This is a genomic window from Phenylobacterium sp. (assembly GCF_041691455.1).
In the GTDB taxonomy this organism is placed as follows: domain Bacteria; phylum Pseudomonadota; class Alphaproteobacteria; order Caulobacterales; family Caulobacteraceae; genus Phenylobacterium.
In genome coordinates this window covers 112379-154346 of the sequence record NZ_JBEPUO010000007.1, presented here as the reverse complement: position 1 = coordinate 154346, position 41968 = coordinate 112379, and the positions used below count along the sequence as shown (strand labels likewise).

At 69.6% G+C, this 41968-nt stretch carries 29 protein-coding genes and 1 pseudogene (1 of these 30 only partly in view); 20 read left to right on the top strand and 10 right to left on the bottom strand.

Features of this window, described 5'->3' with window-relative positions; translation table 11 throughout:
- Nucleotides 1-141 precede the first annotated feature (141 nt).
- The 8 genes from ACESMY_RS12135 (at nucleotide 142) to ACESMY_RS12100 (ending at nucleotide 9128) form a co-directional block, all read left to right on the top strand.
- Entirely contained in the window at nucleotides 142-825 is a 684-nt protein-coding gene (locus tag ACESMY_RS12135) for a RadC family protein (RefSeq protein ID WP_372784845.1), read from the top strand.
- The gene (locus tag ACESMY_RS12130; RefSeq protein WP_372784844.1) at nucleotides 822-1781 is read left to right on the top strand and encodes a toprim domain-containing protein; all 960 of its coding nucleotides are present in this window, start codon (nucleotides 822-824) and stop codon (nucleotides 1779-1781) included. The genes ACESMY_RS12135 and ACESMY_RS12130 overlap by 4 nt, the downstream gene beginning before the upstream one ends.
- Nucleotides 1782-1783: 2 nt before the next feature.
- Nucleotides 1784-3841: a ParB N-terminal domain-containing protein gene (locus ACESMY_RS12125; protein ID WP_372784843.1), complete on the top strand. Its 2058-nt coding sequence runs from the start codon at nucleotides 1784-1786 to the stop codon at nucleotides 3839-3841.
- A 115-nt stretch (nucleotides 3842-3956) separates the two neighbouring features.
- Nucleotides 3957-4445, top strand: a complete 489-nt coding sequence (locus ACESMY_RS12120; RefSeq protein WP_372784842.1) for a GcrA family cell cycle regulator — start codon at nucleotides 3957-3959, stop codon at nucleotides 4443-4445.
- Between the two features lie 156 nt (nucleotides 4446-4601).
- Entirely contained in the window at nucleotides 4602-5549 is a 948-nt protein-coding gene (locus ACESMY_RS12115; protein WP_372784841.1) for a DUF2493 domain-containing protein, read from the top strand.
- A 219-nt stretch (nucleotides 5550-5768) separates the two neighbouring features.
- A complete protein-coding gene (locus tag ACESMY_RS12110) occupies nucleotides 5769-6404 on the top strand; it encodes a GntR family transcriptional regulator (protein WP_372784840.1) in 636 nt (211 codons plus the stop codon).
- 245 nt (nucleotides 6405-6649) lie between these two features.
- The gene (locus ACESMY_RS12105; RefSeq protein WP_372784839.1) at nucleotides 6650-7306 is read left to right on the top strand and encodes a lasso peptide biosynthesis B2 protein; all 657 of its coding nucleotides are present in this window, start codon (nucleotides 6650-6652) and stop codon (nucleotides 7304-7306) included.
- A 1-nt stretch (nucleotide 7307) separates the two neighbouring features.
- Nucleotides 7308-9128 carry an asparagine synthase-related protein gene (locus tag ACESMY_RS12100; RefSeq protein WP_372784838.1) on the top strand — a complete coding sequence of 607 codons (1821 nt, stop codon included), beginning with the start codon at nucleotides 7308-7310 and terminating at the stop codon, nucleotides 9126-9128.
- Nucleotides 9129-9183: 55 nt separating this feature from the next.
- Here ACESMY_RS12100 and ACESMY_RS12095 read toward each other — a convergent pair whose 3' ends face one another.
- The 7 genes and pseudogenes from ACESMY_RS12095 to ACESMY_RS12065 form a co-directional block, all read right to left on the bottom strand.
- Entirely contained in the window at nucleotides 9184-11664 is a 2481-nt protein-coding gene (locus ACESMY_RS12095) for a prolyl oligopeptidase family serine peptidase (RefSeq protein WP_372784837.1), read from the bottom strand.
- The gene (locus ACESMY_RS12090) at nucleotides 11664-14255 is read right to left on the bottom strand and encodes a TonB-dependent receptor plug domain-containing protein (RefSeq protein ID WP_372784847.1); all 2592 of its coding nucleotides are present in this window, start codon (nucleotides 14253-14255) and stop codon (nucleotides 11664-11666) included. The genes ACESMY_RS12095 and ACESMY_RS12090 overlap by 1 nt, the downstream gene beginning before the upstream one ends.
- Nucleotides 14256-14441: 186 nt before the next feature.
- A pseudogene (locus ACESMY_RS12085) lies at nucleotides 14442-14618 on the bottom strand (STN domain-containing protein); the annotation flags it as partial.
- Nucleotides 14619-14876: 258 nt separating this feature from the next.
- Nucleotides 14877-15881, bottom strand: a complete 1005-nt coding sequence (locus ACESMY_RS12080) for a FecR family protein (protein ID WP_372784836.1) — start codon at nucleotides 15879-15881, stop codon at nucleotides 14877-14879.
- Nucleotides 15882-15893: 12 nt separating this feature from the next.
- On the bottom strand, nucleotides 15894-16400 hold the full coding sequence (locus tag ACESMY_RS12075; RefSeq protein WP_372784835.1) for an RNA polymerase sigma factor: 507 nt from the start codon (nucleotides 16398-16400) through the stop codon (nucleotides 15894-15896).
- A 280-nt stretch (nucleotides 16401-16680) separates the two neighbouring features.
- Nucleotides 16681-17370: a 7-carboxy-7-deazaguanine synthase gene (gene queE, locus ACESMY_RS12070; protein ID WP_372784834.1), complete on the bottom strand. Its 690-nt coding sequence runs from the start codon at nucleotides 17368-17370 to the stop codon at nucleotides 16681-16683.
- 341 nt (nucleotides 17371-17711) lie between these two features.
- Nucleotides 17712-18068, bottom strand: a complete 357-nt coding sequence (locus tag ACESMY_RS12065; RefSeq protein ID WP_372784833.1) for a hypothetical protein — start codon at nucleotides 18066-18068, stop codon at nucleotides 17712-17714.
- A 516-nt stretch (nucleotides 18069-18584) separates the two neighbouring features.
- Between ACESMY_RS12065 and ACESMY_RS12060 the strand changes: the two genes are divergently transcribed.
- The 12 genes from ACESMY_RS12060 (at nucleotide 18585) to dpdD (ending at nucleotide 39783) form a co-directional block, all read left to right on the top strand.
- Nucleotides 18585-18857, top strand: coding sequence for a helix-turn-helix domain-containing protein (locus ACESMY_RS12060; RefSeq protein ID WP_372784846.1), 273 nt, complete (start codon nucleotides 18585-18587; stop codon nucleotides 18855-18857).
- A gap of 86 nt (nucleotides 18858-18943) precedes the next feature.
- The gene (locus ACESMY_RS12055) at nucleotides 18944-20545 is read left to right on the top strand and encodes a recombinase family protein (RefSeq protein WP_372784832.1); all 1602 of its coding nucleotides are present in this window, start codon (nucleotides 18944-18946) and stop codon (nucleotides 20543-20545) included.
- The gene (locus ACESMY_RS12050; RefSeq protein ID WP_372784831.1) at nucleotides 20545-21435 is read left to right on the top strand and encodes a plasmid partitioning protein RepB C-terminal domain-containing protein; all 891 of its coding nucleotides are present in this window, start codon (nucleotides 20545-20547) and stop codon (nucleotides 21433-21435) included. The genes ACESMY_RS12055 and ACESMY_RS12050 overlap by 1 nt, the downstream gene beginning before the upstream one ends.
- Nucleotides 21435-22361: a plasmid partitioning protein RepB C-terminal domain-containing protein gene (locus tag ACESMY_RS12045; RefSeq protein WP_372784830.1), complete on the top strand. Its 927-nt coding sequence runs from the start codon at nucleotides 21435-21437 to the stop codon at nucleotides 22359-22361. The genes ACESMY_RS12050 and ACESMY_RS12045 overlap by 1 nt, the downstream gene beginning before the upstream one ends.
- 119 nt (nucleotides 22362-22480) lie before the next feature.
- Entirely contained in the window at nucleotides 22481-25606 is a 3126-nt protein-coding gene (gene dpdE, locus ACESMY_RS12040; protein ID WP_372784829.1) for a protein DpdE, read from the top strand.
- On the top strand, nucleotides 25603-28083 hold the full coding sequence (dpdF, locus tag ACESMY_RS12035) for a protein DpdF (protein WP_372784828.1): 2481 nt from the start codon (nucleotides 25603-25605) through the stop codon (nucleotides 28081-28083). Before dpdE ends, dpdF begins: the two co-directional genes overlap by 4 nt.
- On the top strand, nucleotides 28080-28943 hold the full coding sequence (dpdG, locus tag ACESMY_RS12030; RefSeq protein ID WP_372784827.1) for a protein DpdG: 864 nt from the start codon (nucleotides 28080-28082) through the stop codon (nucleotides 28941-28943). The genes dpdF and dpdG overlap by 4 nt, the downstream gene beginning before the upstream one ends.
- Nucleotides 28940-31951: a protein DpdH gene (gene dpdH / locus ACESMY_RS12025; RefSeq protein ID WP_372784826.1), complete on the top strand. Its 3012-nt coding sequence runs from the start codon at nucleotides 28940-28942 to the stop codon at nucleotides 31949-31951. The genes dpdG and dpdH overlap by 4 nt, the downstream gene beginning before the upstream one ends.
- Entirely contained in the window at nucleotides 31948-32658 is a 711-nt protein-coding gene (locus ACESMY_RS12020) for a hypothetical protein (RefSeq protein ID WP_372784825.1), read from the top strand. The genes dpdH and ACESMY_RS12020 overlap by 4 nt, the downstream gene beginning before the upstream one ends.
- The gene (gene dpdJ / locus ACESMY_RS12015; RefSeq protein WP_372784824.1) at nucleotides 32658-37184 is read left to right on the top strand and encodes a protein DpdJ; all 4527 of its coding nucleotides are present in this window, start codon (nucleotides 32658-32660) and stop codon (nucleotides 37182-37184) included. The genes ACESMY_RS12020 and dpdJ overlap by 1 nt, the downstream gene beginning before the upstream one ends.
- Nucleotides 37184-37711, top strand: a complete 528-nt coding sequence (gene dpdK / locus ACESMY_RS12010) for a phospholipase D-like domain-containing protein DpdK (RefSeq protein WP_372784823.1) — start codon at nucleotides 37184-37186, stop codon at nucleotides 37709-37711. The genes dpdJ and dpdK overlap by 1 nt, the downstream gene beginning before the upstream one ends.
- On the top strand, nucleotides 37702-39783 hold the full coding sequence (dpdD, locus tag ACESMY_RS12005) for a protein DpdD (RefSeq protein WP_372784822.1): 2082 nt from the start codon (nucleotides 37702-37704) through the stop codon (nucleotides 39781-39783). The genes dpdK and dpdD overlap by 10 nt, the downstream gene beginning before the upstream one ends.
- Here dpdD and queC read toward each other — a convergent pair.
- The 3 genes in view from queC to dbpB are tightly spaced (at most 19 nt apart) and all read right to left on the bottom strand, a layout consistent with a single transcriptional unit that may run on beyond the window.
- Nucleotides 39774-40481 (bottom strand): 7-cyano-7-deazaguanine synthase QueC, encoded by a 708-nt coding sequence (gene queC, locus ACESMY_RS12000; protein ID WP_372784821.1) that lies wholly within the window; start codon nucleotides 40479-40481, stop codon nucleotides 39774-39776. The genes dpdD and queC overlap by 10 nt on opposite strands.
- The gene (locus ACESMY_RS11995; RefSeq protein ID WP_372784820.1) at nucleotides 40478-40849 is read right to left on the bottom strand and encodes a 6-pyruvoyl tetrahydropterin synthase family protein; all 372 of its coding nucleotides are present in this window, start codon (nucleotides 40847-40849) and stop codon (nucleotides 40478-40480) included. Before ACESMY_RS11995 ends, queC begins: the two co-directional genes overlap by 4 nt.
- A gap of 19 nt (nucleotides 40850-40868) precedes the next feature.
- Nucleotides 40869-41968, bottom strand: partial view of a DGQHR domain-containing protein DpdB gene (dbpB, locus tag ACESMY_RS11990; protein ID WP_372784819.1) — the 3' portion only. Its footprint extends 16 nt past the window's final position; only the last 1100 of its 1116 coding nucleotides appear in the window; the start codon falls outside the window, past its right edge; it ends in the stop codon at nucleotides 40869-40871.

Genomic DNA, 41968 nt, shown 5'->3' with positions numbered 1-41968 from the left:
GAACGGTCGCACAAAGGCGCGACGGCGCCATGCCGATGGACATCAGGTCAGCGGGGAGGGCCCCGCAACGCCCCCGGTAGGAGGGGGAGAGAAGGCGGATGAGGGCGGCCCCGATCGGGGGGCGAGCCCGGAGTCCCGCCGATGCCCTCCCAAGTCCTGTCCCTGCGTCTCGAGCCGGAGGACGCGCCCCTGGAGACCCGCGGGCGCCTCGAGGCGCTCGCGCTGACGCCCGGCGAGATCGCGCTCGACGACGCTCAGTGCCTGGCCCTGCTCTGCGGCGGGGACCTCGACGTTGCCGACGTCCTGCTGGCAGCCTTTGGGTCGTTGCCTGAGGTGTTGGGCGCTGCCGCCGGGGATCTGGTTCGGGTGGCCGGCCGATCCGCGGCTGCGCGGCTGCGCCTGGTACGCGAGTTGGCGCGCCGGATGCTGATCCGCCCGCTGCGGACGCGGCCCGTGCTTAGCAGCTCACAGGCCGTGTGCGACTATCTGCGCACCGCCCTGACCGGCGCGCCTAGGGAGCAGTTTCGTGTGCTGTTCCTCGATCGCCGTCACCACCTGATCGCCGACGAACTGCAGAACGAAGGCACCGTCGATCATGCCCCGGTCTATCCCCGGGAGGTGATGCGCCGGTCTCTGGAGTTGCACGCCTCGGCCCTGCTGATCGTGCACAATCATCCGGCCCAGGATCCGACCCCGTCGGCCGCCGCCGTAGACATGACCTGGCAGCTCATCGAGGCCGGGCGACACCTGCGGATCGTGATCCACGACCACATGATCGTCGCGGGCCAGCAGGTGGTGAGCCTCAAGTCCCTGGGGTTGCTGTGACGGGCCGCAGCCTGGCGGCGATCGTCCGCGTTGTTGGGGGTGACCTCTATGACCGCGGCCGCCGGGCCGTGGTGCCGGGGCCCGGGCACAGTCGCGCCGACCGCTCTGTCTCCCTGCTGCTGGTTGGCGACCGCGTGGTGATCCACAGCTTCGCCGGCGATCCCTGGCGGCGGGTCCTCGATGATCTGAAGGCGCGCGGCCTGGTCGATGATGCGGGCCGGCTGGCCGGCGGTGGCTCGATGATCCGCGACACCGAGCCGCCGACGCGGCCCGAGCGGATCGCTGTCGCGCGGACTCTATGGGACACCGCACGACCGATCGCGGCGACCCTGTCCGCCGTCCACCTCCGGCGGCGTGGGGTCGGTCGCTCAACGCCAGAGGCGTTGCGCCACCACCCTGCAGTACCCTCGGCGGTCTACGCGGACCGAGGGCTTAGGCGTCCAGCGCTTCTCGCCGCGGTGCGTGACGCGGCGGGCGACCTCTGCGCCGTCGAACTCACCTATCTGGCCCCGAATGGATCGGTTGCGGCGATGGCGCTGCCGCGCAAGACCGTCGGCTGCGCCCCGGGCGGATGCGCTGTCCGGCTGGATCCGCCCGGCGAGACCATGCTCGTTGGCGAGGGGGTGTTTTCCTGCCTCTCCGCGTCCGAAGCGCTCGGCCTTCCGGCCTGGGCGCTGCGCTCGGTGGGCAATTTCGCGCGGTGGGCGCCGCCAGCCGGCGTGCGCCGGGTGGTGGTCGCTGGGGACCGCGGCCGCGTGGGCGAGAGGGCGGCATGGGCCTTGGCCCGCCGGCTGCGGAGCCTGAGCCTGGAAGCGAGCGTGCGCTGGCCTCCGGCCGGGTATGCGGACTGGAACGAAGCCGCGCAACGCCGGACCGCAGCGCCTGGAGGGCGAGAGGAGGCGGAGGAGGGCGGACTCAGATCGGGGGATAGGCCTCCGGCCGGTCCAGGAGCCTGACCATGACCGTACATTCCTCCATCACCGCCGCGCCGGCCGCCCCCTCTGCGGCGCCTGTCTCGGCGGCCTCGCGCATCCGGGTGAAGCTCTGCGACCTGGGCCTTGCCCCTGAGAACCTCCGTTTCGACGTTCCGGAAGACGCCGAGGTGCCACGCCTGGCTGACACCATCCGCGCCGCCGGCGTCATCTACCCGCCCATCGTCCGGAAGGGCCGCAAGGGCGAACCGGCGTTCATGGTGCTGGACGGCCGCCGGCGGCGCTTCGCACTGCTGCGCCTGGTCGCCGACGGCTTGATCCCCGAGGACTTCGAGGTCGAATGCCTTCTGGCGGCTAGCCGCGCGGCCCAGGCCGCCGCGGCAGTCCTGCCCAATGCCGAGCACGCCCCGGTACACACCGCCGACGTCATCGTCGCGATCGGCAAGCTCAGGCGCTCACGGCTCACCACCTCGGCCATCGCCGAGGCGCTGGGCTACGACGAGACCGAGGTCCGCCGCCTCGACGCCCTGGCCCGCGTCCACCCCGACGTGCTGCAGGCCTATCGGCTCAGCAAGCTCACCTTGACCCAGGTCCGGCTGCTGGCGCGGCTGAAGGACCGCGCCCGCCAGGCCAACTTCGCCCAGGATGCGCTGGGCGGCTACTTCCACGAACACGGCCTGCGGGTTCTGGTGACCGGCGGCCGGATCACCGTCGAGGATCCCCGCTTCGCCCTGGTGACAGAGGCGGCCTATGCCGAGGCCGGCGGCCGGTTGAGCGCCGACCTGTTCGGTGAACTGCCGGCCGAGGCTCTCGACGGCGACCGGCTCGATGACCTCTGGCGGACGGCGGCGGCGCGGGTCGCCGACGGCCTGGCCACGGCGGGGCTCACGGTGGTCTGCAGCCGCGAGCGCGGGCTGCGGGCGCCCGACGGTCTTGAGCACCTGCCCTTTGTCCACTGGGGCAGCCTGCCGGAGGACCTGACGGCGCAGTTCGACCAGGCCCGAGACGACATCGAGGCGGCGATGGCCCTGGTGGCCGAGGCGACGGACGAGACCCGCGAGGCGGCGCTGGCGCAGATGCTCCAGACCCGGCTGGTCCTCGCCCGCCTGGCGGCCGGACGCGGCGAGATCGGGGCGGCGTTGCTGTCGCCGGCCCGGGACGGGCTCGACGTGACCTTCTATCAGCGTCCGGCCCCGCCGCTGCCGCAGGCGGAGTTGCCGGCGGACGACGAGGAGGAGGATGAGGAGGAGGATGAGGACGACGACGAGACCGTGACGGGCGAGGGCCGGGTCGCGTCGGCTCGGCGACGCTGGGCCCCGGATATCCCGGAGCGTGCGGTGCAAGTCGATACGGCCGGGGTGACCCACATCCAGCACGCGGCGCGGACCGCCATGGCCACGCGCGGCCTGATCCGCGACCTCGTGGATCATCCCGACGTCGCCGTGATCGCGGTGACCGCCCAGCTCTTCAAGCACCTGGCGCTCAACGACACGATCACCTCGGACGCCTCGCTGCTGCGCATCGCCGCGCCGAACGGCCCCGTTCCGGCCGGCGAGGATGACCTGGAGAGCGAGGTCTGGCGGCGGCTCGCCGCGCGGCGGGACGCCTTCCTGGCGAGCGGCCTGCGGCCCCTGGCCTTCGTGGCCGCCCTGGCCGAGCCCGACCGCATGGCGCTGCTGGCCGAACTGGTCGCGGTGACCGTCGACCTGCGGGAGGCCCGCACTACGGTGATCCGCCGCGAGGCCCGCGCCGAAGCCGAGGAGGTCGCCGCGCTCTGCGGCGCCGACCTGGCCCAGCGCTGGACGCCGGACGATGCTTTCCTGGCGGTCCACTCGCGAACGCAGCTGTTGGCGTTCATGGCCGAGATGGAGGCTGAGGCCCCGCGCGGCGGTGGCATTCGCAAGGACGAGGTGGTCCGGGCGACGGCGGAAGCCGCGGCCGTACGGCGCTGGCTGCCGGCCTGCCTGCGGTGGGGCGTCGGGGTCGAGGCGGCCGAGACGCCGCAGCCGGAGCCCGAAGCGGCGGCCGAGGTTGTGGCGGGTGAGCCTGAGACGGGCGCGCCGGCGGAGCCGCTGGCGGCCTGACAGACAGACGGGCCCTCGGTTTGCGCCGAGGGCTCGTGCTGTGGAGCCGGAGGAGTGGCCAGAGCGGGCGAGCCGGATTGGAGGGTAGGCCTCCCACCCGGTGCGGAGCCTTCCGATGAGCCTGTCCATCTGGACCCCCGAACGGGTTGCCATCCTCGAACGCCTCTGGACCGACGGCCTCAGCGCCAGCGAGATCGCCGCTCGGTTCCCCGGGATCACCCGCAACGCCGTACTCGGCAAGCTGCATCGGCTGGGGCGGCTGGGCCGGGGTCGGCCGATGGCGCCGGCCAAGGTGCGCAAGGCCAAGCCGCCGCAACAGCCGCACGCGCGGCGTCCGCACCATCCGCCGACGGCGGCCAAACGGCCACCGCCCGTGGCGATGCCGATCTGGGCCGGCCAGGTGGCGAGGGTCGAGGCGCTGCGGTCCTGGCATTGCCGCTGGCCGATCGGCGATCCGCACGAGCCGGGCTTCGCCTTTTGCGGGCGGCGGGTCGCGGCCCGGCCCTACTGCGGGGATCATCGGGCGGTGGCCTATCAGCCGGCGTCGACCGCGACACGCGGGGTGGGCGCAAAAGCGCGGGACAACCGCAGGGGTCAGGCCTGAGGGCGCGGTCGCCGCGTCCGGAGCCAAGCGGGCCAGACCGTACCGCCCCCGGCCAGGGAAGCTGACGCGCCTTCGGCCCCTGGCCGGGGGCGGTACGGCCCGGCCTGGAGGGGCCTCGAGCCTCGGCTCGATCCGACCCCCTCAGGAGATCATCCCATGCGTGCCCGCAATCCCTTCCTCGCCACCGCCGACCTTGGCGACGCCTTCGACGCGATGAGCGCCGCGCTCCAAGACCCCCGGCCGCATCCCACCGAAGCCGCGCTGGTCCAGCTCGGCGAAGCCCTGATGACCGAGCTGCTCGACGCCTTGCTGGGCAGCGCTTTGGAGGACCATGCGAGTCCCGTCGCTGAGTCCCTGATCGGCGGCCTGCACACCGCCGTCCAACGGCTCGACCGCCTGGCGGACCGCCACCGGGAGACCCTGTCGCGCGGCCTTCGGGAATTCGACGCCAGCGAGGTCGCCGACCATGACCTGCAGCAGGCCAAGGCCGAGACCGATGCCGCCGACGCGGCGGTGCGCGCCATCGAACTGGTGCGCGACGCGGCGGCGGAGGTCTATGCGACGGCGACCGGGGAAACCTGGAGCCCGTGGCGGGGCAGTCTGCGAGGTTCGGGCGTCACCGCTGCCCAGATCGATGCGACCCATGCTTTGCGGACGCGGCAGGCGCTAAAGCTGGCAGACACCGACGCCGGCGACCACGTGGTGGCCTTCCGGGGCGCGCCAGCGGCCGTGTCCCCGGAGGACGCCATGCGGATCTTCGATGCGCTCAACTGGGCGCAGGGCGAATGGCCCGACATGAGCCTGGCCCTTACCGGCGCCAAGGGCGCCGAGCAGATCGCCAAACGTTGGGCGGCGCAGAAGCGCGTGCGCCTGGTGCTGGCGCGGCCGGACTTCGAGCAGCATGGCCGCGCGGCGCCGTTCCGGGCCAACGACGCCCTGATGGCTCTGGAGCCGGTGTGCGTGCTGGCGCTGTCTGGGTCCGTGCACGGGTTTGCCGAGAGTGGTGCGAAGCCGTTCGGGCCCGTCCTGAACCTGGCCGAGAAGGCCCAGGCCGCCGGCGTGCGCTGCGTGCGCATCAGCGCCAAGCGCGCCGGGCCGGGGTAGCCCGGCCGGAACAGCTGCTGGTGGTTGGGCGCTAAGGGAATCGATGTCGCGAGAACAGAATCCGCAAGAAACTTGCGGACTGTCCGCAATTTATTTGCGGAACGTCGAATCTGTCGGTTCAAACCTGCGTACAATCAGCGCGTTAAGAATATATCGGTCTTGCCAGCTACGGTTGTGACTTGCCTATTCGCGCATCGGAGACGACCCCGGAGCACGAGCATGCCTCACCGCGCGGATTCTTTTCTTCAGGCGTTGGCCGGAATCCGCGAGCGGCTGCGCGATGGGGTGTTCCGGCCCGGAGAACGGATTGCCGCGACCGAGGTCGCCGACCTGCTCGGCCTCAGCGCGACGCCCGTCCGTGAGGCCCTGTCTCGGATCTCCGGCGAAGGATTGCTGGAGGACCGACGGGGGCAAGGCTTCTTCGTAAGCGCCCTGACGGGTCTCGACATCGCTGATCTCTACCGCCTCAGCCTCGCGCATCTCACATTGGCGCTGGATGTTCAGAGGCTTAGCGCCAAGGGCGCGTCGCCACACGGCGATCCGCCACCCGGGGTCGCCACCGACCCCGTGCGGGATGTGGAACGCCTCTTTGCGGACTGGATGATGGGGGCCGGGGGTCAGTCCCTCTGGATGAGCTTCCGCACCGTCGTCATCAAGCTGGGCCCAGTGCGCCGGGTCGAGCCGCTGCTGTTTGAGGACTTGGCGGCCGAGGCGTCCGTGCTGCGCGGCCTTTCGGACCTCTCGGCAGCCCCCGAAAGACGTCTCGCGCTTGAGGTCTTCCATGCTCGGCGGATCGAACTGGCCGATCAACTGGCGCCGCTGGTAAACCATCGTCGCGCCGATGAGGAAGTATAGTTCCGATATAGTTTGAATAGAGATTTCAAGGGGTGCGGAGTGGCCATCGCCGCCAGGTCGGCGGTGAACGGAAGAGGAAGACGCCATGACCCAACTACCCTGCACCCTGCGCCTCGTGGGCTTCGGCAGCGCTAAAGCCCAGACCAACGGCGCGGACGAGGGCATCAAGGAATTCGGCGACGTCGGCAAGTTCGTCCCCGAATGAAGGCCCCTGGCGCCGGCTCGGCCGGCGCCAGCTTCGCTCCGTGACCGCTCATCTCTACCTCCAGCGCGATGTGCATGCTGTCGCCGTGGCAGACGACATTGTCGTGCTGAACATCACATCGGATTCCTACCAGTGCCTTCCCGGCGGCAGCGCTGACCTCGCCATCGGTAGGAATGGCGCGATCACGGCGCCGGAACCCTTGGCGGACGCCCTCATGGCGGCTGGCCTCGCGCAGACCGAACCGCCCTTTGGCCGGCGGAACGACCCGCCGCCGCTTCCGACCCGCGTCGTCGCGCCCGATGCAATCCCGCAGCCTCCGCGAGTGCGCGACTTGGCGACGTTGGCGTTGTGCCTTCTGGACCTCCAAATCCACTACCGCGGGCGTTCCTTCGCCCACATCCTCGCCTCTGTGCGCCAGTCGCGCCCCCGCCATCGGGGCGACGAGAGCGCCGACGCCCTTACTCTTGCAGTCAAGCAATTCCGGCGCGCCGCGATCTGGCTGCCAGCCCCGCGCAAATGCCTGATGCGCAGCTTCGTGCTGCTCCGCTTCCTGCAGCGGTCGGGCCTGGACGCCGATTGGGTGATCGCCGTCCGCACTTGGCCGTTCGCGGCGCATTGCTGGCTGCAGGCGGGGGACGTCGTCCTCGACGAGGTTCCGGATCGGGCCCTGGCCTTCCGCCCCATTGCGGTCGCTTGAGATGACCGCCGACTATCTTGCGCGCCTGCGGACGGGTGGGGTCGGCGGTTTGGAGGCCGATGCGCGCAGGCCAGCCGACCTCTGCGGCGCGGGCTGGCGACAGGCCATCAGCGTTCGCGGTCTTGAGATCTGGACGCGCGGGGCGCCGGCATTGCCGGTTTCTGAGAGCGCAGACGGCCGCGTCGTGGTCATCGGACGCCTCTTCGCGCGAGGCCGCGCGGAGACGTTGTCGATGCCGCCGGTCATGCCGCTGGATACTTCGTCGGTCGAAGGCGCTCGAAGGCTCGTCTCGGATCACTGGGGTAGCTACGTCGCGTTCCTGCGAGACAGCGACGGCGCCTGGGGCGGCGTGCTGCGCGATCCCTCCGGCGCCCTCGACGCCGTCTCATGGTCCGCTAGCGGCGAATTCATCATGGCGTCCGACGTCGCGCCGATCCCTGGCCCGTTGTGGCCTGCCCGCCTGAGCCTGGATTGGGACGCCATCGCGGACTTTGTGCGCCGACCGGCGTCAATCGCAGCCCGGAGCGCCCTTTCGGGCCTTTCGACTCTTGGCCCCGGCGACTACCGCCCCGTAGGCGGTCATTCGCCCGACCTGCCGCTCTGGCGGCCCGCGGCCTTCGCCCGGCAGGCGCCCGAGGCCGGACCAGACGCCGAGGTTGCGCTGCGCGCGGCCGTCGACGTCGCGACCGCTGGACTGGTGTCCACCTACGACCGATGTCTGCTGGAGGTTTCGGGCGGCCTGGATTCCGCGATTGTCGCCGGCGTCGTACGGACCTTGGGGCTTTCCACGCGTGTGGCCGCCGTGGTGCATATGTGCGGCGACCGGCCGGAGGCGGACGAGCGCCCCTGGGCCCGCCTGGCCAGCGGCGATCTCTGGGCGGCGGTCGAACTTGTCGCCGCCGAGATTCCGGACCTTCAACTCGCGGACCTTCTCGCGCTGGCAGGCGGCGCGCGCCCTGCGGTCAACGCCCTCGATCTGAACGGAGACCGTGCGATGGCGGCCCTGGCGCCGAACCGGGGCGCCGAGGCCGTTGTCACGGGCAAGGGCGGAGACTCGATCTTCTTCCAGCACCCCACCGCCTTGGTGATCTCCGACTATATTCGGGCGACCTCGGCTCGGCGGCTCCTGGGCGCCGAGACACAGGCGGTCGCCCGACGCCTGCGGCGCTCGGTCTGGTCGGTGGCCTGGGAAGCTTGGTCCCGGCGTCATAGCGACGGTGCAGAGTCGATGAACTCTCCGTTCTGGGGACCTCGCGTCCTCGCGCAACCCGAAGGTCCAGCGCATCCGTGGCAAGAGGACATTGAGGACCTCCCGCCGGCCAAGCGCTACCAGATTGGGGGCGTGGTGATGACACAGCTCAATCGCGGTGCGTCTCGTGCAGGGCGGTTTGTCGATCAGATCCATCCGCTGCTGGCGCAACCCGTCCTGGAGGCAGGTTTCGCGTTGGGGACCTGGACGTTGCAGCGCGGCGGCCGCGACCGCGGCCTGGTCCGCGATTTGTTCGCAGATCGCCTGCACCCCGAGGTCGCCGGCCGGCGTTCGAAGGCGGATTGGGAGTCGTTCTACACCCGCACCGTGGCGCACAACCTGCCTTTCCTGCGGCCATTCCTGTTGGACGGCTGCTTGGCCGACGCCGGGATCCTCGACCGTGCTGGCCTGGACCAAATCCTCAACGCCGACGCCCTGATCTGGCAAGCTGACAGCTCGGGCGTGCTGGCGGCCGCCGCCTTGGAGGCTTGGGTTCGGTATTGGCAGGCGCGCGTTCCCGACGCCGAGACGGCCCCACGGTGGCGCAGCCGAAGCCAACCCGGCGTCTTCTAGGTTTCCGAGGCTTACTCGTTCGTCGCGCCGCCCCCGCTCGACGTTCCGCCGCAGGCTAGGGTTTGCTCTGCAAGTGCTCATCCAGCCAGGCAAAGGCCCGCCGGTAGAGATCGCGGACGTTTCCTGGGCTGCCAAGCGCGTGGCCCTCGCCCCAATAGGTGAGCAGCACCGCGTCCTTGTCCTGGCGCAAAAGGGCGGAGAACATCTCCTCGGACTGGCCGACGGGAATGCTGTCCTGATCGCCATGGATCAGCATGAGCGGCGTGGTGATGCGGTCGGCCTGGAACAGCGGACTGTTGCGCAGATAGCGCTGCGGGTCGCGCCAGGGCGGCGCGCGCATGTCGCCCTGTAGGTCCTCTGTCCAACCTTCGCTGAAGAAGCTGCTGGGGCCGTCCTCCAGATCGACGCGCCGGACCGGCGCGAATTCACCCCACACGCTGACCAGGTCGCTGAAGCCCGCCTGGGCAATCGCGGCCTTGAAGCGGTCGGTCTGGGTCACCAGGGCCATCGCCGCATAGCCGCCGAAGCTGTGACCCCAAACCCCGAGTCGCGTCGGATCGAAGCGCTCCTTGAGCGCCGGATCGGCCGCGGCCGCATCGACGATCTCCAAGGTGTGCTGGGCGAGGCCTTCGGCCGGGCCGCGGCCGTCGCGACGATTGGGCAGGCTGGGGATCAGGACCGCGTAGCCATGCGCGACCAACAGGGCCGGAGTCTTGCCATATCCGGGACGCCGGAGGTCGCCTTCCGCCGGCGGCTCCGTGAAGACCGAGCCAGGATAGGGCCAAACCACCAGGGGCGGTGGGCGCGCGCCCTTGGCGCCGCCGGGCGGAAGGAGCAGCCAGCTGGTCAGGGTCCCCCCGTCCGGTCCGGGATGACGAACCGCGTGGACCTCCGGGCCGTCTAGATCGCCCAGCCGCGGGTTGAGGGTGTCGACCTCGACGGGGGGCTGCCGCGGCCGACGCCAGATGAGGTGTTGCACGGCGCCTCGCCCGGCGATCCGAATCAAGGCGGCGCCGTCGGCCAAGGGAATGGTGAGAACCCGGCTGCCCGCCGCAACGGGCATCAGGTCGCGGACGCTGCCGCCGTCCACGGCGGCGAGGGCTGCGCCCGTGCCCGGGACGGGCCCGGCGCCTTCGGGCGTGAGGCCGACCAGCCGTTCGCCAGTCGGCACGCGGTAGTCGTACACCCAAGCGCGGCTGGTCTGCTCGAAGCGCAACGGTCCGAAGACCGGGGCGACGAGGCTTCTTTGACCGTCCGGCGCGATCCGCCACGCCTGGCCGTTCGCGATGATCAGCATCGAGCGCGGGCTGACGGTCAGCGCATTCTGCGATGGGGCCTGAAGGCCTTCGGTGAGTGCGATCGGTCCCGCGGGACCAATCCGAAACCAGCCCGGCGTGGCGGCCGGTGGGCCGTCGGCCCGGACGCCCCACAGTAACGGCGCACCGGCGAACCAGCCTGCGCGGGCGGCCTCTGGGCGCATGTCGAGGACGGCCCGCACCCCGGACGCCGCCGGCCGCGCCTTGGCGGTCTCCGCATCAACCTGCAGCAACCGCCCCTCGGGCCAGGCCTGGCCTGCGTGGCGCGCGTAGACCAGCACCGCCCGGGAGTCTGGCGACCAGGCCAGGGGGCGCAGGAGGACGTCACACGCTGGGCAAGGCGTCGCGGTCGCGCCTGATGCGACATCGAGAAGGGTCAGTCGGCGGCGGTGGTTCTCGAAGCCGTAGAGGCCCTGCACCGGATGGCCGGGGTTCATCGGGATGTCCTCCGCCGTCGACACAAGGGCGACGCGGCGGCCGTTCGGCGAGACCTCCAGATGGATGAAGCCGCCGGTCGCCAGGACGCGGCGGCGACCGGTCGTCACGTCCAGAGCGAGGACGCGACGAGGGTGGGGCGGCTCGGCGCTTATGTCAGGCCCGCTGCCAAGGACCGTGACAGCGATCCCGCCCGCGGCGCTACGCGCCCAACGCTTGGGCAGCCGCCCCTGCAGGTCGTGGCGCAGCCGGATTTGGAAGGGCATGTCGCCCGCGGGGCGGGCGATCGCCAGCAGCGTGCGACCGTCCAGCCATGCCAGGGTCTGGGCGTCGTCGTCATAGTCTGGGGTGACGCCCAGCCAGCGCACCCGCCCGGTCGCCACCGTATCCACCCCGAGCTCGTAGTTGGCGGCGGTGAGGCGACGGACGGCCAGATAGCGGCCGTCCGGCGAGAACGGGCCGGCGGTGTAGCCCGCCATTGCGGCTGCCCTGAAGAGCGGCTTCGCCAAACTGGGGTGGCGCAGATCAACCTTCATCAGCCGGGTGCGGAGGATATCGTTGAACACCTCGAAGTCGAATCGCGCTGCGGAGAGCATCGGCCCCTGCCGCGCGTAGACCAGCCAGTGGCCGGTTGGATCGACGTCGGCGCCGCCAAGGCTTTCCCGTTGCAGGAAGTCCTCGACCGTCGCAGGGCGGCCGAGCGCCTGCGCCGCGGGCAGGAGAACGCATAGGCCGGCCGCCACGGCGACCAGGCTGCGGCGCGGGCGCCGCCGTGCGGGCGCCATCACCAGCTCTTGGTGATCTGGATGGAGACGAACCGGCCGACCACATCGGCGTTGGCGGCGTCGAAGCCATAGCCGAGCGAACTATTGTAAAACGGAGGGTCGGTGTTGAAGACGTTGCGAAGGTTGACGCTGAAGGTCGTGCCGGCCCAACGCGACGCGGCCGGTCCGGCCGCGCGCAATTGCAGGTCCAGCGTCGTCAGGCTGTCGATGCGGCGCCCGACGAGGTCCTTGAAGGCGCTGGTGCGGTTCAGCGCCGCGCCAAGCGTTAGCGGACCTCGCGTCCAGTCGGTGGTCAGCCGGCCACGGTAGCGCGCCGGGAATCCGGCCAGCCCTTGCCGTTCCAAGGCGGCCGAGGTTGGCGTCAGGGCCTGCGCGTAACGGATCAGGTCGGAGCCGGTCGCGGCCAACTGCAAGCGGCCCCCGGCCAAGTCGAAGCCGTAAGACGCGGTCGCGTCCAGGCCTTCGACCTCCAGGGAGCCTGTGTTGACATAGCGGCTGTCGACGATCGCGCCGTAGCTGTTGGCAGGAAACGACCCCTGGGAGGTTGAGGTGGCCGGGCTCGCGAGCAGCGCGGAGATCGCAACAAGATCACCCGCGTTGGCGGGATCCAGCCGCCGAACAAAACTGGACACCGTCGGATCCTGCAGGGCGGTGTCCAGCACTGCGTTGACCGGCTGGTCGATGCGGTTGCGGTAGCGGACGTCGAACCAGGTCGCCGACAGGCGCAGTCCGGGCAGCGCCTGGGGCCGCCAGTCGAAGCCCGCGGTCCAACTGTTCGCCGTCTCCGGGCGCAAGCCAGGATTGCCGCCGGTGAGCAGCAGGCTGAGCACCTGGGTCTGTCCGACCCCCAACAGCACGGGCGTGTTGAACGCCGGATCGTGCAGCTCGCGAAGCCCCGGCGCGCGGAAGGAACGGCCATAGGTGGCCCGGAGATTCAGGGTGTCCACCGGCGACCACAGCATGCCCACCTTGGGATTCACGGTGGTTCCGAAGTCGCTGTAGTGCTCCCAGCGGACCGCGGCGTTCAGCTCCAGGCGCTCCAGGCCGGAGCGCCGATAGTCGGGACCGAACAGGGGCACTCGCGTTTCGGCAAAGACCGCCCCGACGCTGCGTTCGACGTCGGTGCCCTGCTGGGGGACCGGGGCGACGGTGGAGGTGTAGTTCGTGCCGACCTGGTTGAAGGTTTCCTTGCGATACTGCGCGCCGACCGCCAGCTTCACAGCGCCCGCCGGTAACCGGAACAGCGCACCATCCGCCTGGGTGCTCGCCGTGTAGACACGGCTTTCGCGGCGCGATGACGTGAAGCCCGAACCGATCGCCGCGCGGACCGCCGGCGTGTTGGCCGAGATGCCGGTGAAGGGGTTGAAGAAGCCGTCGCGGGCCGGACTGTAGGCGGTGGTGGGCCGATCGGCGACATTCCCCAGCGCCTCGGCCAGCAACGTTGAATTCAAGATGCCATGCACGCGCCCTTCCTCAATCTCCTGGGAGACGTCGAAGAAGCTGTCGGAGCGCCAGTCACCCCAGAGGTCGACCTTGGCGCCCGCGGTGACCGCCAGCATTTCTGCGGTGCCGCGCGACACCGGCGAGGGCAGGTCGTCGCGAAAGGAATATTGCACCCGATCGCTGGTCGTCCCGTTGGGCGACACGAAGAACGGGTTCGCCGCCGTCACGGTGAGCTGGGATTGTGGATAGGCCAGCGTCGTGCGCGCCCGGCGGAAGCCGTAGACCACATCCCCCGTCAGCTCGACGTGGGCGCCGAGGCTCTGATGGACGGCTAGATAGGCGCTCTGCCGCTCCTGATCGGGCAGAATCGAGACGCCGAGGTGCGGGTTCGCCAGATTGACGGTGTTGGGCGTGAAGCTGGCCGGCGTCAGGCCCACCCCGTTCTGGCCGGCCGGGATCGCATAGAAGGGCGTGATGACGCCGTTGATCGCGATGGCGATGTTCCCCGGGTGGCTGAAGGGCGTGCGGAAGTCGCCGCCGCCCTGCGGCCGCAGGTCCGCGGTGGCGGCGAAGGACCGGTCGCCAGCCAATAGGGCAGAGCGGTGGTAGAGTTCGTAGGCCAGGACCACGCCGCCGGAGTCCCACTGGCGGCCCTCAATCAGGCCGACCTGGCCCTCGCGCGGCACGCCGTGTTCGCCCACGCCGCCTTCGACCCGTGCCTCGCCGCCATTCAGATCACGGCGCAGGAGGACGTTGACCACGCCACCCACCGCGTCGGAGCCGTAGATCGCCGACGCGCCGTCGAGCAGGATCTCCACGCGGTCGAGAGCGATGTTCGGCAGGGTCGAAATGTCGGTGAAGTCGCCCTTGGCGCCGGCCCCGCCGAGCCGCCGGCCATTGACCAGCACCAGCGTGGCGTCGCTACCCAGGCCTCGGAGGTTCACACCCGTGTCGTAGGTCCCGTTGATCCCGCGGTTGTCCGTACCCGTCGTGGTCGCAAGGTCGGTGCCTTGGCCGTTGAAGTTCTGCGGCAGGACGCTCAGGGCTTCCGCGACCGTCATCTGGCCGCTGCGCTGTAGGTCCGCCCGGTCGATCACTGCCAACGGCGAAGGCCCGGCCCCCGCCCCGCGGATGTGGCTGCCCGTCACCTCGATCTCGGAGACGGTATTCGCCGTGGTGGATTGTGACCGGTCCGCAGCGGCCGCCGGGAGGGCCGTGGACGCGGTGGCTGGCGTTTGCGCCGCGTCAGCGCCGAAAGGGCGCGGCGCTGGCGCCTCGCCGACCGTATCGGTGACGGGAGTCGCTGAACGCCGATGACCCGCGCGAAGGACGAAGGCTGACGCGCCTGAGCGGGTCACCTCGATGTTTGTATCCGCGAGCAGCCGAGCGAGGCCTTGCTCGGCTGTAAACGACCCGTTCAAGGGTGCGGTGCGCAGGCCCGCGACCAGGGAAGGGGAAAAGACGACCTGCTGGTGCGTCTGCGCGGCGAGCGCCAACAAAGCTGTATCCATCGGTCCAGCCGGAATGTGGATCGTCGCCGCAGGAGCGCTAAGGGCCGGAGTCACCGCGAACAGGGCGGCGCTGGCGAAGCCGGCGCAAAGCAAGCTCCGGTAGGTTGGACGTGATGGGCCTCTGGTCGCCATGGTTCCCCCGTGACGCGCCCGCGGGGTCATTTGGCCGAAGTGGCCAAACTCGTCGCCCACACGTGGTTCGTCACTAGGAACAGACGCAAGGCGGGCGGGGACACCCTTGCCGCACACGGAAGAAAGTTACGCGCTGGGGGCGCGTGAAGGGGCGCGCGGCGTCAGGCGCAGAACCCCGTCGCTGTCGGACTTGGCCGAGAGGTCCAGCAGGACTCCGACCGCATCGGCAAAGGATTTGGTGTCGCCGGTGTCGAAGACGCCCGTGATCGGTTGACGGCCGAGCGCGGGCGGCCCGTCGAGCACCACCTTGTGGGCAGCATACCGATTCACCTCGGCGATCGCGTCCTCCAAGGCCACGGACCGAAAGGTCAGCCGTCCCGAGGTCCAGGCGGCGGCTTCCGCGGCGTCTGTGGGATGAGGCGCCGAGACGCGACCGTCGGCGACGGTAAGCTGTTGGTTTGGGATCAAGGTGGCCGAGCCCGCCGTGTCCTTCTGGGCGACCTTCACCTTTCCCTCCAACAGGGTCACCCGAACGGCGTCGCCGTCGCGCCGAACATCGAACTTCGTGCCAATGGCGTGGACCCGCGTTCCGTCAGCTTCGACGATGAACGGGCGGGCCGCATCGTGGGCGGCTTCGAAGAAGGCTTCGCCCCGGGCCAGGATCACCCGGCGTTCCGCCTTTCGGAACCGCACCCGAAGCACGCTGTCGGTGTTGAGCCGAACCCTCGACCCGTCGTCCAAGACGACCAGGCGTTGTTCCCCAACCCGGGTGGTGAAGCTCGGTTGGGGCTGGAAATTCAGCCAAGCGACAGCCACGCCGAGGGTCACGACGGTCGCGGTGATCGCGGCAGGCAGCCCGTAGCGCCTGAAAGTGACGTGCGCGGGTGTCTGAGACGGTCGGCGCTGGAGGATCTCGGCGGTCTCAGCCTGGATGGCCGGCCGCTTCGAGAGCGCGCCGGCCGCCGCCCAGGCGGCTTCCACCTTGGCGTAGGCCGCGGCGTTCGCTTCGTCGCGCTTCCAATCCCGCCAGTCGCGAAGTTCATCGGTCGTGATGGACAGTTGGTTGAGGCGGGCAAACCAGCCGGCCGCCTCGCTCTGCACGCGCGCCACATCTGCAGCCGGGTTGCTCATAACCGTGCCCGCCTAGTCCATCAGGGCCGTGCAGATCGCCAGCGCCTTGGTCATCCTCGCTTCGACGGTTTTGACCGAGATCCCACAGCGATGCGCAATCTCAACATACGTCAACCCTACGAAGCGGCTCAAGAAAAACACCTCCCTAAGGCGAGGGGGAAGAGTCAGCACAATTTGTTCGAGGAGAAGCTGATGTTCGAGGTCCGCTGGCGTCGCCGCGTCTTGAAGGCTTGTTTCGTCCGACACCAGGATGGGGCGAACCGCCGCCCGTCGCGATTGATCGCGCACCGTGTTTAAGGCCACACGCGTGAGGAAGGCGCGGGGATCTCGGATTTCGATGTTGGCGCCGACGACGCGGACGAAGGTTTCCTGGGTCAGGTCCTGGGCGTCCTGCGGGCCGAAGCGGCGCCGGAAGAAGCGGTAGAGCCAACTTCCGTGGCTCCGGTAGACTTCCTCAGCATTCGACGACGCCTCGTCGGCGGGCGCGTCGTCGGGAAGGTTTGACTCGGTTGCGCGCACCAACGACCACCTCAAGGCTCCGAGGCGGCCGGCTGGCGAGCCGGGTGTTGGAAACTCCTGTGTTGTGGAGCCCGCTAGTTAGCGCAGAAGACTTAGCGCGCCTGGAGGAAACCAGGCGGCATCGGTCCGCGGACGCCTATTTCACGGCACCCGACTCATAGCTGGACACAGGGGTTTCCACGCCCCTGCCGACGCTCTCACGCCGACACCTTGAGGCTGGCGCCTTTGCGATTCTGTGACAAGCGCCGTGAAATCTTGCCCGCCGCCAGCCGCTCCGCACTCAAGGAATGCCGAGGTCCTTGTGGGTTTGGACGCTCAGCCGCCAGCGCGGGTGGGTCAAACAATAGGCGATGGCGGCCTGCGTGTTGGCGGCGCGCTCGGGACCATCCATCGGCTGGAGGTAGAACCGTTCGAACGCAAGGTGCTCAAACTGCTGCGGATCGAAACCCGCCTGCGGATAGACAAGCTTCAACTCCGTGCCAGAGGTCTGAACCAGGCGGGATCCGGCCTTGGGGCTGACGCAGAGCCAGTCGATCCCAGTGGGTGCGGGCACAGTTCCGTTGGTTTCCACCGCGATGGCGAAGCCGCGCGCGTGGAGGGCGGCGATCAGCGCTGCGTCGAGCTGCAGCAACGGCTCACCGCCCGTGCAGACCACCAGCCGGTGGTCCTCGCCTTGCCAAGCTGCGGCGACGGCCTCGGCAAGACCGTCCGCCGAAGCGAAGCGTCCACCGCCCGGACCATCGAGGCCGACGAAGTCGGTGTCGCAGAACTGGCAGATCGCTCTGGCGCGATCGGATTCGCGACCGGACCACAGATTACAGCCCGCGAACCGGCAGAAGACCGCGGCGCGCCCCGTTTGGCCCCCTTCGCCTTGCAGGGTGAGGAAGATCTCCTTCACCGAATAGGTGGCGCGACCCTCGACCGTTGGCGGGGCCAGAATCGCCACTTCTGAGTCGTTGTGCAGGCGCATAGCCAGAATGTACCGCGCCGTTGGTCCTGAGCCACCTCAGTTCCGGAAGAGGCTGGCCAGCCGCTTGACCTCGCGTTTGTCCAGGCCCGGCGGCCAGGCAAAGCCGGACCGCCACTTCACCCGACCGCAGCCAGGGCAGGGCCAGGCCACGCGCCGCGCGATATGCGCCAGTTGGGTCGCGTGGCCGCCGGCTCGCAATTCCCGCAGGCGATCAATCACCCGCTCGGGACGATAGCCCTTCGACCAACCGCACAGGACACAAGTCACCACCAGGCGGCAACCGGGATACCGGCGGTGGTCGCCAAGGGTTGAGGTCTCATGCGTCTGAACCGCTCTCCAGGTCATTGGGCGGGCCGGACCGGCCCGGCCGAATCGCACTTGGCGCCGTAGAAGCTGGCCACGCGGGTGAAATGGAAGGCCGCTGTTCCCAGGCTCTGCTGGGCGATCGTCAGGGCGAGGTAATCTCGACCGAACGGCCGGCAACCGCCCTGCATCTTCCCAAGCGCGTTGGCGTAAGGGGTCAGCGCTTCGAAGGCCGCGATGGCCGCCTGGCGATCGCCGAGCCGATTGTTGCCCGGTCGGTAGGGAGGGCGCTGGGACTCCAATTCGTGATAGAAATGTCGCCGCCGGGTGAAGTGATAGGCGGCGGTCTGCAGCCCATCGAGCGCGATGCCGACCGCCGAATAGTCGGCCTTCATGGGCTCGCACTCGCCCTGGAGATCGAGGAGTTCTTACACATAGGGTTTCAGGCGATCGAACGCCGCGACGGCGGCGTCATGGGACCCCAAGCCGCAATATCCACGCGCCACCACGTCAGACTTCCCGCGGATCGTTGGGGAAGGCGATGACGCCCGACGGCTCGGATTGCGGCGGCTCGCCCGCCAGCAGGATGATCAGACCGTCTGGCCGCACATGCCCAATCACCGGAAGCAGGCGGCTGGCCCACGCCCTTAGACCGCCAATTGCGCAAGGTGCCGGAGCTGACGGCGCCGCGATATCGTTTGGAGACCTCTTCCTCCGTGAGGAAGGCCAAGGCGGCGGAGACAGGTGTTTGAGTCATGAGCCGTCCGTGATGCCTGCGGTTACTCGAATGGACGCACGGCGCGGCGGGACACCCTCACGCGGGCGGACGTTTTCGGGTGTTGGCTCGCGGTTCGATCACGGTGTCGCGGGGCTGGTCACGGTGAGTCACGTTTGAGACACTTGGCGCCCGACTGATTTGCTCGCACGCCGCCGCCCGAAGGCCCACTCTGTCCAACCGCATTCGAGAATTACGCGAAGCCCGCGGCATGACCCTCGCCGACCTGGCCGTGCGCGTGGGAACCACCAATCAGCAGATCAGCCATCTGGAGTTGGGAAAGCGCCAACTCACGGTCGATTGGCTCCGTCGGCTTGGCGTGGCGTTTGGTTGCCATCCCTGGGCGGTCGTTGAAGACGATAGTCCGGCCAGCCTGACGGTGTCGGCTGGCCGGCGCGAGCCCGAGTAGACGCGCCCGCACACCGCTCGATCCGCGGCCTCCGTCCAAATTGATGCGAATCCAAGCTGACGTGGGCTTGCGCGACTTCAAACAATATGTTGGAAACTCGCGCGGTCGGATTGCAGGAGCAGAGGAGCGCAACCGTGCCCGCCGTTGAAATTTCTGAGGCGCAAACACCGTTCACGAAGGCGGCGCAGTACGTGCGGATGTCGACGGATCACCAGCGCTATTCAACCGAGAACCAGGCTGACGCCATCGCCGACTATGCTGCCCGGCATCACATGGAGATCGTCCGCACCTTCGCCGACGAAGGCCGCAGCGGGTTGAACATCGAAGGCCGGGAGTCACTGCGGCAGTTGATTGACGAGATCGAGGCCGGTCAAACCGCCTTCCAAGCGCTGCTGGTCTATGACGTCTCGCGCTGGGGGCGCTTCCAGGACGCCGACGAAAGCGCTTACTATGAGTACCTCTGCCGCAAGGGCGGCGTGAAGGTCATCTACTGCGCGGAGCCCTTCGAGAACGACGGGACGCCCGTCTCCACCATCGTCAAGAGCGTCAAGCGGGCGATGGCCGGGGAGTACAGTCGCGAACTCTCATCGAAGGTCTTCGCCGGTCAATGCCGCCTCATCGAGCTCGGCTATCGGCAGGGCGGTCCGGCTGGCATCGGCCTGCGGCGCCTGCTGGTGGACGAACGGGGCGACCCCAAGGGCGAACTTCGACGTGGCGAGCACAAGAGCCTACAGACCGACCGAGTGATCCTCGTGCCAGGGCCGCCGGAAGAGCAGGCCTTGGTCCGACGCATCTACAAGCTGTTCCTGTCGACCGGGATGACCGAAGGGGCCATCGCGCAGCAATTGAACCGCGAAGGCTTGGTCACCGATCGCGAACGATCCTGGACCCGCTCGGTGGTCCACCAGGTGCTGACCAATGAGAAATACATCGGCAACAACGTCTACAATCGAGTGTCCTTCAAGCTGAAGCAGCGGCGGGTCCGCAATCCGGTAGAGAGTTGGATTCGGGCGGAGGGCGCCTTCGATGGCATCGTCTCGCAGGACGCTTTTCACAAGGCTCGCGAGATCATCCTCGCCCGCTCGCAGCGGCTTAGCGACGAGGACTTGCTCGATCGTCTCCGACTGCTGGTCGCCGAGCGACGGGCGATCTCAGGCCTGGTGATCGACGAGCGGCCCGGCATGCCCTCCAGCAGCGCCTACCGCAGCCGGTTCGGCAGTTTGCTGCGCGCCTACCAACTGGTGGGCTATCGGCCGGCCCGCGACTACCGCTACCTGGATATCAACCGCCGGCTTCGTGACCTGCATCCCCAGGTTCTTGCCAACGTGCGCGCCGGCATCGAACGGGTCGGCGGGGACGTCGGCTTGGGCCCCGACGGCCTGATGCGGGTCAACGGCGAATTGAGCCTCTCGATCGCCATCGCGCGGTGTCAGGAGACCGGCTCTGGCGGCTACCGATGGCGGTTCGGGTTCGACACCGGCCTAGCGCCGGACGTGACGGTCGCGGTGCGGATGGCCGGCGGCAACGACACGCCCATGGACTACTTCCTGTTTCCAAGCCTCGACTTGGCTGCAGGTCGACTTCGTCTGGCGGAGGATAACGGCCTCTCAATCGACGCCTACCGGTTCGATGACTTGGAAGAACTGTTCGCCCTGTCGATGCGCGTGCCGTTCACGCAGGCCGCCTGATGTCGGAGTCGGACATCCAGATCGAGGTGGTGCCGATCGACCGCATCACCGTGCTGAACCCTCGCGGCCGCGGCCGGCGGGTCCATCGCGAGATCATCGACAACATCGAGGCCGTGGGGCTGAAGCGGCCGATCACCGTGAGCCGCCGGCGTGGCGCAGACGGCGAGGATCGCTTCGACCTAATCTGCGGGCAGGGCCGGCTCGAGGCCTTTCAGGCGCTGGGAGAGACGAGGATCCCCGCCATCGTCGTGGATCTGGCGGAGGAGGACTGCTTGGTCCGCAGTCTGGTGGAAAACGTCGCCCGGCCGCAGCATCGCGGTATCGATCTGATGCGCGAGGTGGGCGCGCTTCGAAAGCGCGGCTATTCCGACGCCGAGGTCGCCCAGAAGATCGGGGTCACTGCGTCTTGGGTCAGCCTGATCGTTGGTCTGCTTGAGAAGGGCGAGGAACGACTGATCGGCGCCGTGGAAAGCGGGCTGATTCCTCTGACCTTGGCGGTGACCATCGCGCGCAGTGATGATGGCGGCATCCAGCAGGCCCTCGCCGACGCCTATGCCGACGGACGCATCAAGGGCCGCAACGTGGAGACGGTGCGTCGTCTGTTGGAGCGCCGTCAGCGGCGCGGCGGCGTGGGACCTCAGCGGTTTGGACGCTCCACCGTTCGGCAGCGGCCGACCGCCGAGCAGTTGGTGCAGATTTTTCGCAAGGAGGCGGACCGGCAGAGGCTGATCGCTAAGAAGGCGGACTTTGTCCAAAGCCGCCTGCTGTTCATCGTCCAAGCGCTCAAAGAACTCCGCCAAGATCGGACCTTTGCCAACCTGCTGCGATCCGAACAGCTCGACACCATGCCGCGCGCGTTGGATGCGCGGCTGGCCGGCGAGCGCGGTTGATGACCGAGCCGCCATCGCGGGTGGCCTGGGGCTTCGAGGCGAGGAGCATCCAGGTGGATCTCGACGCTTTGCTGCCGCTCAAGCCCCTGCAGGATGACATCAAGCTCAGCGCCAAATACCGGCAGATTGTCACCTCGATCCGCGCGGTGGGCTTGGTGGAGCCACCGGTGGTGACCCCCGACACCGCCAACCCCGGGACCTACTTCATCGTCGACGGGCATCTGCGCGTGGAGGCGCTGCGCGACCTCGGGATGAGTTCCGTCGACTGCCTCGTGTCCACCGACGACGAGGCCTTCACCTACAATAAGCGCGTCAATCGGCTGTCGCCGCCGCAAGAGCACAGAATGATCGTTCGGGCGATCGAACGCGGCGTTCCGGAGGAACGGCTGGCCGAGGCTCTGGGGATCAATGTCAGCGCCATCCAGCGTCGCGCCCGGTTGATGGACGGGATCAGCGACGATGTGGCGGAGCTGCTACGGGACGCGCCCTGTTCATTCGCGGTGTTCGATGTTTTGCGAAAAATGGGGCCGCTCCGCCAGCGCGAAGCCGCCGAACTCATGCTGGGCCACAACAACTTCGGACGTCCCTTCGCCATGGCCTTGCTGGCGGCCACGCCAGACGGGCAACTGGCGGCCGGAAAGCGCAGCCGAAAAACCGCCGACACGAGCGCTGTCACCCGTGAGCAGGTGGCACGGCTGGAGCGGGAACTCGCCGGCCTTCAAGTGCAGATCAAGTCTGTGGAGGAGACCTACGGCCTCGACAATCTCCACCTGACGGTCGCCAAGGCCTATGTCACCAAGCTTCTCGCCAGCGCCTCGGTGGTGAAGTGGTTGGCCCAGCATCGACCGGAATATCTGAGTGAGTTCCAGCAGATCGCTGAGCTTGCGAGCCTTCCCGTGGAGCCATCCGCCGAATCTCCGGACTAGATTGCAATCGGGCGCCGGTTGCGGCGGTCGCGACGCGGCCGGTGGCCAACGGCGGCGGGCTAAGGCCTACGTCTCGTCGCGATCACCCACGTCCGACCAGCAACTCGCGGTTGCCGAACATGGCGGTTCACGTCCATGCTTCGGTCGGGGGGCTGGTCAGTTTGCAACAGCCATACTTTGTGGAGGTCGACGACCCTAGGGGCGTCGGCCTGCTTCTGGGACGTGACGATCAGCATGCGGACGTGGAGTTCTTTCACTCGACGACGCGGCAGGAACGCGTCCGGCTGCCACTCCAGACGGTGAGGCGCACCTATCTGCCCCGCCAGACCCGAGTTTACTTCCGCCGCAGCGACGATCGCTGGCGCATGGGACGAGTTCGCGATTTCCTGCTCGAGGACGGCGGAGCGGTGACCTACGAGGTCCGGGCGCCGAACCAGGACGTCAGCGACATCCCGGAATCGGCGCTCCGCGTCCGCTGCTTTAGCAACGACGGGGACCCGGCGGAGGTGCTGGCCTTCGGCGCGGCGGAGACCCAACGCTGGGCGGACGCGCGCTGGCCGGCGCGACGCGCCCTGACCAATCTTCGGGCAGCGGCGCAGGGCCTTACCGGCTTGGTGTCGGCCTCCGTGGAGTTGGTGCCGCACCAGGCCGATGCCGTTCGGCGCATTCTGCACGATCCCCTGCAGCGTTACCTGCTCGCCGACGAGGTCGGGCTCGGCAAGACGATCGAAGCCGGGGCCGTGGTTCGCCAGACGCTCCTCGACGATCCGTCCGCCACCGCGTTGGTGCTGGCGCCCGAGACCTTGACGGGGCAATGGACCCACGAACTGGAGGAAAGGTTTGGGCTCTCCGGACTTGGCGCGGACCGCACCCGGGTCCGGCCGCATTCGGATCTCTCGGACGGCCTGAGCCCAGCCACGATCCTTGTGGTGGACGAGGCGCACCGGCTCGCGGGCGGGGACGTGCTGCCCGCGCCCTTGCTGCGCCTCTCGGCGGTGGCGGAGAAATTGCTGCTGCTGTCGGCGACTCCGCCCATCGGCCATGAGGCGACGCTGCTGGGGCTCCTCAAGCTTCTGGATCGCGACCGCTGGGGCGACGAGCCGCTCGTGGACTTTCGAACGCACGTGGCCGAAGCGCAGACCTATGGTCGCCTCCTGTTGGGGTTGCGCGCGGACGCCAGTCCCTTCGTCCTTAAGCAGCGTATGTCCGCAGCCCGGTCGACTTTCCCGGAGGATCCGATCGTCCAGGATCTCACGGCGCGGTTTCTCCAGAGCGAAGACCCTGAAACCCGCGCGGGCGTGACGGACAGACTGCGCGATCATATCGCCGACACCTATCGCATCCATCACAGGATCATCCGCGCCCGCCGCTCGGATCTCGAAGGATGGGAGTTTCAGCCAAGGGGTCCGGCGCCGGTCCGCGAGGAAGAGGACGACGACCCGGGGCTGGCCGGCGCTCTGGCGGCTCTGGAAGACTGGCGGACAGCGGCCTTGCTGGCGCAAGAGGCGAAACCCGAGGCGGCGAAGCGTCTGCAACGGCGACACGTGGCCTTGCTGGAGGCCGTGACGACGGGTCGGGACCTTCCATCGGAGCCCACCGAGTTCTTCGCCGGCGAGGCCGACCTCGTGCGCGCCATGGCCGAAAGCCTCGGCCCGGATCGCGTTGTGCGCCGGGCGCCCCTCGTCGCCGAGATCGCGACGCGCCAGTTGCGGTTCCTGCGGTCCGCGGGCGCGTCGGCGCCAAAACTCGTCGTCTTCTGCTCGGAGGCCGACATGGCCGCGGCAGTCGCCGAGTGTGCGGGCGCGACGGCGGACACCGCCGTCTTCGCCGCCGCTGGCCAGGCCGATCTGGCGCAGGCTTTCGAAGGGCATCCCGGGCCGGCGCTCGCGGTGCTGAGCGAAGCGGGAGAGGAGGGGCTGAATCTGCATTTCGCGGACGCCATCCTGCACGCCGACCTGCCCTTCGCCGTGGGGCGGCTCGAACAGCGGATCGGGCGCCTCGATCGCTTTGGTCGAACCAAGGGTCCGATCCGGCATATCGTCCTGACGCCCGCCTTGGACGACGACACGCTGTGGACGGCCTGGCTGCAGCTCCTGCGGACCGGATTCGAAATCTTCGACAAGCCGACCAGCGACATTCAGTTTGCGCTCGCCGCGATCGATGCGGAGATCGAAGAGCGGCTGCTTCAGGGTCCGGAGGCGCTTGCCGAATTCGAGCCCGGCCTCAGGGCGCAGCTCAGCGCCCAGCGTACCGCGCTCGACGAGCAATACGCCCTGGATCAGCTGGCGATGTCGCGCGACTCGGCGCGCAGCCTGGTGGAGTCGATCGAGGCGGCGGAAGTGGACGAGTCCGCCCTTGGCCGCGACGTCGACGGTCTGGTTCGCGGCATGCTGCAGTTGAAGGTGCGGGCGCTGGATGCCGACGCCTTCACGCTGGCCTGGGCGCCCGACACCCAGTTGCCGGACCCGCCGTGGGGCCGGCGCTTTGCGCCGGCGCTGCAGGTTCCGCTCACCTGGAAGCGTCGCGTCGCCGTCGCGCGCAAGGACGTCCGGTTGATCCGTCCGGGATCGGCTCTGACCGAGCCGCTGCAGCAGCTCCTCGACTGGGACGACCGTGGATCGGCGTTCGCCACTTGGCGCTTCGAGCCGGGCGGCGGCGGATGGGGCGAAGAGCGGCTGGCTTTCCGCCTTTGCTGGGTGGTGGGTCCGGGCCGCATCGACGCGGCCCGACTGGAAGGCGGCGAGTCGGTGGAGGCGCTGGAGCGGTTCGCCCAGTCGCTGATGCCCACCTGGACCCTGACCCAGCATATCGGCCCGGACCTGGAGACCATCGACGACCCGGCCTGGCTGAAGATCCTGGAGCGGCCGTTTGCGCCGGAGGCCCTGGAGGAGGGTGGGCGCGACTTCAACCTCGGCAGCCGCCCAGACTGGCTCGCGCGCGTCCTGCAGCCCAAGGCCTTCGCGAGCCTGTGTTTCGCGGCGCGCGACGTGGCTCTGGCGCGCCTCGTGGCTTCGCCCGACTATGAAGCCTGGACGCAGAAGGGGCGCGGGATGGCGAGCGCCGAACTGGACCGCCGCGCGGCGCGCCGGAGCGTGCGCCGCCAGATCCGGCCGTCGCCGACGCTGGCGCGGGAGGCCGAGCTCGACGCCATGGTGGCTGACGCGATCGCCCGACCCGCCGCCCGGCTGGACTGCGTCGGGGCCATCGTCGCCGCGGGCCACATTCCGCAGGCTGCGCGCCGATGACGGTCGTCAGCGACGGCCCGGCGTTCGCAGCGCTCCGCGCGGCCCTGGTCGGCGAGCGGGGTCTCGACGATTTCACCGTCGCGGATCCTGCGGGCGAACGTCTGCGTCAGGCGCTCGCGGACCCGTCGGCCAGCGCTCTGGATCTCGCCGTCCTCCTGCGCCAGCTGCTGCTGCTGGAAACCAGCCGAAGTCCCCTGGAGCGGCCTGCGCGATGCCGGCGTCCGACTGTCCGGATCCTCGACCCGGCGTCCCTGCGCGCGGCCGGCCTGGAGTCTCCCGACGGGTCGCATCTCTGGGCGGCCCCCTGGCGGCCGCCCTGGCTCGCCGACCCGGAGCCCGAGCCAGACGCCGTCGCGGCCGCGGCGGCCCGCCGACGGTTTGGGGCGGCAGACCAGGGTCCGTCGCCCGATCCCTTCGTTCGGCCGCTCGGCTACGCGCGCTATCGTTCGGTCGGCCAACGGGCGGCGGTGCGCGCCGCCTTGCTGACGCCCGCCGGCGGCGCCCTGGCGATCGATCTGCCCACCGGCGAAGGCAAGAGCCTGGTCTTCCGCGCCATCGACCGGGTGGGCTTCGCGTCAGGCCGCACCTCGGGCGGCGAGGGCGTGACCTTGGTCGTGGTGCCCACGGTGGCGCTCGGCTACGACCACGAGAACGCCTGTCGCCGCGATCCGGATGAGATCCTGGCCTACGTCGGACAGGACGCCGCCCGGCGGGCCGCGATCCGGGAGCGGCTGACCGTCCTGAAGTCGGGCCTGGTCTTTGCGGCGCCGGAGGCGGCCTGCGGCAGCCTGCGATCGGACCTGGTGGATCTCGCCCAGGCGGGCCGGCTGAAAGCACTGGTGCTGGACGAAGCGCACCTGGTCGACGCCTGGGGCACCGGCTTCCGGCCGGAATTCCAGAGCCTGTCGGGGCTGCGCCACGAACTGATGGCGGCGGCGCCCCCGGACCTCGCGCTGCGCACCATCCTGCTGTCGGCGACGCTGACGCCCGAGACCCTGGACACGCTCGAAACCCTGTTCGCGGCCCCCGACCGGTTGCGCCTGCTGTCGGCGGCGCAGACGCGCCCCGAGCCGGCCTACTACGTCGCGCCCGTCGCCGACGAGCCCACCCGGGAGGCGACGGTGGAGGCGGCCCTGCTGCATGCGCCGCGGCCGGCCGTGCTCTATGTCACCAAGGTCGCGGACGCCGTGCGGTGGGCGGCCCGGATCCGCGAAATGGGCTTCCGCCGGTGCGCCGCCTTTCACGGAAAATCGCCCGACGCCGAACGCGAAAAGACCCTGGCGGCCTGGCGCGGCGGTGAACTGGACCTGGTCGTGGCCACCTCGGCGTTCGGCCTGGGGATCGACTATCCGCACGTCCGCAGCGTGATCCACGCCTGTGTGCCCGAGACCTTCGACCGGTTCTATCAGGAGGTCGGCCGGGGCGGCCGGGACGGCGGGGCGTGCCTATCGTTGATCGCCCCGACCGTGGCGGACGTGCGGGTCGCCCGTGGGCTCAACCGCGAGCGGGTGATCACCGTCGTGCGCGGTCTGCAGCGCTGGAGCGCGATGTTCCATCACCCCGACAGCCGCCATCTGGGCGGCCAGCGCGTGCGGGTCCGCCTCGACGTCGCGCCGGGCCCGGACGAGGCCGATATCGATCTGGTGGGCGAACGCAGTCTGCAGTGGAATGCGCGCATCCTGACCCTGATGAGCCGCGCCGGCCTGGTGCGGCTGGTCGGCGACGTGGCCTCCGGCCCAGACGAACCGGGGGTCTACGAGACGATCGAGGTGCTCGAGCCGGGACACCTGAAGGCCGAGATCTGGACGCGGTTCGTGGAGCCGGTGCGCGCGGCGATCGCCGCGGCCCGAACCCGCAACCTGAACCTGATGCTGCAACACCTGCGCGGGAACATCTGCCCCTCGGCGCTGCTCGAGTCGCTCTATGGCGCCGATCGCCTTCTCGCCGGCTGCAGTTCCTGTCGTCTCTGCCGGGTCGACCCCCACGCCGCGCGTCCCGATCCCCTGCGGCGGGAACCGGCGTCCCCCTGGGACGCGCCGCCCTGCTGGCCGCCGCTGGCCGACCTGATCGAGGACGGCGAACTCGTGGTGACCTATGCGCCGGGCGCGTCCGGCGGCTACAGCCTTCGCCGCGCGGCCTCGGCCCTGGCGGAGATCTGGGGCGGCGGCGTGCGCATGCTCCGCATGCCCGGCGAGCCCCAGCCTCTGTTCTCGCGGGCGCTTGAGGCCCTGGAGACCTTGCCGATCTTCACGAGCGTTGCGGCGAGCCGCGCCACGTCGAGGCTTCCCCGGGGCGCCGAAGTGCTGCTTGTGGCGCCCGGCGGGTCCGTTCGGCTCGGGGAACCACGGCGCGATGCCCGCGTCGTCCTGCTGCCGGAGGATTTTCCGGATCCGGACCGGCCTGGCGAAGCCCTGCTGGAGCGCTACAACGGCCGGGTGATCTCCTTGGACGCATTGCTGGAGAGGCTGGGCACATGAAGGCCATCACCGCCGTCGGCGCGACCCCTCACCGGATGACGATCCTGTTCGATATCCTGGCGGAGGCCGGAGAGCCGGGCGAGGAGCGCGAGAAGCTTGCGGCCCTGGTGGGACCGCCGTCCCTGGCGCGGGGCGACGAACCCGGGGAAGACAACGCCTTGGGCGACTGCCTCGGGCTCGGTGTGGATCTCGGCGTATTCGAGGCGCAGGAGGACCGGGTGCGGCTGGCCGAAGCCGTGCGCCAGCCGGGCCTGACGTTCCTGGACGTGGCCGCCTCCCGGATGGTCGATCAGGTCGATAGCGCCGGCCCTTCGTCGGGATGGATGGCGGGGGCCATCGCCTGGTTCCTGTGCCAGGATCCGCTGGAGGCCCTGCCGTGGGGCGGCTCGGGCGCCACCACCCGGATCTTCCGTCAGCTCGGGCAGAGCGACACTTACGGAATGTCGAACGACAGCCGCTTTCAGCAGGCCGTCTACTGGGCCCGGACCCTGGGGTTCGTCACCCGCTTCAACCTGAAGGACGAGATCGTCGTGCCCGATCCGACGGCGGCGCTGCTCGCGCGCCTTGATCGCGTCCTGGCGCCGGGGGCCGAGGCCACGCTCGGGAAGTTCATGAGCGACCTGGCGAAGGTCTGCCCTGTGTTCGACGGCGGGGCCGTACGACGCGAAGTGGCGGACCGGATCGGTCTGGAATCCGCCGACCGGGCGGCGTCTCCGGCCCTGGCCCTGGCCCTGCAGCGCGCCAAACAGCGGGGCGTCCTGACCTTCGACATGCTCAACGACGCCGAGGTGGTCTTCGTACCAGGTCTGCTGGACGCCGGCCGGGTGAGCCATGTCGCGCGGCCGGGGCTGGCCGCATGAAACAGGTCGTCTGCTGGGATCCCGAGCGCGTCACGGACGTCATCAATATCGACGCGGACTTCGTTCCCGATCCGGTGTTCTGGGCGGTGGACACCGCCACGCCCCTGCGGGTCACCGACCCCTATGCCGGGCCGGCCCGGGAGATGTCCACGGAGCAGCTGGTCGAGCAGTTCCTCGATCCGGTTCGCGGACACTATCAGCTGGCGGTGCTCGGCCCGTCCGGCGCCGGCAAGTCGCATGTCATTCACCGCATGCGCCAGCTGGTCGAACTGCGGTCGGGCTTCGAGGTGCTGGCCATCCGGCGACTGGAGACCAATCTCCGCGCGGTCCTCGAAAAGCTGATCCAGCGCCTGCCGCCCGAAGAGCGCGCCCGTTACCTGGAGGATCTGCAGCGGGCGGGCACCACGCTCGCGACCCCGGAGGCCCAGAAATCCGTCCTGCTCGACAGCCTGGCGCAGGCTATCGAAGAGGATACGCCGCAGCCGCAGCCGGGGATGGACCCGGAACTGGAGCAGGTGCTCCTTGCCGCGCTCCCCGATCTCCTCCGCGATCCGCATCTGCGGCCGACCAAGTTTCTGGCCGACGGCGAGGTCGTGTCCCAGCTGGTGGATCGCCTGTTTTCCGCGCGCGAGGGCAAGCGGCTGGACGAGCAGATCCTGTTCGACAAGGACAGCCTGCCGCTCAGCGGCCTCGATCTGCTAAAGTGCTCGAAGCCGGCGCGCGACGCGATCGAGATCTATCTTTACGACGCCGACCGGACGATCCCCTCGGTGCTGACGGTGATCAACCGCAACCTCAACCGCGCGATCGCGCGGGCGCTCAACTTTTCCGGCGACCTGCTCGGCGAGCTCATGGGCCGGATCCGCACCCGCCTGAAGGCGGAAGGCCGCGAACTGGTCATTCTGTTCGAAGAGTTCGCGCGCTTGCAGGGCTACGACCTGGCGATGCTGTCGGCCCTGCTGGTCCAGGGCGGCGAGAATCTCTGCAATGTGCGGTGGGCGCTGGCCTGCACCAGCGGCCGCTTCCGCGACCTGCCCGACACCGTGCGCACGCGCATGGACGCCATCGTCGATCTGGAGGACGCCCCTCCGCGTCCGGATCTCGCGGCGTTCACGGCCCGCTACCTCAACGCCGTCCGGGTCGGCAAGACCGGCCTGGACCAAGCCTTCGGGCTGTCGGCCCGCGAGCTTCCCAATGCTTGCGAGGGCTGCGAATGGCGGCCGGACTGCTTCGCCGCGTTCGGCGCCAGCCGCGAGGGTATGGGGCTCTATCCGTTCACCGCCGCCGCCCTGCCGGATTTCGCGCGTCGGGCGGGGGCCGACGATGGCGAGCGGTTCAACCCGCGGCGTTTCCAGCGCCGCGTCCTGAAACCGGTCCTGATGGAAGAGGCGGCCAATCTCAAGACGGGAAGCTTTCCGTCTCTCGCCCTGCTCAACCAGTTGGGGGGCGCGGACATCCTCAGCTTCGAGCGCGGACGCCTGCAGGAAAAAGCCGGCCCTCGCTTCGATCAGTATCTGGCCTTCTACCAACTCTGGAACGCCGGCCGGTTGAACGGTGCGGCGGATCCGGCGCTGCAGGCGTTTGGCCTCCCGCCGCTCAGCGGGTTCGCCGAATCCGGACCCGAACCGATCGAAGACGACATTTCGTCGGCGGAAGCCGCTGCATCGGATGACGGGACGTCTTCCAGCGCCGGTCCGAAAGTCGCGGCTCGCGATCCCGTGGCCGTGCAGCTCGGAGCCTGGATCGATGGCGGACGTCTCGATCAGAGTCTCGCCCAGACGCTGCGCAACGGGCTGTTCCCGTTGATCGAGCGCTCCATCGACTGGGACGAACTGGGACTGCTGCCGACCACCTTCGCCAGCGCGACCGCGAGCACCGGCAATCGACCGTTCCGGAACCAGAGCATCCAGTTCGCCAACCAGGCCACCACCGGGGGCGTCGGCGGCGCCATCCGGCTCGAGCTGCCGCTCCGGAGGGACGCCGCCGGCTTCACCGCCACGGCCCTGGCGCTCGAGGTGCTGCTGAAACACCAGAAGACGGGCGATTGGAACCAGGCCTTCGGGCTGGAAGGCCTGGCGGCGCTCAGCGAGCTGGCGACGGCCTGCGCAAATGAAGTTTCCCGTCAACTCAAGGGCCTGGCCGGAAATCCGAAGACCTGGGATCCGGTCGCCGGCGCCGTAGACCTGTTGTTGGTCGGGTCCGCCCTGGCCGGGGGTCTGGCGACGGGACCGATCACCGACGAAAAGATGATCGAGGCGATCTTCCGGCCGATGCCCGACGAGAGTCCGTTCGCCGATGGCAAGTTGAGCGCGGTCTACACGCGCCTCCGGACGAAGCGCGCGAACCTGCAATCCCTGCTCAGGGCGCACGTCTCCGCCTCCAAGGGCGGACGCCAGGGCCGTCCGATCGATCCGCGGCCGGTTCGCGACGCGGCGCGTCGACTGCGCCGGCAGAAGTGGGCCCTGTCCCGGACGCCCGCTCCGCTGCCGGATCTCTATGCGGAGATCGGCGACCTCTACGCTCTGGTCCTGAGAGACCTGCCGCCCGCCCTTGCGGCGGAGCGCGACGCGCGGGTGGCGTGGCTTGCGGAGATCGATGCGGCGTTCGGCCCCGAAACCGGCCGTCAGGACATTCTGCAGGCCGCGAGAGCCGCGGCGGCGGCGGCCATCGCCGAGGGCGTCCATGCGCCGGCTCCGGCGCTGGAGCGCAGTTGCGCCGAGCTCGCGCAGGTTCAGTTCGACGCCGCGGTGCGCTCGGCCCGCGTGGTGGCCACCGCCGATCCGCCGGAGGCCGAACTGCCCACTTATGCCCGCGGGCGTCGGGAGGCCGTCGAGGCGGCGTCCAGGCTGGTGACGGCCTGGACCGCGTTCCTCGACGCGGCCGAGACGGAGATCGCCCAGAAACGGACGGACGCCGGCGTCGATCAGATCAGCGAAAAGATCGGCCGCCTGAGCCAGGTGGTCGACGATCTCGTGAGCGAACTCGAGCCGCTGGAGACCGAAGCGTGAGCCTGCTCGAGCGGTCCGCCAGCTTCGTATCGGACACCACGGAACTCGGCGCCCTGCGCAGTTCCGCCCACCAGGTTCAGGCCGTCGAGACCCGGACCGGTCAGTTGGAGGCGGCGCTCGCCAAGCTGCGGCTGGCACTCGGTCGCCGGACCCTGCTCGTCTCGGAAGGCCTGACCGTCGCCCTCGACACGAAGTCGGCCGGTGGCATTGCGTTCTACCTCAGGACGTTCAAGGCCGATCTCGCGAGCGATCCGGCCGCAGCGGCGTCAAACGAACTGTCTCCGAAAACGATCGGCCCCCTCAACCTCCTGTCGGCGGCCGTCGAAGCCGCGTCGGCGGCGGCCTGGTCGGCCCATGTCCGCAGCAAAGTCCCGAGCGTCGGGGAAGATCTTCTGCAGCACCTGTCGCAGATCTCGGCGCTCCAGGCCCGCGTGGAACGGGTGCGTCGACTGAGGCGGGACGCCCTCGCGCTGGCGGACCAACTTCCCATCGATCCGGCCATCTTCAAGACGCTAGACGACCTTGCGGAGGCTTGCGCCACCGCTTGGCGAACGCTCGACGCCGAGAGCCTGCCGCCGTCCGTGGCGCGGTTCCTGCGCGACGCCAGCAGCGACGGCGGCGCAGATCTGGCGCGGCTGGACGAGCCGGTGCAGACGTGGCTCACGGCGAACGGGCTCGGCGGCGCGTTCGGAATCCGGACCCGCTGATGGCCGCTCTCGGCGCCGCGCACGATGCCTTGCTGAACGCGATCGAGGACGTCGAACTGCTTTCGCTGCGGTGGGGCGACGTCAGCGCTTCGCTGGGACGCGACGAAGCGTTGGAGATCGCCGAAGCGCATTTCCCCGGAGAGGCCGAGGACGGTCTCGAAGCGCTGGTCGAAGCCGCGCTCGTCGTGGAGTTCGACGTCCCGGGGCGGGGTCCCCGCTACCGAAGCCGGTTTGGCGAGACGGTTCGGTTGCTGGCCCGGATGCGGCAGACGTTCGCCGGCGAATCCTGGCGCGGCGCGCCGCCGCTGGTCGCCGACTACCGTCTCGACGTGCGGGCGCGGCGTTATCCGCGATGGGACCAGGACTCTGGCGCCGCAGCCGACGCCGCGGATCTGACAGCGCTTCAGCGGGCGGTGTGGCGGGCGATCGCCCCGGGTGCGCTGGCGGCCTTTCAGTTGCGGGCGGCGGATCGCCTGCTCCCGACGCCGGGCCAGGACGTCGGGGTGATCGTCGGCGCCGGCACCGGGTCGGGCAAGACCCTGGCCTTCTATCTGCCGGTGTTCACGCGCCTCGCCGAACGGGTCCGTACGGGAGACTTCTGGACCAAAGCCATCGCCATCTATCCGCGCAACGAGTTGCTGAAGGATCAACTGAGCGAGGCCTACGGCAACGCCGTGGCCCTGGTGGACACCCTGGCCGCGGCCGGCCGCCGGCCGATCCGGCTCGGCGCGTTCTATGGCGACACGCCCACCGCCGGCCGGGAGGAAGCGGTCGCCCGGGTCTGGCGGCGACGGCGCACGGCCTATGTCTGTCCCTACCTGCGCTGCGGATGCGGCGGGGACATGGTGTGGAGTTCGGAAGACATCGCTCAGGGCGTCGAGCGCCTGCAATGCGCGCGGTCCTGCGGGTCGGTCACGGACCCGGAGGTGCTCGTCCTGACGCGCGACCGCCTGCGCCGCGAGCCGCCCGACCTGCTGTTCACGACGACCGAGATGCTCAACCGGTCCCTGTCGGACCAGCGCCGCCGCGGACTGTTCGGCGTGCGGACCGCTGCGAACCGACGGCCAGAGTTCCTGCTGCTGGACGAGGCGCACACCTACACCGGCGTCGCCGGGGCCCAGGCGGCCCTGACCTTGCGGCGGTGGCGGCGGCTGGCGGGCGGTCCCATCGCCTGGGTCGGACTTTCGGCCACCCTGCAGGACGCTGCGACTTTCTTCGCCGAACTGACGGGCCTGCCGCCCGGCGCGGTCGCGGAGGTGACGCCGCAAGACGACGAATATGTCGAGGAGGGCCGCGAGTATCAGATCGCGCTGCGGGGCGATCCCGCCGCCGGGACCTCGCTGCTCTCGACGTCCATTCAGACCGCCATGCTCGCCGGCCGCATTCTCGATCCGCCCGGCGGACCGTCGCAGTTCCGCTTCGGCGAACGGATGTTCGCCTTCACCGACGACCTGGACGTGACGCATCGCCTGTTCGACGACCTGCGGGACGCGGAAGCCTTCGATCGCTTCGGCAACCCCGATCCGGCGCGTCTGCCGCTCGCGGCCATGCGCGGTCAGGCGCCCCCCGGCCTCGTGGAAACCGATGCCGATCGCCGGGCCCGCGATGCGGACGGCCAGCGCTGGAGACTACCCGAAGTGATAGGGCGCGCGCTGTCCGACCGCTTGACCGTCGCGCGCACCACCTCCCGTGACCCCGGCGTCGACGCCGCCGCCAATATCATCGTCGCTACATCGGCTCTGGAGGTCGGTTTCAACGACCGTCGCGTCGGCGCGGTTCTGCAGCACAAGGCGCCGCGGGACTTCGCGTCCTTCCTGCAGCGCCGCGGCCGCGCCGGGCGGGACCGCCGGATGCGGCCGCTGACGCTGACGGTCCTGTCCGACTACGGCCGGGACCGGCAGTTGTTCCAGGCGGCCGAGCACCTTTTCGAACCGACCTTGCCGCCCCAGTCCCTGCCGATCCGCAACGAATATGTGCTGCGCATGCAGGCCGCGTTCGCCTTGCTGGACTGGATTGCCGATCAGCCGCGCCCGCCCGGCACACCGACCAGCAGCGCCTGGCAGACTGTGGCGCAGCCCAGCCGCCCGGCCTGGGACGATGCCGCCTGGCGCGATCACATCGCGCGCCTGCTGTCGGAGGTGCTGCGCGCCGACGGTCCTCTGCGCCGCTCGCTCGCCGACCATCTGAAGGCGTCGCTGCGCCTGGACGACACCGCGGTGGCCAGCCTGCTGTGGGAACCGCCCCGCTCCCTGCTTCTGGAGGTGATCCCGACGCTGAGCCGGCGGATGTACCGCAACTGGCGACTGGCCTGGCCGAACGGCGCGGCCCGGGACGATCTCTGGATCCGCGACCACCCCCTGCCGGACTTCGCGCCAAGCGCTCTGTTCGCCGACCTCAACCTTCCCGAACTCGAGATCGTCCACGCGGGCGACCGGCAGGGCGATCCCGATGTCACCGAGACCCTGGCGCTGCAGCAGGGACTGGCGCAGTTGGCGCCGGGGCGGGTCACACGCCGGTTCGGCGACGCCTACGGGGGTCTGGCCCACTGGTCGCCGGTCCCCGCGGGGATCACCCAGTGGGATCTGGACGTCGCCGCCTACGCGGAGACCTCCGAACCTCTGGGCCCCCATCGCGGCGAGGGCGCCGGAGGCTGGATCGAGGCGCAGGTGTTCCGGCCCTGGCGCCTGCGGCTGGACAAGGCGACGCGCGGCGTCGTCGGCGTCACTTCCAATTCGCGCCTCTCGTGGTCCAGCGCCTTCCAGCCGCACGGGGAACCGGTGCAGGTCGCGCCGCCGGCCCGGACCGCATGGCAGGGCTTCGTCGAAGGCGCCGACATCTACCTGCACCGCTTTCGGGCGAGCGTCGGCGTCAGCCGCTTCGCCAGCGAGGCCCGCGCCGAACTGCGCCGTCCGGGCGGCGTCGACCAGATCGTCGACATCACCTTCCGGGACGGCGATGGCGCCCTGGCGGCGGTGGGCTTCGATTTCGAGACCGACGGCCTGGCCTTGCGGCTTCGGCTTCCGCCGGCCGAGGCGCTGGCCGAGGCGCCGCTCGAACCGCACCTGCAACGCACGCTCCACACGTCGCTGCATCGGTGGCTGACGGCGGAGGACCGGCAGTTCCCGCGCGAGACCAACGGCTTCCTGAAGACCTGGCTGCGGCAGGTCCATCTGCTGTGTTGCGCGAGGCGCGCGCTCGACCGGGGCGAGACGCTACAGCGCGCCGCCGACGCCGTGGATCAGGCCGGCTCGCTCGCGGACTACGACGACGTCATGAACATCCTGCTCGGCGTTCAGCGGGCCGACGTTCTCGGTGCGGAGGACGACGACGACGACCCGGCGCCCGACCATGCGGGCCCAACGCGCCCGCTGCGGGACCGGCTCGAACGCCTGAAGGGGCGGCTGCAAGAAGCGCTCCGGGACGGCAGCGTGCGCGCCCGGTTGCACGCCAACCTGCTCGCCGCCCTGGACGCTGCGGGGCCGGAGCGGGCGCGCTATCTGCGCGTCACCCTGGTGGGCACGCTCGCGGAGGGTTTGCTGACGGCGGCGGTCGCCGCAACGCCGCGCCAGGCAGCCGCCGATGCGATCCTGGCCGATCTGGAAACCGACCCGGCCGATCCGCGCCGGGCGACGCTCTGGCTTACCGAAACCACCTTGGGCGGCGCCGGCGTCCTGCAGTCCATCGCCGATCGCTTCGCCGGCGAACCCCGCGCTCTGTACCGGGGCATCGAGGCGGCGCTCGAACCCAGCGACCTCGAGGTCGCCTCCGGGGCGCTGGCCAGGACCTATGGGCTCGCGGCCCGGGAGCCGGCCGTGGCGGAGGCGATCGCCCGCGTCCGGGCCGAGTTGGGCCATGTGGCCCGGGCGGCGGCGCGCGCCGACCTTCTGCTGGAACTCGATCGCCACGGCGTGGAAACGACCCGCGCCTTCGTGGTGACCTTGAGCGCCCGGATGCTGACCCCCGGCATCGGGCCGCGTCACGACGATCTCGTCCGACGTCTCTTGGCCTTCTGGGAAGAGACGGAAGCGCGGCTTGGCGTCGAACTGGATCCCCGCGAGGCGGCGGTGCTGGCGACCGCAGATCAAACCGCCGCCGATCTGGCGCTGGCGGCCGGCGTCTTCGAGGCCGCGGCGCCGCCGGGCGACCGGGCGCTCGCCTTCGGCGCCCTGCTCTGGCCGCGGACGCTGGCCCTGCATCGTCAGGCCCTGTCCAACTGGAATCCGTTCCGCGGCGACCTGCCGGCCGACCCGGCGCTGGTCCGGGCGCTGCTGCTCGAGGGCGGGGGCGCCGCCATTCCGGTGACCGACGACGACTGGTGGGAGCGCCTCGCCGCCACGCTCGCACAGGAGGGCGTCGGGCGGCTCAGCGCGCCCTTGGCCCGTCGCGATCGGCTGGGCGAGGCGCTGGTCGCAACCCTGGTGCGGCCCATCCACGTGGGACACCTGCAGTTGTTCCCGGTCCTCGAACGGATCGCCAAGGACGAGACCCAGATCGTCGCGACGCTCGTCTTGCGGGAACAGATCTGATGACGAGCCGCGACTTCACGGGCCCCTGGCAGAGCCGAGCCATCCGCGACGCCCTGCAAACCCTCTTTCTGACGGAGCTTCTCCGGCCCAGCGCAGAGCTCTGGGTGCTCTCGGCCTGGATCAGCGACGTGGAGATCGTCGACAACGGCGCCCGGGCGTTCAGCGCGGTGCGGCCCGACTGGCCCGCCGGCTCCATCCGGCTGACCCAGATGCTCGAAGCCGTCGCCCAACGCGGCGCACGGGTGGCGGTCGTCGTGCGCGAGGTCGACCACAACGCTTATTTCCTCCGGACGCTGCGCGAGGCGCAGGCCCGCGCCGACGGGCGGCTCGGTCTGGCGATTTCGCCGGACGCGCACGAGAAGACCCTGGTCGGCGAGGACTATGTGTTCGGCGGTTCGATGAACTTCACGCTCAGCGGCCTCACCACGAGCGACGAGCACGTGCTCCTGCGGGCCGACCCGCAGGCGGCGGCGATGCGGCGGCTGGCCCTGACCGAACGCTGGGGGAGTCACCTCACGTGGCGCTGACCCTGGATCTTGCGGCTTTCGGCGCGGCGGCGGACTGGGCCGCGCTGCCCGCCGGCGCCGGCGACCTGGCGGCCACGCTTAGCCAGGAGAGCTTCCCCGGCGGCCTGCTGCCGGCGCGCCAGGCCGATGGCGGCTTCTGCGTCTATGCCGTCGCGGGCTCTCCGTCCGAGTGGCGCAAGCTGCAGCCGCTGTTGCTGGCTTTCTCCGGTCCGACCCTGACGGATTTCCACGGCGTTCCGTTGAGCGTTCCCACGGCCGACCCGCTCGCGCAGATCCTTTTCGCGAGCGGCGCCAGCGCGGTCGCCCGACTCCGCCCGGGGCTGGAGCCTCAGTCCGATCTGGCGGTCATCCGGGCGCTGAGCCGGCTGCAGACCCTTCTGGCGACGGCCCCCGTCCTCACCTTGTCGCGTCCGGAACCCACGTCGCGGCTCCTGGGGGGACTGCAGGACGCCCTGAACGGCGGCGACGTAGCGGACGCCTGGCGCATTCACGGGCGGCTGAGGTCGGAACTCCGCCTGGACGCCATCAACCTCACCCAACTGGAGATGCAGATCCTCGCAGTCGCCGGGGACTGGACGGCGATCCGCTGGCACGACCGCTTCGAGAGCCTGGCGCTCTCGGGACCTTCGCCCGCCACGGCCGAGGTGTTGCTGGAAGCCATCTACTGGTGCGCCGCTTTCGATCCGGAAGACGGGCGGGAGCGGACCCCCGACGAGCTCGCCGACGACGAGGCCTTTCCGTTCGTGGCGTCGCTGCTGGCCCGTGCGCCGAACCCGGCCGCCGACGCGGTGGAACGGCTGCGCGTCCTGGTTTCGAACGCCGCGCCGGCCCCGGAGGCCCCGGCCGCCGTTCAGGCCGACGTTGCGCCCGCGAGGGCGCCGGACGCTGCGCCGGCGCCGCAGGACCCGCTACAACGTGCACAGACCGCCTTTCTCGTGGTGGCCAGCAGCCCGGCGGAGGGCGACCCCGATGCCGATGCCGCCCTCCAGGACGCCATGCGCGCCCTGGACCTGCCGGCGCAGGGCCGTCTCCTCGAACGCCCGATGTTCCGGGCTCTATGGGAGGAAGTGCGTGCCAGGGCGGGCGACATCGCGCCGCCGCAGGACTGGGCGGCCTGGCTGACGCGGCTCGGAGACGAGACCTTCGATGCGCTCGAAAGTGCGCGGCTGGGTGCGACGGCCTGGCGTCTGCCGGCGGGGGCTGCGGATCCGGCGGCGGCTTTCCGGCTGGCCGACCAGATCGCTAACATTCCGGAGGGGCTCGCCGAAGAGCGCCTGGGGGAGGCCATGCCCTTCCTCGTGCAGTGGGCTCAGGGCGATCCGCAATGGCCGCGCGAGGCCTATCGATCCGTCTATCTCGCGCTGCTGGTGCGGATGGCGTTCGCGGCGCGCCGCGGCGACGCCTTGTTGCGCTCCACCTCGGCGCTTCTGGACGGCGCTCTGCGCAGCGGCCTGAGTTCGGCCGACTATCGCGATGCGCTCGACGCCGCCGAAACCGTGTGCGTCGAGGCGGTAAGCCGGGCGTCCGCCTACGACGTGCTGGACGTCGTCGATACGGCGCGCGCGGTGTCGCCCGTCGATGCGGCGCGCCTCCAGAACTTCACCGTCAATGTCGTCTCCGTGCTGCAAGGCCTAGCCGCACGCCTCTCGGACGGCCAGCGCGTGGCCCTGGCGGCACTGGCCGAAGATGCGGGGCTGGTCGCGGAGAGCGGCGCCCAGGCCGCTCCCGACGTTACCGCCATCGCCCAGGTACTCGGCGGCAAGACGGTCGGAATCTATACCCTCACGGAGCCGGCCGCCCGGCAGGCTCAGGCTCTGCTGACCCGGGCGGCGCCCAACGTCAGCGTCGATCTCAATCACGACCGCGGCGGCAGCGCGGCGCTGGCGGCCATGGCGTCGCGATCGGACCTGGTGGTCGTGGTCTGGGCGTCCGCTAAACACGCGGCCACGGAATTTCTCAAGGGCAAGCGGGGCGAGCGGCCCCTGGTCTATGCGGCGGGCAAAGGGGCGAGCAGTATCGTCCGAGCCGTGGAGGAATGGGCGGAAACCGCCCTAGCCGCCGTTCAGGCCTGAACCGACTCCATACGCCGCCAGGCGACATAGCCTTTCGCGCGAAGATCGCAGGCCGGGCAGACGCCGCAACCGCGGCCCCAGGCGTGCTCGTGGGTGGTGTCGCCCTCGTAGCAGGTGAGCGTCCGGTCGCGGACCAGGTCCACGAGGCGCAGGCCGCCGAGTTGGCGGGCCATCTCCCAGGTGGCAGCCTTGTCGATCCACATGAGCGGGGTCTCGAGGACGAAGCGCCGCTCCATGCCGAGGTTAAGGGCGACCTGCAGGGCCTTGATGGTGTCGTCCCGGCAGTCCGGATAGCCCGAGTAGTCGGTCTCGCAGACGCCGGTGACGATGTGCTTGAGGTCGCGGCGGTAGGCGACGGCGCCGGCGAAGGTCAGGAACAGCAGGTTGCGGCCGGGCACGAAGGTGTTGGGCAGGCCGGAGGCGGCGGTGGCGATCGCCATGTCCCGGGTCAGGGCCGTATCGCTGACCTCGGCGAGGACGCCCAGGTCCAGCATGTGGTCGTCGCCCAGCTTGACGCCCCAGTCCGGAAACGCGCGGGCCAGGTCGGCCCGGAATTCGCTGCGAGCGGTGAGTTCCGCGCGATGCCGCTGGCGGTAGTCGAAGCCGATGGTCTCGACCCGCTCGAAGCGGGTCAGGGCCCAGGCCAGGCAGGTCGCGGAGTCCTGGCCGCCGGAGAACAGCACTAGGGCGCCGCTCACGCCGGGCTCTCACCGTAGTAGGTGACGCGATCGGCGGTGGAATCCCTCAGGACGGTGACGCTGTGCAGGCTGGGAATGTCGGGCTCGAGGCGGCGCCAGATGAAGCTGCAGAGGTTTTCCATCGTGCCGGGACCGAGATCGTTGATCTCGTCCAGGAAGCGATGGTCCAAGGCGCAGCGGGTCTCTTCCAGCTTGTCGGCCAGGATCCGCGTATCGATGATCATGCCGCTGGCCGGGTCGGGCGCCCCACGCAGGGTCACCTCGGCGCGATAGGAATGCCCATGAATGCGCCGGCTCCCGTCCGCTTCGACGTCGCGGAGGAGGGTGTGGGCCGCATCGAAGCGGAATTGCTTGGTCAGTTCATACATGGCTGCGCTGCGGAGAAGATCACGAGTCGTTCGGTGAAAGCAGCCGCTCCATGAGCGGCGCCGGCGCGGGGTCTCCGCTTCGGCGCGCGCGCTGGTCGCGCCGCACCAGGGTCTGCAGATAGTTGGTGATCATCACCACGTCGCGATTGACCACGTTGATCGCGTGCCAGTGGCGGACATCGCCCCCGCCAAAGTCCCAGGAGCCTGCGGTCCAGGCGGTCTTGCCCTTGAGGCACTCCAGGCCCTCGGCGAACTCCCGCCAAGTCCGCGCGCCACCGTGGGCCAAGTCGTCCATCACATACGCCATGGACTGGATGCCGGCGCCGCCGAGAAGACGCGAGGAACTCGCGGTTTGACCCCACCATTCCTCGGGGAAGGTGTTCTGGACCGCCTTGAAGAACTCGCTCACCAGCTTGACGCACTTGGCCTCTCCGCCGGGCAGATCGATCAACTCCCGAAGGACCCCGTCGCTCAGCGAGGTCATCATGGCCCTCTGGAAAACCGTGTCCTTGATCGCGCCGTCCGGATTGGTGTGCTGGCTGATCTGGCCCTTCAGCGACGAGCTCTCGCTTCGGTTCAGACGTTCCGTCAGGGTCGCCGCCGTCGAGCGGCTCTCCATGCGGTCGGGAAGGCCGTCCACGGTCGGCAGCAGCTCGTAGATCAGCGACTTAGGCAAGGGCCGGGTGTTGTTGATCAGCACAAACTGGCGGCGCAATTCCATGTCGTCCCGACAAATCAGCAACGAGACGAACAGTTGGAAGTCGGGCCGGTTTACCTGGCTGAGCGCCGAGAGCCGCTGCTGGCCATCAACCACCAAGCCACGGGGGCCATCGGTTATGTCGATGGTCACCTTGCAGATGCCAGGCTGGGTCTCCTTAAAGACGACGCCCTCCGTGAACGCGATCACGATCGCGTTGGGCAGCACGGCGTCCGGCTTTTCCAGATAATCCCGGATCTCCCGGATGTGGTGGGCGATCTGCGGTCGCTGGAAGCCTTGCAGTTCGCCTTGCGCGTCGCGGCCGATGCGGTCGATCTGGGCGAAGCTCAACACCTGCTCGGCCGTGGCGGCGAAGGTCAGCACCTCGTGCTCGACGCTCTGGCGGGCCCGCGTGGCGAAGA

Excerpts from the sequence above, each read along its gene's own strand:
- ACESMY_RS12125 (WP_372784843.1), top strand. The coding sequence starts at position 1,784 with ATGACCGTACATTCCTCCATCACCGCCGCGCCGGCCGCCCCCTCTGCG.
- queE (WP_372784834.1), bottom strand. The coding sequence starts at position 17,370 with ATGCGCCTGCACAACGACTCAGAAGTGGCGATTCTGGCCCCGCCAACG.
- ACESMY_RS12065 (WP_372784833.1), bottom strand. The coding sequence starts at position 18,068 with ATGAAGGCCGACTATTCGGCGGTCGGCATCGCGCTCGATGGGCTGCAG.
- dpdF (WP_372784828.1), top strand. The coding sequence starts at position 25,603 with ATGACGGTCGTCAGCGACGGCCCGGCGTTCGCAGCGCTCCGCGCGGCC.
- ACESMY_RS12135 (WP_372784845.1), top strand. The coding sequence starts at position 142 with ATGCCCTCCCAAGTCCTGTCCCTGCGTCTCGAGCCGGAGGACGCGCCC.
- dpdH (WP_372784826.1), top strand. The coding sequence starts at position 28,940 with ATGAAACAGGTCGTCTGCTGGGATCCCGAGCGCGTCACGGACGTCATC.
- ACESMY_RS12080 (WP_372784836.1), bottom strand. The coding sequence starts at position 15,881 with ATGAGCAACCCGGCTGCAGATGTGGCGCGCGTGCAGAGCGAGGCGGCC.
- ACESMY_RS12115 (WP_372784841.1), top strand. The coding sequence starts at position 4,602 with ATGCGTGCCCGCAATCCCTTCCTCGCCACCGCCGACCTTGGCGACGCC.
- ACESMY_RS12055 (WP_372784832.1), top strand. The coding sequence starts at position 18,944 with ATGTTGGAAACTCGCGCGGTCGGATTGCAGGAGCAGAGGAGCGCAACC.
- dpdE (WP_372784829.1), top strand. The coding sequence starts at position 22,481 with ATGGCGGTTCACGTCCATGCTTCGGTCGGGGGGCTGGTCAGTTTGCAA.
- ACESMY_RS12050 (WP_372784831.1), top strand. The coding sequence starts at position 20,545 with ATGTCGGAGTCGGACATCCAGATCGAGGTGGTGCCGATCGACCGCATC.
- ACESMY_RS12095 (WP_372784837.1), bottom strand. The coding sequence starts at position 11,664 with ATGGCGCCCGCACGGCGGCGCCCGCGCCGCAGCCTGGTCGCCGTGGCG.
- ACESMY_RS12110 (WP_372784840.1), top strand. The coding sequence starts at position 5,769 with ATGCCTCACCGCGCGGATTCTTTTCTTCAGGCGTTGGCCGGAATCCGC.
- dpdK (WP_372784823.1), top strand. The coding sequence starts at position 37,184 with ATGACGAGCCGCGACTTCACGGGCCCCTGGCAGAGCCGAGCCATCCGC.
- ACESMY_RS11995 (WP_372784820.1), bottom strand. The coding sequence starts at position 40,849 with ATGTATGAACTGACCAAGCAATTCCGCTTCGATGCGGCCCACACCCTC.
- dpdJ (WP_372784824.1), top strand. The coding sequence starts at position 32,658 with ATGGCCGCTCTCGGCGCCGCGCACGATGCCTTGCTGAACGCGATCGAG.
- ACESMY_RS12045 (WP_372784830.1), top strand. The coding sequence starts at position 21,435 with ATGACCGAGCCGCCATCGCGGGTGGCCTGGGGCTTCGAGGCGAGGAGC.
- dpdG (WP_372784827.1), top strand. The coding sequence starts at position 28,080 with ATGAAGGCCATCACCGCCGTCGGCGCGACCCCTCACCGGATGACGATC.
- ACESMY_RS12120 (WP_372784842.1), top strand. The coding sequence starts at position 3,957 with ATGAGCCTGTCCATCTGGACCCCCGAACGGGTTGCCATCCTCGAACGC.
- ACESMY_RS12100 (WP_372784838.1), top strand. The coding sequence starts at position 7,308 with ATGACCGCCGACTATCTTGCGCGCCTGCGGACGGGTGGGGTCGGCGGT.